Below are 55,296 nucleotides of genomic sequence, written 5' to 3' on the forward strand. Positions count from 1 at the left end.
GACCGTTTCCCGGATGCCGAGGCCTGCCGACGTGTCGCCGACGACCCAGGCACCCAACGCGGGGCGGTAGCCGTCGAACTCCGGAAGCGGATCGAACAGCTGGTAGACGAAGCCTTCTTTGCCGTACACGCCGCCGGTCTGCGTTTCGTAGCCGGGAGCGACGATCTGGATGTTCGACCCCTCACGGCCGAGCAGCGGCTTGCGCACGTACTCGGTGAGCATGCCGGGGTCGTTCAGGAAGGCGGGGAGCAGGTTGGGGTGGCCCGGGTACATCTCCCACAGGATCGCGAGCAGCGCCTTGTTGGAGAGCAACATCTTCCACAGCGGCTCGACCCACAGCGTGCCGGGCAGCGACTCGACGGCGTGGCGGCCGAACTGCTCCTCGACCACCCACTCCCACGGGTAGAGCTTGAAGACCGTGCCCATCGGGGCCTCTTCGAGGTCGACGAACCGGTTGAGCAGCGTGTCCCAGCCGACCTCCTCGATCGCGAGGCCCACGGTGTTCAGACCGGCCTCCGCGGCCGTCTCCTGCAGGCAGGCGATCGTGAGGTGGTCCTCGCCGGACGGGTCGGCGCCCGACCAGGTGAAGTGCAGTTCGCTGGAGGGCAGCTTGGCGCCGATCTCCGTCCACCGCTCGACCAGGCGCTCGTGCAGCGAGTTCCACTGGTCGTCGTCCGGGAAGACGTCTTCCTTCCACTGCCACTGGATGTAGCCGGCTTCCAGCAGTGACGTGGGGGTGTCCGCGTTGTACTCGAGCATCTTCGCGGGGCCCGTGCCGTCGTAGCGCAGGTCGAAGCGGCCGTAGACGTGCGGGTCACGGCGGCGCCACGACTCGGCGATGTGCGGCCACACCCACTCGGGGATGCCGAAGTCGCGGTACCGCTCGGTGAGCACCACGTTGTCCACCGCGTCGAGGCACATGGAGTGGAGCAGCTCGACGTCGGCTTCGAGCGAGAGGATGTCGCTCATCTCGAACACGTAGTGCACCGACTCGTCCCAGTACGGACGGTCGGCGCCGTTCGCGTACTTCGCGGGCAGGCCGAACACCAACCCCTGGTCAGAGACCGTCCGCTGCCAGTTCGGCCGCGGCTGCGAGGTTTCACGACGCAACTGTGCTCAGCCTCCGCTGCTCTTCGAGCCGCTGCTGACGCCGAAGCCGCCGCGCTGGACCGACGTGCCCGACTTGGTGCTGACGTTCGCACCCTTCGGGATCGTGTAGCTGCCGCCGGTCACCTTCTGACCGACCGCGCCCGTGCCGCCGTAGTTGTAGCGGTACGAGCTGCCACCGATGTAGATGAAACCGCCGCTGCTGTAGCCACCATGGCTGCTGTAGTACGACTGGTCGCAGTAGTCGTCGTCGACGATCACGTTGTTCGAGTCGGTGCACTGCGCCGTGACGTTCTTGGGGCTGGCAGCCGCGTACCAGATCGCGACCAGCGCGATCACGCCCACGGTCACGCCACCGCCGATGAGCAGGCGTTTGCGCGTCTTCCGCTTCTTCTCGAAGGCGGCGGACTCGGCGGCGAACCGCTCCTGCTGCGCCTTCAGCGCGGCGGCACGAGCGCGTTGCTCGGCGACCGTCGCCTGGCGCGGCTTCGTCATGCCGGCCTGTTGCTGGCGCACCTTGCCCTTGGCGGGCGGCTGTCCCGGCTGGTTCTGGCCAGGCCGAGGTGCCGCCGGCTGGTACGGCGGCGGCTGCTGGCCTGCCTGCTGAGGCTGACCGGGCTGTTGCGGCTGGCCGGGCTGTCCCGACGGCGACCCAGGCTGGGGCGTCGGCTGGCCAGGTCCTGGCAGGTTGTTGTCAGTCATCACCACTCCCGCGGGCAAGGTACCTAGCGAGTCAGCTGAAACATGGCCAATTCAGTGACGAGTGTCCTAATAGCAACACTCGACCCAACCCGGCGCACAGCCGTCTCACACGGCACGGGCATCATGGTTGAGATGTCTCCGAGCGCCGGTTGGTTGAGTCGATCTGGTCACATCCGCGACACGCGGCTTGTGATGGTCGGCGCTTTCGTGGGCGCGTTCGGCTTGTTGATGTTGTCCGCGTTCACGTCTGTGCTGGCAGGAGGCCCGCTCGGCACCAAACGCGAGCTCGTCAACGCCGCGTACCAGGCCGTCGCGGGCGAATGCCTCAACTGGGAGAAACCCGACCTGTCGGACGCGCAGAAGGTCGACTGCACGGCCGCGCACAAGTTCGAGGTCACGGGAACGGCGGACATCACCGCCGCGTACCCGAAGGAAGCGCCGTTCCCGAACGGCGAGGCCTGGGAGAAGATCGCGCAGGACAACTGCGCGCAGGCGTCGACCACCTACATGGCCGGCAAGCTCGACCCGAAGGGCAAGTACGGCGTCAGCACCCTGAACCCGGACGAGAGCCGCTGGTCGAGCGGCTACCGCCAGCTCAGGTGCGGTCTGCAGGTCACGGCCCCCTCCGGCGCGGCCCTGCCGTCGTTCGGCAGCGCGAAGACCCAGGACCAGTCGAACGTCTACGACCCCGGCGTCTGCGTCGCGCTCGCCGACAACAACACGGTCGGTGACCCGATCGAGTGCGCCAAGCCGCACGCGTTCGAGATCGTCGGCGTCGTGCAGCACCCGGAAGGCGCGTTCGTGGCGCCCGAGCAGCAGGACACCGTGATGTCCGAGAAGTGCGCCGCGATAGCCGCCGAGTACACCGGCGGCGCCGACCTGAAGGCCAAGAACCTGCTGATCACCTGGGACACGCGCGCCGAGGAGAGCTGGGCCGTCGGCTCGCGCAAGGCCAACTGCAAGATCGGCGCCGTCCCCCAGGGCGAGAAGCTCGTGGCGTGGGAGGGCTCCGTCCGCAACCCCAACGGCGCGCCGCTGACCACCGCGAACCCGCCGCAGACCACCTCGGTCAAGGCCCAGGCCGAACCCACCGGCGCCCCGCTGCACTCCGAGTCCGGCCAGCCGCCCTCCGGCGAGTCCGGCAAGCCCCAGGACTCCGGCAAGCCCGACAAACCGTCCTCCAGCGCGCCCCCTTCGAGCACTGAGAACCGATGACCGTCGAGATGACCCGGGCTCGCTTCGACGAGCTGGTAGAAGAGGCCCTGGACCTGGTCCCGCCCGACTTCATGCACGCGATGAACAACGTCGTGGTGCTGGTCGAGGACCGCAACCCCGACGAGCCGTCCCTGCTCGGGCTCTACCAGGGCATCGCGCTGACCGAGCGCAACTCCGACTACGGCGGCGCGTTGCCGGACCACATCTTCATCTACCGCGAGGCGATCCTCGACATCTGCGACAGCGAGGACGACGTCATCGAAGAAGTGATCATCACCGTCGTGCACGAGATCGCGCACCACTTCGGGGTGGACGACGCCAAGCTGCACGAGCTGGGCTGGGGCTGACCTGCGCCTCACCCGTGGCCGCGTAGCTTCGCGCGCATGGGGAGAGTGCTGGGGGCGTTCTTGCTGGTGCTGGTGGCGGGCTGTTCGGCGCCGCCACCTGAGCAGCCCTCGCCGAATGCGATCACCACCATTCCCGAGGAACCGACCTATCCACCGGAGTTCCGGTCCGCTGAGGAGGTGGGACCGTTGACGCCGACGGACTGGCTCTACATCGGCGGCGGGGCCGCGCGGTTCGGGCCGCCGCTCTACCCGCAGTACCGCCACCGCATCAGGTACGGCGGACGTCCGACGAAGCTGATGGTCCACTTCCACAACGCGGGCGATGTGACCGTGACCGCACCGACCATCGCCTTCCGGCTGCTCCCCATCGAGTGGGACACCGAGACCATCGTCATCGGCGCTGACGGCGACGGGTGGACCTGCGAGACCACCGAGGAATCGGCGACCTGCCGCACCGCTGCCGAGGTCGCCCCCGGCGAGGTGCTGCCTCGAATCGCCGTCGAGGTGACGAAGCACCCCGACTCGGTCAGCGGCGGGCCCGGCAACGGCCACGACTTCACCGCCACGTTCGACGACATCGTCTACGAGGGCCACCTCGACTGGGACACGAGCGTCTGAGTCACTGGTCGAGCGCTCGCTCGATCGCCCGCCGCGCCCGGCCGACCGCAGCCTGGTCGTGCTGGAGCTGCATCGCCGCGTTCAGGGCGAGCCCCGCGGCCAGGATCTCGAACAACGCCTGGTCGACGTCGAACCCGTCGGCCAGCTCGCCGCCCCGCACCGCCGCGACCAGGTCCGCCCGCAGCTGTCCCTGCCAGCGCGACCACACCTCGGCCACCGCGTCCCGCACGGCGCCGGGCCTGCCGTCGTACTCGCTCAGCGCCGCGGTCATCAGGCAGCCGCCGGGCAGCAGCGGTTCGGCCAGGTAGTCGACGGAGTTCGCGCACACCGCGCGCAGCCGCCGCAGGCCGGGCGGTTCGGTCAGGGCCGGTTCGACCACGCGGTGCCAGAAGTCGACGAACGCCTTGTCGAGTGTGGAGATCTGCAGGGTCTCCTTGGTGCCGAAGTGCTTGTGCACCCCGGACTTGCTCATCTCCAGCTCCTCGGCGAGGCGGCCGATGGTGATGCCGTCGAGCCCTTCCTCCGAGGCGATCTCGGCGGCGCGGCTCAGGATCCGGCCTCGAGTGAGGAGCGCGTCGGCTGCGGAACGTCGCGGGGACATGTGACGAGAATAGCGTACGCACGTTCGCTATTGATTTGGCGAACGCTCGTACTCTAAGTTCGGCTCACCGACGGGAGGAGTGCGAGATGCGAGTACGACGACTGGGCTGGGCCGGCATCGAGGCCGAGGCGGGCGGGGCGCGGCTGGTGATCGACTACGTGCAGGACCTGTCACCGCTGTTCACCGGCTGGCGGCCGGGGATCGGGCTGGCGAGGCCGGGCGGGAAGGTCACCGCCGCGCTGGTCACGCACCTGCACCGCGACCACACCGACGCGACGGCGCTCGCCGACGTGCTGACGCCGGGAGCACCGGTTCTTCGCCCCGCGCCCGGCCACGGCGACGACGTGGACAACGTGACCACGTTGCTGAGCGAGCACGAACTGGCCGGGCATCGGCTGGCCGCCGAGGTGGTGGACACCTGGTCCGAACGCGAGATCGGACCGTTCCGCGTCACCGCCGTCCCGTCCGTCGACGGACTGGGCGATCCCCAGCTGAACTGGGTGGTGGAGGCGGACGGGCAGCGTGTCTTCCACGGCGGCGACACGATGTTCCACGGCTGGTGGTGGCTGGTCGCGCGCCGGTTCAGCCCGTTCGACGCGGCGTTTCTACCGGCCAACGGCGCGGTGGTGAACGCGCCGCACCTCCAGCCGCCGAGCCCGGTGCTCGCCGCGATGGACCCGTTCCAGGCCGCCGCCGCGGCGACGATCCTCGGAGCCCGGCACGCCGTACCGATGCACTACGAGCAGGACCAGCCGGTGAAGCTGCCCGGCTACGTCGAGGTCGCCGACCCGGAGGGTGAGTTCCGCGAGCACGCGGGAAAACGCGCGCACGTGCTCGCCGTCGGGGAGTGGCTCGACCTGGACTACTGAACCTCGACGCCCGCCCACGACCGGCACACCCAGCCGTCGCCGTCGGACTCCAGCACCACGACACCGGTGTTCGGCAGCAGGTTCTCGGCCAGTTCCACCGGCACGTTCGACGCCAGCGCCAGCGCGCCCATCCGTCCGGCGCCACCGTGCGTCACGACCATGACGGTGCCGTCCTGCCTGATCGACTCGACCGCGCCCAGGAACCGGTCCAGCACCTGCTGCCCGGTCTCGCCGCCGTCGGGAAACGCCACGTCAAGGGCGCCTTCGGCCCACTTGATGACGGTTTCCAGGTACGCCTTGTAGGCGTCGGTGTCGTTGCGGCCCTCCAGCGAGCCGACCTGGATCTCCTCCACGCCCTGCAGGATCTGGACGGGCAGGCCGAAGCGTTCCGCGGTGGGCGCGGCGGTCTGCTGGGCTCGCAGGCCGATGCTCGCGTAGACCGCGACGATCTCCTCGGCGGCGAGGCCGTCGGCCAGTTCGCGGGCCTGCTTGCGGCCCAGTTCGGTGAGCGGGGGGCCTGGCATGGCCGTGTCCAGCCTGCGTTCGATGTTCGACGCCGTCTCACCGTGCCTGACCAGCAGCAACCTCACCCGCGCTCGCCCTTTCTGACAGCATCGACCCAGGAGGCGGCTGCGGCGAACTCGGCGTTGTGAGCCTCGACGGGCCCCTGGTCGGCCTTCGGGAAGGACCCGAGGAACCGGATCTCGCGCGAGTGTCGGTGCAGCGCGGCCAGCGCGTCACCGATCCTCGGCTCTGCGATGTGCCCCTCGACGTCGATGTAGAAGCGGTACGTCCCCAGTTTGCCCTTTTGAGGGCGCGATTCGAGGCCGGTGAGATTGATGCCACGCAACGCCAGCTCGGTGAGCAGCTCGGACAGCACGCCCACGCGGTTCGGCGTGGTCACGACCACGCTCGTGCGGTCTGCGCCGGTCGGCTCAGGCAGCTGACCCGGACGCTGCAGCAGCAGGAACCTCGTGCGCGCGTCGGGCACGTCCAGGACGTCCGTCGCGTACTCGTCCAGCTTGTAGTGGTTGACGGCGACAGGGGCGGAAACGGCCGCGTCGAACTCGCCGCGCTCCACGGCGGCAGCGGCGGCCGCGGTCGACGAGGTGGCGATCGAGGTGACGCCGGGCAGCGAGGCGGCGATCCACTCGCGGACCTGGGCCAGCGCGTGCGGGTGCGACGCGATGGTGCGGATCTCGCCGGTGCCCGGACGCACCAGGACGCTGAACCGGACGTCCAGCACCGTCTCGGCCACCGCGACGACCGGTTCGTCGCGCACGAGCGCGTCCAGCGTCGCCGGCACGGCGCCCTCGACGGAGTTCTCGATCGGCACGCACGCGAAGTCGGTCGTGCCCTCACGCACGGCGGCGACGGCGAGCGGGATCGTCTCGAACGGAACGAGTTCACCCTCGAACCGCATGGCGGCCTGCTCGGTGAAGGTCCCCTGTGGTCCGAAGTACGCAATGCGAGGCACCCGCACACAGTAGAGGCGCGAATCACGCCTGTGTCGGGGGCCAATCCTGGGTTCCGCCGGGACCGTTCGAACTGGAATGCTTGGGGCGTGCCCGCTCTAGCGCCAGAACTCGTGTTGTGCGCGGTCGACGAACCGATGGCGAACGCCTGGCTCGCCGTCGCGGACGGCCGCGCCGGGGTGAGGGTGCACCGCGGGTCCGTTCTGGACATCCACGCGCAGGCCATCGTCAGCCCGGCGAACTCGCAGGGCTGGATGCGCGGTGGCATCGACGCCGTCTACGCCACGGCGTTCCCCCAGGTCGAGAACAACGTCCGCAGCGCCGTTCTCGCGCTGCACGGCGGTGAGCTCCCGGTGGGCGAGGCGCAGATCGTGGCGACCGGCGAGACCGAACCGGCGTGGCTCATCAGCGCTCCGACGATGCGCCTGCCCGGCGAGCGGCTGCCGGTCGACACCGTCCACCCGTACCTGGCCGCGCGTGCCGTGCTGATGCTCTGGCTCGGCGGTCGCCTGGAGGACGGCACGCCGGTGCGCGACGCCGTCCACACCATCGCGATGCCGGGGCTCGGCACCGGGGTGGGAGGCGTCGCACCGTCCACTTGCGCCCATCAGGTCGCCGCCGCGTGGGACGAGGCGTTCAACCCGCTGCACGTCTGAGCACCCGGCTTGTGCACAACCCTGTGGACAAAGCTGTGGACACCTGTGGACTACTGCCGTGGCGCGACCCATCGTTCGAGGTCTATCTCGTCTGTGATGGGGATGCCGAATTCCCCGACAGCCGGGATCTCCGGCTTGAGCTTGCGCGCCTCGCGGACCGCGTCCGGTCTCAACGCCGCCAGTTTGAACCCGCGGCGCTGGTAGAACCGGACCGCGTCGAGGTTGTCGTTGGTGGTCGTCAGGCGCACCCGGTTGCAGCCGATCGTGCGTGCCTGGCGGACCGCGGCGTCGACCAGCGCGGTGCCGACGCCTCGGCCCCGCCGAAGCGCGTCGATCGTGACGATCTCCAGCTGGTGGTTCGCCACCGCATAGGTCAGCAGACCCAGCACCTGACCCTGCTTCTCCACGAGGAAGCCCGGCAGACTCGCCGGGAAGAACACCTCGCCGTGCGCGACGGCGGTGTGCGCTCCCCATAGCTCGAGGACCAATCGGGCGACAACTATGCGATCTGCTTCCTCGACCGGTCGTACCGAGCCTTCTGCCATGACAAGAACTGTGCCAATTTGAGTCACACTCAGGAACAGCCATTCGACGTACGGTGGATTCGTGCCAGTGCGCGTTTTGTTGGTTGACGATCACGAAGTAGTCCGCAGAGGTCTGCGCGAGATGCTGGACGACGAGCCGGACATCTCGGTCGTGGCCGAGGCCGGATCCGTCGACGAGGCGGTGACCAGAGCAGCGGCGACGCCACCGGACGTGGCCGTCGTCGACGTCCAGCTCCCGGACGGCAGCGGCGTCGACCTGTGCCGGTCCTTGCGCGACCTTGGCATTCGTTGCCTCGTGCTGACCGCATTCGACGACGAGGAGGCACTCGTCGGCGCGATCATGGCCGGGGCGTCGGGCTATCTGCTCAAGCAGGTGCGCGGTCAGGACGTTGTCACGGCCGTGCGCGAGGTCGCGGCTGGACGGTCCCTTCTGGACCCCGCGACCACAAGCCGGGTACTCGAACGGATGCGCAATCCGGCCCCGGTTGGCCTCACCGACCAGGAACAGCGCGTGCTCGAACTCATCGGTGAGGGCCTCACGAACCGCCAAATCGGTGAACGGCTCTTCCTCGCGGAGAAGACAGTCAAGAACTACGTGACGTCCGTTCTGTCCAAACTCGGCATGGAACGCCGCACGCAGGCCGCCGCGTGGGTGGCTAAACGGGGACGGACCAGGTGAGCGTCGTCCCGTTCGGCGAACTCACCACGCGGAAATCACCACTCGCGGCCTTCGCCCGTTCGGCGAGGTGCCGCAGCCCGCGCTGAGTCACGCCGGACGGGATGCCGCACCCGTTGTCGGCGACGCGCAGCAGCAGATGCTTCTCATCGCGCCGTACGTCGATCTGGACGTGCGTCGCGCCTGAGTGCCGCACGACGTTCGACAACGCCTCACGCAACGCCGCCCGTGTGTCGTCGGCGTGCTTGCGCGGCACGTTCGCCAGGTCACCGGCCACGTGCAGGCGCGGCGCGAAGCCGAGCAGCTCACCGGCCGTGCGGACCTCGGCCTTGATCGAGTCGTGCAGGTCGGCGGAGTCGGCGGGATCGGTGTTGCGCAGCTTGCGAACGGTCGCGCGGACCTCCGCGATCGTCTCGTCGACCAGGTCGACGGCCTCCTCGATGCGGGCGCGCTGACCCGCGTCGAGCTTCTTGCCCAGGCGCCGTTGCAGCAGGCTGATCTGCACGCCGGCGCCGTAGAGCCGCTGGATGATCACGTCGTGCAGGTCGCGGGCGATCCGTTCGCGTTCCTCGTAGACCGCGACGCGCTGCCGTGCGGTGAAGCCCTCGGACAGCACGACGGCGAGGCCTGCCTGCGCCGCGAACGCCGTCAGCACGTCCACCGTCTCCTGCGTGAACGGCGGCTTGTCCCTGCGGCGGTACACGGCCAGAGCGCCGATCTTGCGGTCCGAGGTGCCGAACGGCGCCACGGCGAACGGCCCGTAGTTCCGCAGCGGCTGCGGGACGTACGGAGCCGTCCGCGGATCGTTCGCGACGTCGTCGGCCATCAACGGGACACCGGTGCGCGCGGCCTTGGCGGCGGCACTGCGCGGGCTCAAGGTCGCGACGATCGACTCACCGCTGGACGCCTCGACGGTCAGCGTGCCGTCGTCGTCCTCCGTGGCGAGCATGGCCAGGCCGAGGTCGGCGTCCGCGATCTCCGCGGCCGCCTTCACCACGAGCCGCAGCACGTTCTCCGGGTCTTCCAGCGCCGCCGACGTGATCTCGGTGGACGCGACGAGCACGCGCCGCGCCAGAGAGGGGTCCATGGTCCTCAACGGTATGCGGGTGTGCCGAGGTCCAGCACCAGGTCCGCCCTCGCCGCCTCGTCCGGGCGGTGCGTGATGTGCAGAACCGTCCTGCCGTCCTGCCTGAGCTGCCGCAACAGCCTGCGCGCGGTCGGTTCGTCGAGGTGCGCGGTGGGCTCGTCGAGCAGCACCACGTCGGCGTCGTGCAGCAACGCCCGCGCCAAAGCCAGCCGTTGCGCCTCGCCGCCCGACACCTGATCGGGCCTGATCACCGTGTCGAGCCGGTCCACCCACTCCGGCAGGCACGCCTTGCGCAGGGCCTCCTTCAAGGCCTCGTCGTCGTGCTGTCCCGACATGCGCAGGTTCTCCCTCACGGTCGTGCTGACCAGCATCGGCTCCTGCGGGCACCAGGTCGCCCTGGGCAGCTCGACGATGCCGCGTTCGGGCGGCAGGAAGCCCAGGAGCAGCGCGAACAGCGTCGACTTGCCGCTGCCCGACGGTCCGACGATCGCCACGTGCGTGCCCGGCTCGATGGTGAGGTGGAGGTCCCGCAGCGTCGGCTCGGTCGCGCCGGGCCAGCGGACGTCGACGTTCTCCAGCCGGATCCGCTTGCCGCGCGGCAGTTCGGGGCGTACCGGCGCGTCGAACTGCAGCCGTGCGCTCGCTTCCCGCAACGCCCTGCGCTGCTGAGCCGCCAGCGGCAGCGCGGCCAGCGGTTCGGCGAGGGCGAGCGGGACGAGACCGAGCACCGGGTTGCCGGTCGTGGCGCAGACCAGGGCCGCCGCACCGGTCGCGAGCAGGACGATCGCCGTGGCCGCGCCCGTGCCGAACGCCTGCCGGCGGGTCTGTCCCGCGAGCTCGACGTCCTCGGCGTGCAGCTGGGCCAGCAGGCGGTGGTGGGCGTCGTGCGCGATGAGGTCCGGTGCGGCGACGAGGGCGTTGATCGTCTCGCGGGCGACCCTGCGGCGCCCCCTGGCGAGCTTCGTGCTGGCCCGCCGCTCGGTCCAGACGGCGACGGCGGGCGCTGCGATCCCGGCCGCGAGCAGCAGACCGCCCAGTGTCAGCGCGGCCACCGGGTCGATGAACGCGAACAGGACCGTGGTCGCGATGCCCGCGCCGATCGCCACGACCGGCGGCACCAGCACGCGCGGCACAAGGTCGCGGACGGTGTCGACGTCCTCGACGAGCCGTTGCAACCCGTCCCGCCGTTGCGTCCGCACGAGCCGCAACCACAGCTCCGCGCGCAGATCGTTCGCGAGACGGAACGTCTCGTCGTGCGTCACCAACCGCTCGATGTAGCGGAGCACGCCCTTGCTCAGAGCAAACGTCCGCACGCCCACGACCAGCACCGACAGCGTCAGGATCGGCGGCATCTCGGCGGCACGGGCGATCAGGTGGGCCGCCAGGGCGGTCAGCGCGATGCCCGCGACGGCCGCGAGGATGCCCAGGCCTGCGCCCTTCCACGGGATCGGCAGGCGCTTCGGACGTTCCTGCTGCGTCTCCTCGGTCACGACCCTGGCGAACGTCTCGTCGTCGGTCGCCTCCTTCTCGCGGTGCGAGGCGAGGACGACTGCCGCCGTGTCGCTAGCTCTCTTGATCGCTTTGTCGACTTTTCGACTTGTCACCGGGTCGAGATGCGCGGTCGGTTCGTCGAGGAGCAGCACCGTCGCGCCGTGACGAACCCTCAGCAGGGCGCGCGCGACTGCGACACGTTGGCGTTCGCCCGTCGACAGGTCGGTGATCTGACGATCGAGCAGATGCACCGCCACGACCTCGTCGGCGACCTGCTCGATGTCCTCGGCACCGGGAACCGTGAGCTCCAGCTCGGCGCGCGGGGTCGCGGCGGCGAACGCGGGCTTCTGCGGCACGTAGGCGATGTCGCCGGCGACGAACGCGGTGCCGTCCGTCGGCTCCAGGAAACCGAGCAGCACCTGGAACGTTGTCGACTTTCCGGCACCGCTCGCACCTTCGAGCCGATGAATCTCCCCAGGCCGGACGTCGAAGCTGATGCCGTCCGGAGCGAAGCCGTCCCGGCGCAGGACGCGCAGGTTGTCGACGTGGACCGAACCACCGGGCAGCCGCGGCCTGGCCTTGTCCTCGTGATCGACGACCTCGGCGACGCGCCGGACCGCTTCCAGCCCGTCCTCGCTGGCGTGGTGGGCGGCACCGGCAGCGCGCAACGGCAGGTAGCACTCGGGCGCGAGGATCAGCACGACCAGCGCGGTCATCAGCGTCATGTCGCCGTGCACGAGCCGGATGCCGACACCGACCGCGATCAGCGCCACCGACAACGACGCGGCGATCTCCAGCACCAGCGCGGACAGGAACGCGATCCGGAGCGTGCCCATCGTGGCCTTGCGGTGCTGCTCACCGATCTGCCGGACCGCGCTCGCCTGCTGCTTGGCGCGGCCGAAGACGGTCAGCACCGGGAGAGCGCGGAGCAGTTCGAGGAGCTGGGCTGAAAGCAGCTCGGTGACGTCGGCGGCCTTGCGGACGCGCTTCTCGGTGTACCAGCCGATCAACGCGGCGAAGACCGGGATCAGCGGCACGGTGACCGCGATCAGCACGGCCGACGGCCAGTCGGTGAAGAGGATCCACGCACCGGCCAGCGGCGGCACGATCACGGCCGTGACCAGCGCGGGAAGGTAGCGGGTGAAGTAGGCGTCGAGCGCGTCGAGGCCCTTGGTCGCGAGCACTGACAGCTCGGCCGTGCCGCGGTCGGCGATCCAGCCGGGGCCGCGTTCGAACGACTTGGCCAGCAGCTGGGTCCGCAGCTCTTCCTTCGCACCGGCGGCGGCACGGGCGGCGGCGGACTCCGTCGCCCACGACAGACCCGCGCGCGCCAGGATCGCCACGGCCAGCAGCGGGAGGCCTTCACGGGTCGTGATCACCGACGCCAGCGCGACGGCCTGGGCGACGAGCGCCAGGGCGTTGAGGAACGCCAGCGCGCCCACCCCGACGAGGGCGCGCCTGGCGTTCCTGGAGAGCTGGGGCAGAGCTCCCAGCGGGCCTCGCTTCATCAGTGCGCCGCCGGGATGTGCTGGACGCCGATGCGCTTGCGGAACACCCAGTAGGTCCAGCCCTGGTAGACGAGTACCGCGGGTGTGCCGAAGGCGGCGACCCACGTCATGACCTTCAGCGTGTAGGGGCTCGACGCCGTGTTGGCGACCGTGAGCGACCACGCGTCGTTCAGCGTCGACGGCAGGACGTTCGGGTACAGCGTGCCGAACAGCACCACGACGCTCGCCGCGATCGCCAGTCCCATCAACGCGAACGACTGTCCGTCGCGGTCCACGGCCAGCCTCCACATCGCGAGGCCGAGGATCGCCACGACCACGGCGGCCCAGAGGCCGGCGGCGATCACGAGCAGTGCCACGAGCGGCAGAAGTGCGACGGGCGCAAGGACCAACGCGACCCGGCGAGCTCGTTCGCGGATCTCACCCTCGGTCTTCAGCGCCGTGAACACCGCGCCGTGCACCAACGCGTATCCCGCGAAAGCGAGCGCCCCCACCACTGTGTCGAGCCTGATCGCCGCGAACGGACCGCCGACGCGGTCACCGTTCGCGTCGATCGGCAGGCCCAGCACCGTCGTCGAGATCAGCAGGCCGACGCTGAGCGTGGCGACCCACGAGCCCACCACGATCGTTGCGTCCCAGGCCTTTCGCCAGCGCGGGTTGTCGACCTTGCCGCGGTAGTCGAACGCGACCCCGCGCCCGATCAACGCGATGAGGAACAGGGTCAGTGGCAGGTATGCGGCGCTCAGCAGCGCCGCATACCAGCCGGGGAAGGCCGCGAACGTGGCACCGATCGCGGTGATGAGCCACACCTCGTTGCCGTCCCAGACCGGCCCGATGGTGTTGATCATGACTCGACGTTCGCGGTTGTCGCGTCCCAGCACGGGAAGCAGCATGCCGACGCCGAAGTCGAATCCTTCGAGGAACAGGTAGCCGAGCCACAGCACGGCGATCAGCACGAACCAGAGCGTTTCCACGTCGCCTCTCCCTAGTACGCGAACGCCAGGGCGCCGTCGTCGGTCTTCTTCGGCAGCACACCGGGAATCCCGCCTCGGACGTACTTGCGGATCAGGTAGAACTCCACGACCGCCAGCACGGTGTAGACCGCGGTCAGCGCGATGAGCGAGGTCAGGATCTCGCCGGGCGTGGACTGGCTGACCGCCTGCGCGGTGAACATCCACACCCCGTCGACCCCGCTCGGGTTCGGCACCACGACGAACGGCTGCCGCCCCATCTCGGTGAAGATCCAGCCCGCGCTGTTGGCCAGGAAGGGAGTCGCGATGCCGGCGAGACCGAGTGCCGGGAACCACCAGCCGGTGGGCGTCCGGTTCTTCCGGGTCAACCAGAGCATGAGGACACCCAGCCCGGCCGAGATGCCGCCGAACCCGATCATCAACCGGAAACCCCAGTACGTCACGGGAAGCGCGGGCACGTAGTCGATCGGCTTGCCGCTGAGCTCGCCGAGCCGTTCGTCGACGGGGTAGAACTCGCCGTACTTCTCCTGGTACATCGGGACGAGGTCCTGGATTCCCTTGACCTCGCTGCTGAAGTCGTTGTGCGCCAAGAAGCTCAGCAGTGCGGGCACCGTGATGCTCTTGACGTTCTCGCAGTCGGGCCTGGTGACGTCGCCGATCGCGAAGATGCTGAAGCTCGCGGGCTGTTCGGTGTGGCACAACGCTTCCGCGGCGGCCATCTTCATCGGCTGCTGTTCGAACATCAGCTTGCCCTGCAGGTCACCGGTGATCGCCAGGACGCTGAACGCGACCACACCGACCCACGTGCCGAGCTTGAGCGAGCTGCGCCAGACCCGTTCCTCCTCCGACCTGCGGTGCAGGTGCCAGGCGGCGATGCCCACGAGGAAGGCTGCCGACACCGCGAACGCGCCCGCGATGGTGTGCGGGAAGGCGGCGAGCGTCGTGTTGTTCGTCAGCACGGCCCAGATCGAGGTGAGGCGCGGACGGCCCTCGTGCATCTCGATGCCGACCGGGTGCTGCATCCACGAGTTGGCGGCGAGGATGAAGTACGCGCTGGCCATGGTCGCGAGGCTGAACGCCCAGGCGCACGCCAGGTGGACCTTCTTCGGCAACTTGTCCCAGCCGAAGATCCACAGCCCGAGGAACGTCGACTCGACGAAGAAGGCGACGAGCGCCTCCATCGCGAGCGGAGCGCCGAACACGTCACCGACGAACCGCGAGTAGGCGCTCCAGGCCATGCCGAACTGGAACTCCTGCACGATGCCCGTGACGACGCCGGCGGCGAAGTTGATCAGGAGGAGCTTCCCCCAGAACTTCGTCATCTTGTAGTAGCGCTCGTTGCCGGTGCGCACCCACGCGGTCTGCATCGCTGCCACCAGCAGCGACAGGCCGATCGTCAGCGGCACCATCAGGAAGTGATAGACGGTGGTGATGCCGAACTGCCACCGCGCGAGTTCGAGTACGTCCACGTTGACGAGCGTAGGTGTGGATCACGGCCGCTATCAGGTACGACGGTCCCGTTCGGACTCGGGACCTAAGTCCCGTGCGCGAAGTCACGCCTTTCGGGTGACATGCGTCGGTTACGATGATTTCGCCAGAGGGGAGTAGTTCCCGCCGGAGTACGTTGCCGGTGGCGTGGTGATCGACATACTGATCCGCCTTCGAGTGGATCCGGTCCCACACCCGATGATCTTGTCGGGCGAACGAGACCTCCGGCCGGGTTGCAGCATGCCCGGTCGGGGTCTGTTGCGCCTCCGTCCGGGTTTCGTATTCGGACGTGGAGGACCTCGTGGCCACATCACTGCTCGCGTTCATCACCGCCTTCGCGGTGGTGTTCCTCGTCGAGCTCCCGGACAAGACCATGGTCGCCACCCTGGTCCTGACCACGCGTTATCGCGCGTGGCCGGTGTTCATCGGCGTGATCGCCGCCTTCGCCGTGCAGAGCGTGGTCGCCGCCGCGTTCGGTTCGGCCATCACCCTGCTCCCCGACCGGCTGGTCGCCGGCGTGGTGGCGCTGTTGTTCGGCATCGGCGCGTTCATGCTGTTGAAGGAGGGGTTCTCGCGGGACGAGGACTCCGCCGACGAATCCGGGACGAGTGCCGCCGTGCCGTTCTGGCGGGCGGCTCTGACGTCGTTCGGCGTGCTGTTCGCGGCCGAGTGGGGCGACGCCTCGCAGCTCGCGACCGCCGGCATCACCGCCCGGTACGGCGCGCCGCTGGCCGTCGGCCTGGGCGCCTGGCTGGCGCTGGTCGCCGTGGCCGGGCTGGCCGTGCTGGTGGGACGCAAGCTCGCCGGGCGGCTGCCGACGCACTGGATCCAGCGGGTGGCCGGGACGATCTTCGCGGTGTTCGCCGTGATCGCGTTGACGCAGGTGTTCTAGCCGATCACCAGACCGGTCGAAGCCCTGGCTGGTCCTCGCCGTGGACGTTCCGCAGGTACGCGGCGAGGCCCTGCTTGATGGTGGCGAGGGTGTCTTCGCCGATCGCCTCGGCCATCTCGCCCTCCAGGTCCGACCACAGGTTGTCCGCGAACTTCAGGTAGTCGCGGCCCTTCGTGGTCAGCGTGACGTACTGGGCGCGCTTGTCCGTCGGGTGCGGCTCCCGCAGGACGTAACCCCACTCGTCGAGTTCGGCGACGATCTTCGCCGCCGCCTGCTTCGTGACGCCGAGGTGCTGTCCGATGTCGACGGTCGTCGCGCGCCTCTCCTTGAGGAACCGGAAGACGTAACCGTGCGCGGGCCTGAGCGGTTCGAGGCCGATCTGCCGGAGGCGGTCGTGGAACTGGTCGCCCATGGCGCGGTACGTCATCGCCAGCAGCATCGGCACCGGTTCCATCTTGCTTCCCCGTTTTAGGTAGACAACCTGGTTGACCTTATTCTAAGGTTAGACAACTTGGTTGACTACTTTGGAGGTTGTCTTGCTGGTCACGGGGGATTCTGCGGAACTGCACGAGTTCGGCGGGTTCGAGTTCAGGTCGCTGGCCGTGCCGTCGCGCGGCAGTTCGGAGATCGCGCTGTGGACCGTCGACGTGCCGGAAGGCGGCGACGGGACGCCACACCGGGCGTCGAAGGAGGAGGTGTTCTACGTGCTGTCGGGGTCGGTGACGATCCAGGGTCAGACCGCCGGCGTCGGCGACGCCGTCGTGGTGCCGCCGAACACCGAGCTGGCGCTGACCGGTGGGCCTGCGCGGGTGCTGGTGGCCACGTCGGTGGGCATCCAGGGCACGCTGGCGGACGGGCAGACGATCACGCCGCCCTGGTCGGTCTAGCGGCGCGGCCGGGCACCCGTCCGGGTCACGCCACTAGTTGGCCGGGGAGCCTTCCTCACGAGGAGGCTCCGGCGTGGTGTCCGGGACCTCTTCGCGCAGCTCACGGGCGAACTTCTTGGCGTCGTCGATGAGTTCCTGGGACTCGTCGAGACGGCTCTCGTCAGGCGGGGTGAGGCCGTCTTCGTCGGGCTTCGTGAGGCGGTCTTCGTCCGGTGTGGTCACGGCTCTGGGATCGGCGAATCCGGCGATCGTGAAACTCCGGCCATCAGGCCGCGGACGTGCGCGGCCAGGCGTTCGGCGATCTCCAGGTCCCACTCGTCGTCGGCGGCCGGCTGAGGGGTCTCGCCCGCGACCACGCGTTCGCCGAGCAGGCGGCGCTCGGCGGGCGTGAAGTCGGTGATGGCTCGGCGGAGCAGGGGCAGGGCGTCGTCGAACGCCTCGCCGCGCAGGCCGCTGAGCCAGTCGTCGATGAGGCCGAACAGGCGTGGGTCGGCGGCCAGCAGGGTGGCCGAGCCGCGGAGGAACCCGGCCACGAACGCACTGGCGACGTTGCGGTGCAGGCGGGCCGCCACGTCGTCGCTCGTCAGCTCGCCCGCCTCCCAGAGCAGGCGGGTGGCCCTGCCCGTCGGGAGGCCGTGGGCCTCTGCCTTGACCAGCGCGTGCAGGGCCCGCCACCAGGTCTTCTGGTGGTCGTCGTCGGCGGCCAGGCGGGTGGCCTCGTGGGCGCCGTCCACGACCTGGAGAGCGTGTTCCGCCGTTTCGTCGTCGACGTTGCGGCAGGCCAGCGGGAGGCCGACGGCTCCTCGGGTGAGCAGGCCGTGCAGGGCCACGCGCAGCAGTTCCGGGTCGGTGCCCCGGACCGATCCGTAGCGGACCGTCCTGGCCAGGTCCGGGAGGGCGGCGAGCAGTTCGAGGGCGTCGGTGGCCATGGCGGCGCAGCGGTCCAGGGCCTGGCGCGCCTCCGTCACGGCAGCCGGGAGTTCGCAGCCCACGGACTTGGTGAGGGTCGCGGCGGCGTCGGCGACCCGTTTGGCGTCCTTGGCCGCCTGGATGAGGACGTTCTCCGCTGCCGTGTGGACCGTCGTGCCGTGGCGGGCGGCCACGGCGACGGACACCGCGAAGACAGGGTCCCAGCGCAGTTGCCAGACCTCGGCGAACGTGCCGAGCGAGTTGGAGCGGTCCGGCTTGCCCCACGGGACGCCGAGGACTTCCAGGCGCTGCAGGAGTTTCGAGCGTTCGCGGTCGGTGTCCTTGCGGAGGTCCAGCTTGAGCTGCTTGGCCTGAACGTCCGCGGGGAGGCGGAGTCTGCGTTGCAGGCGTTGGAGATCCGCCGCGAGGGGCGAGCGCGGAACGGCCTCGCCCACCTCGCCGAGGCGTTCGCCGACGACGAGTTTGCGGTGGACCAGCTGGAGCGGGATCTCGTCGCCGCCGCAGAGGACCGCCAGCGCCGCCTCGTTCACCTCGCTCAGGCCCGCCGAAGGACGTTCACGAAGCGCGGCAAGGGTTTCCGCGAGGCGGACGGCTTCCACAGCACTCGCCGTCGAGGCCGGCAGATCCTCCGCGCGGAGCACGGCGGCGGCCTTGGCGAACCAGCGCGGGACGACGTCGGACTGGTGCTGCCAGAGGTGCGCGTACCAGCCGGGCGAGTCGACGCCGGCGCCGTAGCCCGACTCGGCGGCCAGCTGGCCGTGGCTCCACGGGACCCAGGTGCCGGAGATCTTGCGGCGGCGCAGGCCTTTCAGCAGTGCGGTGTCGGCGGCGACGGTCGGTTTGGTGAGCAGCGCCGGGACGTGCCACGCGCCGCAGACGACGACTATCGGACCGTCGGTGTCCTTGCGCGCCTTGCGAATCGTCTGGCGCATGAACGCTTCTCGGCGCAGAGTGCGTTCGCCTACTTCGCCTTCGAACTCCTTGCGCACGGCGACCATGGCCTCGGCGATGGCGTCCGCGAGGTCGAGCGGGTCCGACGCGCTGTGCTCGACCACGTCCTCCCACCAGCGTTCCGGGTCGTCGAAGCCCGCGGCCTCGGCGAGCAGGCCGATGGGGTCGACGTTGCCGCTCGGGCCGTCGTCGCCGATCGACGCCGCCGCCGGCAGGTCGAAGAAGCGGGCCTGAACTCCGTGCTCGGCCGCGTGGCGAAGGGCCTGCCACTCCGGGGAGAACTCCGCGAACGGCCAGAACGCGGCGTTCTCGGGTTCCGTCTCGTCGTGCAGCAGGATCGCGACCGGCGGGGTGAGGGCGTGGACGTGTTCGAGGAGCGCGTCCGCCTCGGGTGGCCCTTCGATCAGGATGAGCGCCGGACGCGTCTGCTCCAGCGCTCGCTTGACCATCCTGGCCGAGCCGGGACCGTGGTGCCGGATGCCCAGGAGGACCGGCGCGGAGTCAGGCTCAGTCACCGCTGGCGTCCAGGCAGGCCCGGTAGAGGTCACGCCATTCGGCGCGCTCCTTCAGCACCGTCTCCAGGTACTCCTGCCACACCGTCGCGTCCGACACCCTGTCCTTGATCACGGACCCGATCAGGCCGCTGGCCAGCTCGTCCGCGCCCAGCGTGCCGTCGCCGAAGTGGCCGGCCAGCGCCATGCCGTTCGCGATGACCGAGATCGCCTCCGCCGTGGACAGGCTGCCGCTCGGCTTCTTCAGCTGCGTGCGACCGTCCACGGTGGAGCCGTTGCGCAGCTCGCGGAAGATCCGCACGACGCGGCGCACCTCGTCGAGCGCGGGCGGTTCGGCGGGCAGCTGGAGCGCCTTGCCGAGCTGCTGGGACCTGGTGAGGACGATCTCGACCTCGGCGTCCTCGGTCGCGGGCGGCGGCAGCACGACGGTGTTGAAGCGCCGCGCGAGCGCCGACGACATCTGGTTGACGCCCCGGTCGCGGTCGTTGGCCGTGGCGATGACCGTGAAGCCCGGCACGGCCTGGATCTGCGTGTTGAGCTCCGGCACCGGCAGCGACTTCTCGCTCAGCACCGTGATGAACGAGTCCTGCACCTCGGACGGCATGCGGGTCAGTTCCTCGACCCGGACGACCGTGCCCAGCTGCATGCCGCGCATGACCGGGCTCGGCACGATGGCGTTCTCGCTCGGGCCCTCGGCGATCAGGCGGGCGTAGTTCCAGCCGTAGCGGACCTGGTCCTCGCTGGTGCCGGCCGTGCCCTGGACCACCAGCGTCGAGTCGCCGCTGATCGCCGCCGCGAGGTGCTCGGACAGCCACGACTTCGCCGTGCCCGGCACGCCGACGAGCAGCAGCGCCCTGTCCGTCACCAGCGTGCCCACCGCGACCTCGACGAGCCTGCGCGCGCCCACGTACTTCGGCGAGATCACCGTGCCGTCGGGCAGCGTGCCGCCCAGGACGTAGGTGACCACGGCCTGCGGGGACAGCCGCCAGTTGGGCGGCCGCTGCCGGTCGTCCTGGGCCGCGACGGCTTCCAGCTCGGCGGCGTACTGCTGTTCGGCCGTCGGCCTGAGCACGGCGGTCACTGGGCCTCCTGAGGCGGTGCTGGTGCGAACGATTCACGCAGTCGGATGCGGAGGCGGAGAACCTCCAGTTCCAGGGAGTTCTCCGGCCAGCGACGGGTCAGAGCCTCCCAGCTCGCGCCGAGCAGGTCCGCGTCGCCCCGCGCCAGCAGCACGGCCGGCGGACGGCCCGCCCGCCAGCGCGGATCGGGCAGGGCGGCGTACCGGTGCAGGAGCGCGCGGGTGGTCTCGGGCGACCACGGCGCCGGGAGCTGGGCGCAGGCGTGGTCGAGGAGGTCGTAGTGCCAGTTCTTCGACACGGCGACGACCGCCTGCTCGGCGACCTCGGCCGGCAGCGCCGCGAGCATTTCGAGCTGCTCCATGCCGGTCAGCGTCTCGGCGGCGGCGACCGCCCAGGGACGCGGGTCGTTGGCCGCGGCGAGCTGGTCCGCGACGCCCCTGAGCAGTGGCGCGGCCCACGGACCCCTTCTGAGCATGCCGGCGGCTTTGGCGTCGTCGGCCTTGAGAGTCGACGTCCAGTACGACGGCGGAACACTCGCGGCCGCGGCCCGGATACGACCGGCAACGCCCTTCTCCGACCCGTCGCGCATGAGGTCGCGCAGCTCCGCCGCGTCGGGCTGCCCGGTCCAGAGCTCATCCGGCCGCACGTCGAGTCCGTCCGCGGTCAGGCGGAGACCGTGCCGCAGCCGGTGCGCCGCGCGGGCGGCGAGACGCGTGCGGCCCAGCTTGCGGAGGAGGCGGAGAGCCTCGTCGTGGACGGCGGCCGCCTTGTCGTCGAGCGCCGTTTCCAGGAGTTGCTCGTCCTGCGGGCCCAGGCCGGTTTCGAGGGCGCTGATGAGGACCTGGCGGTCGGCGGAGCGGCGGGAGGCCTCGAACTCCTCCGCGATGAACGCGCCGACCCCGGCCGGATCGGCCTTGCGCCTGCGGCGGAGGGCGCGGACCCGTTGGGCGCTGGGGAGATCGAGGACCTCCTGGAGCGGGACCTCGTCCACGAGCGGCGCGGCGCCACTCGCCCAGGACCAGCCGGGACGGGTGCCGGCGAGCCAGCGGCCGCGCGTGCCCAGGACCTCGACCACCGCGGCACGAAGTCCGGGCCGTGCGGTGCCGAGGGAGAGCAGGGCGGGAAGCATGCGGTGCTCCGCCACGACGTGGTTGGCCTTGGCCAGGGCGCACCACTCGGTGAGCAGCACCTCGTCGTCGACGCTCATGATCGCGTCCAGGACCGCTCTGGCGGCCGGCCTGGGAAGGTCCGCGGTCTCGGGCGGGGCCAGCGGCACCGGATCGGCGGTGGCCTCCTGCGGGAGGGTGGCGCCGAACGCGGCCACGCCCAGGGCGGCGCAGTCGGCCAGCAGCGCCGTCGGGTCGCCACCGCCTCTCGTGGTGCCGATGAGGAGGTCCTGGACGGTCTTGGACCAGTCCGCCTTCACGCCACCACCTCAAGGGCGCCGTCCAGCGCGATCGCTCCCAGGCGGAGGGCGTGGCCGTCCCAGAGGCCCCAGGCGTCGAACGGGATGCCGCCGGTCAGCGCCAGGGCCATGTCGAGGCCCGTGTCGTCACGGACCGGCAGCGCGTGGCCGGAGGTGTCGACCAGGGAGGCTCCGTGCAGGCGGACGGTCGCGCAGCCGAGCGGGAACAGGCGTTGCCACGGATCGGCCACGAGCATCGGTTCCAGCGACGCCAGCGACACGCGCCAGGACTCGGGCGCCGGGACCGGGTCGGGCGCCCGGGAACCTTCCAGTTCGCCCAGTGCCACCCGGTCCGACGCCGGGTAGGGGTGGACGAGGGCCGAGGACTCCAGGCCGTGAGGAAGCAACGGCACCGGGGCTCCGACCGCGGAGTGGCGGATTGCCACCGCCCAGCGGCCCGTCTGACGGCCCCAGCACCACTGGCGGACGGTGCGGACCCTGCCGTCGTCGGTTTCCAGGCGCAGCAGGGCGACCCAGCAGTCGGAGATTCCCGGCGAGGCCTTCACCGTCTCCTCGGGCACGGTGACGCCGAGACGGGTGCGCGGCTGCACGAAGCACAACAGGTGCAGGCCGCCCAGGCGGTCGGCCACGTCGGCCGTCCAGCGAGGGCCCGAGCGCGCGACGATCTCCTGGATCTCGGTGACCGCGGCGGCCACACCGGGGACCTGGGCGTCGATCATGCGGGCGATGAACGCCTGCCACCACGAGGCCGGGCGGCCGGGCAGGGACGCGATGCCGGCCGAGGCCACGTCGAGGAGCCAGTCGCGCAGGCCGTCGATGCCCGAGGACATCGCGGACGCGCGGTTCGCCGCCGTCTTCTCCCGAGAACGCGCACGACGGGCGACGGCTTCAGGTGAGGAGTCCAGCTCACGAGTCGCGCGCCGCTGGGTCCACTCCTCCACCCAGTCGGGCGGCAGCGCGTCCGGGATGTCGAGCTCCTGCAGGCTCACGGCGTGCTTGCAGGGGAACTTGCGGGACGGGCAGGTGCACTTGGCCGAGCCCGCGGCCAGGTCGACGCACACGCGGTACGGCATCGAGCCGGAGCCCGTGTAGAGGCCCCACAACACCGGCAGGGCCTTGCCCAGGCCCTGCCAGCGCATCGGAACGGCTCGTGTCCTCACAGAACCAAACTAGCGAGGACCCCCGACAGAAAATCAGGCCGGACCGCGACGGGCCCACGTCCACGCGTAAGCAGGGTCTTCACAGGCCTCCGCGGCCTCGCCCAACTCCAAGGGGCGGAACGTGTCCACCATGACCGCGGTCTCGTCGAAGTAGTCCAGGCCCAGCGAGGCCTCGACGGCGCCGGGCTGCGGGCCGTGCGTGCAGCCGGACGGGTGCAGCGACATCGAGCCGATGCCGATGCCCGAGCCCTTGCGCGCCTCGTAGTCGCCACCGACGTAGAACATCAGCTCGTCCGAGTCGACGTTCGCGTGGTTGTACGGCACCGGCACGGCCAGCGGGTGGTAGTCGACCTTGCGCGGGCAGAACGAGCACACGACGAAGTTCGGGCCCTCGAACGTCTGGTGCACGGGCGGCGGCTGGTGCACGCGGCCGGTGATCGGCTCGAAGTCGCGGATGTTGAACGCCCACGGGTACAGGTGGCCGTCCCAGCCGACGACGTCGAACGGGTGGTTCGCGTAGGTGAACTTCGTGAGGCCCGCACGGTGCCGCACGAGCACGTCGACGTCGGTCCCCTCGACGAGCAACGGCTCGGAGGGCCCGCGGATGTCCCGTTCGCAGTACGGCGAGTGCTCCAGGAACTGGCCGGCCTTCGACAGGTACCGCTTGGGCGGCCCGATGTGCCCGGTCGCCTCCAGCACCAGCAACGACATCGGCGCCGACGGCACGACCCGGTAGGTGCACGAGGTCGGGATCACGACGTAGTCGCCGTCACCGACCTCGATCGCCCCGTAGATCGTCTCGATGACGCCCGAACCGCCCTGCACGTACAGCAGCTCGTCACCGAAAGCGTTGCGGTACAACGGAGAAGGCGCGGACGCGACGACGAAACCAATGGTCACGTCCGGGTTCCCGAACAACTTCCGGCGCCCGGTGACGGCGTCCACGTCGTCAGAAGCCCAGGTCAGGTCCGTGGTCTTGAAGTGGCGCGGCTTCAGCGGCAGGTTCGGCGCCGCACCCCCGCGCTCGTCCTTCACCGTCTCCGCGTTGACGATCGCCGTCGGCAGGTACCGGTGGTAGAGCAGCGCCGAGTCGGCCGAGAAGCCCTCGACCCCCATGAGCTCTTCCGCGTAGAGGCCACCGTCCGGTTTGCGGAACTGGGTGTGGCGCTTTCGGGGGATCTCTCCCACCTGGCGGTAGTAGGCCATGAGTGCTCTCCGGGTCCTTCCAAGGCGTTCGACTATCGGACATCTTTGTTCAGTTGGCGGTACACGGCTAGCGTGTCAGCCGTGTCAAGCGCTGTCGAACTCCGTGCGCCCGGTCCGCGCGGTACTCCGCCCCTGCTCGCGAGGCTTGTGGACGATGCCGCGCTGTTCCCTCCGGGGAACGCGTCGATGCCCGACGCGGTGCGCGGTCACCTCGACGGACGCGTCGGCGAGTGGGCTGGCGTCATGGGCCTCTTCCTCTGTCCTGCCTCCCGTCTCGCCGAGCTGATCACCGAACTGATCAAGGTCAAGCCGGCCAAACCGATCGCTCTGAGCCTCGTGATCGACACCGGCCTCGGCGGCGTGCCGAAGGCCGTCTCGATCGTCGAGAGCCGAAGCGAGCTCCTGGCACTGCGCATGGTCGAGATGCCCGCACCGTCCGATGTGGACGAGGTGTGGCTCGAGCGCGTGTCCGAGTTCGTGCCCGAGGACGTCATCCGCGTCGTCGAACCCCGCCGCGGCGGTGCCGAATGGCTCGACGGCGTCCGCCGGGTCATCGAGCACGGCAGCTGGCCCAAGCTGCGTTGCGGTGGGCTCTCCCAGGAGAACTTCCCCAGCGTCGAAGAGGTCGGCGACTTCCTGTCCGTCGTCAGCGGTGGCGGCGTCGCGTTCAAGGCGACCGCCGGCCTGCACAAGGCCGTCCGCCACACCGACGAGCAGGGCTTCACCCACCACGGCTTCCTGAACCTCCTCGTGGCCACCGCGCGCTCCCTGAGCGGCCGCGACGTCCGCGAGGCACTGGCGAGCACCGACGCCGAGGCGCTCACCGCCGAGGCCAAGGCGCTCAGCGATCAGGCTGCCCATGCCGTGCGCGGCGTGTTCGCGAGCTACGGCTCGTGCTCGCTGGCCGAACCCGTCGCCGACCTTGAGGGGCTTGGACTTCTGTGAGCTGGATCAGCGACCCGAACTTCTCCGAGGACCAGCCGTTCGGACCGCAGACCCTGCCCTACGGCGTCGTCGACGGGGGCGTGGCCGTCCGCGTCGGCGACCGCGCGTTGCTCCTGAAGAGCCTCGCGCTGGGCAAGTGCAGCGAGTACGTCCAGGGCGACTCGCTGGACCCGCTGCTGAAGGCCGGCAGGCCGGTCTGGAGCGTGCTGCGCGCCAAGCTGCGGGAGATCGTGACGGCCAGTTCCGCACCCAAGGGCGCGGAACTCGTCGGGATCGAGACCGCGAAGCTGCCGTTCACCGTCGGCGACTACGTGGACTTCTACTCGAGCAGGCACCACGCCGAGAACGTCGGCAAGATGTTCCGCCCGGACGGCGACGCGCTCACGCCGAACTGGACGCACCTCCCGATCGGCTACCACGGTCGCGCGGGCACGGTGTACGTCTCCGGCACGGAGATCGTCCGCCCGAACGGCCAGAAGCGCGGCAGCGAGGGCCCGAAGTTCGGTCCCTCCGAGCGTCTCGACATCGAGGCCGAGGTCGGCTTCGTCTGCGGCGGACCGCAGGCGGCCAGGGTGTCCACCAGCAGGGCGGCCGAGCACGTCTTCGGCGTCGCGCTGGTCAACGACTGGTCGGCACGCGACATCCAGGCCTGGGAGTACCAGCCGCTCGGCCCGTTCCTGGCCAAGTCGTTCGCCACGTCGATCGGCGCGTGGATCACGCCGCTGGAGGCGTTCTCAGTTGCACGCGTCCCGACGCCGCCGCTGCCGAACAAGCTGCACGACTACCTGACGTGCGATCAGCCGTGGGGCCTGGACATCACCATCACGGTGGAGCTGAACGACACCATCGTCGCGCGGCCTCCGTTCCGGGAGATGTCGTGGTCATTTGTGCAACAGCTGGCGCACATGACGGTCAACGGGGCTACGGTGCGCCCAGGTGATCTGTTCGCCTCTGGCACGGTCTCCGGACCGGAGAAGAACGAGCGCGGTTCGTTCCTCGAACTGAGCTGGGGCGGCAAGGAACCGTTCAAGCTCGACGACGGCTCCACGAGGTCCTTCCTGGAGGACGGCGACACGGTCAAGCTGACCGCCACCGCTCCCGGTGAGGGCGGCTCCGTGGTCGGTCTCGCCGAGGTGGTGGGAACAGTTCGGAGTGCGTGATGGTCGGAGCGACGAAGGAGAGCTCGCTGACCCTGGAAAGGGGTCTGGCGCTGCTCCAGGCGGTCGCTGAGGCGGAGTCCGAGGCACCGTCGATCTCGGAGCTCGCCACGGCCATCGGCGCGTCCAGGGCCGCCGTGTACCGGCTTCTGGTGCCGCTGCAGGCGCGCGGTCTCGTGCGCCGGGAGGGCTCGAAGGTCCGCCTCGGCCTCGGCGTGCTGCGCCTCGCCTCCAACGTCCTCCCCCAGCTGCGGATGGCGGCCAACCCGGCGCTGCGCGAGCTCGCCGAGAAGGTCGGCGCCACCGCGCACCTCACCGTCGCGGACGGCACCGAGGCCCAGGCCGTCGCCGTCGTCGAACCGTCGTGGACCGCTTTCCACGTGGCGTACCGGGTGGGTTCCCGCCACCCGGTGCACCGCGGGGCGGCCGGCAGGGCGATCTCCACGCCCAGCGAGATCTGGGTCGTCTCCGCGGGTGAGCTGCAGCCGAACGCTTTCGGCGTCGCGGCGCCCGTGCGCGGTGTGCCCGGCCTCAGGGCGTCCGTTGGCGTCGTGGCGCTGGAAAAGCTCGACGCGGACGTGGTCGGTCCTCACGTCGTGCGTGCGGCCGAAGAAGTGGCGGCAGCGCTCAAATGACCGAAGAGCGGCTACGGCGCTGGCGGTTGCTCCTGGGCCCGAGCGCGGAAGACGTGTCCGAACTGGGCGAGGACGACCAACGGCGTGATGGCGCGCTCACGGGTCTCTACGGCGGTGGCGGCGACAGGGGCGCGGGCCTAGGCGCCAGTTCTCCGCAGTTGCACCGCTGGCTCGGCGACGTCCGCAAGTACTTCCCCACCTCCGTCGTGCAGGTGATGCAACGGGACGCGGTCGAGAAGCTGGGTCTCAAGCAGCTGCTGCTCGAACCCGAACTGCTCCAGTCGGTCGAGCCGGACGTGAACCTCGTCAGCACCCTGCTGCAACTCTCCAGGGCCATCCCCGCCCGCACCCGCGACACCGCGAAAGCCGTGGTGCGCAAGGTGGTCGAGGACATCGAGAAGCGGCTGCAGGACCGGCTCGTCGAGGCCGTCAGAGGAGCCGTCGACCGGTCGCGGCGCACCAGGAGGCCGCAGCTGCAGGACGTCGACTGGGCGACGACGATCAAGGCGAACCTCAAGAACTACCAGCCGCAGCACAAGACCGTGATCGTCGAGGACCTGATCGGTCACCGCCGGCGCAGCCGGACCGCGGCGATGCGGGACGTGATCCTGCTCGTCGACCAGTCCGGCTCGATGGCGGAATCGCTGGTGCACGCGGCGGTTCTGGGTTCGGCGCTCGCGAGCATCCGGTCGATCACGACGAAGCTCGTCGTCTTCGACACCGAGGTCGCCGACCTGACCGACCAGCTCAGCGACCCGGTCGACCTGCTGTTCAGCGCCCAGCTCGGCGGTGGCACGGACATCAACCGCGCGGTCGCCTACGCGCAGACCCAGGTCCGCAGGCCCACCGACACGGTCGTCGTGATCATCAGCGACCTCTACGAGGGCGGGTCGGAGACCGAGTTGCAGCGACGGGTCCGCGAACTGGTCGCGAGCGGCGTCACGGTCGTGAACCTGCTGGCGCTCAGCGACTCCGGCACGCCCGCCTACGACCACGAACTGGCCGCGAAGCTGCACGCTCTGGGCGCGCCCGCGTTCGCCTGCACGCCGGACAAGTTCCCCGAACTGCTGGCGGCCGCGCTGCGCAAGGACGACCTCACCCAGTGGGCCGAGGCCGAGGGCATCGCGACGGGTCGTTAGCGGTCGATCACGCGGCCACGCGTGAGGAACGCGAGGCCGCGCGTCATCACGACGACGCGTCCTCGTTCGTCAGGGCCGGCGATCCACACCCGTCCGGTGTGCCGCACCAGCACCCGCGCCCGTTCGGGAAGCTCCGGCAGCCGCAGGTTCTTCTCGGAGTCCTCGACCCGCAGGTACGCCTGCCGGCCGATGCGCCGTCCCGCCACGAAGTTCACCGACACCGGACGCCACGGGAACTTCTCGATCAGTTCGACGGTGCCGCGCCGCGTGAGGAAGTGCCGCAGCCCCGGCGCGGCCAGTTCGAGCACCACCGGCACGGACAACACGGTGAGCCAGATCCAGCCGATCACGAGCACGACGCCGAGCACGGCGAGGGCGAAGAAGATGTGGCCGATCGCGCGCCGGTCTGCCCGCGCGAGGCAGGTGTCGCTCCACGCCGTGGTCACGTGCACGTCCATTGACATAGCCATCTAGATGATCATCGAAACACGCGGGCGGTGATGAGCCGCGGAACTCCCCTGAATGTCACAACGGTGTTCCCCGCGGCGTCCGGCGGCACGAACCACACGCGGCGATGCCGGGCGATCCGTCCGCGCAGCAGCGGACTCACTCTCAGGGTCAGCAACAGCGGTGGTGACCCCAGCACCACCAACCGGCCGCCCTCCCACTGGGCCTGCGCGAAGATCCACGGCTCCCCTTCCGGCAAGCGCACCGGACGTCGTCGCGTGACCGTCCAGAGAACGGCCGCCGCGAAGAACAACAACACCAATGCCACCGGTGAGGACCAGGACCACACGAGCACCAGAACGAACTGGAGCGCGAAGGCCGCACCGGCAACCACAGTCCACATCAGTGCACGACGGCTCGCCCGGTCGACACAGTGCCGGGTCCACCGATCGTCGAGCGCCGTCACCTCGGTGGACGGCTTGTTGGGCACGACCACGCGTCCACCGTACAGGTGACGCTTCCCATGACGCGCCAAGCTAAGTTAGGCTTGCCTAACCTTCGAGGAGGTGCAGCGGTGACCGACACCCAGACCAAGCGCCCGCCGGCGCCGCACGCCGCAGAGCGCGCCCGCACGATCGCGGCCCGGCACGGCTCCGCCGCACTGCTTCCTCAGTCCGGTTCCCGCACCAGCCCGTTGTTCCACCACGTGCACCCGTGCGGTTCCACGATCCTGTTGCTGCCCGACGAGCACCCGCTGGTCGGGCAGTTGTGGCAGACCCCGCGGGCCGAGGTGACGGCGATGCTGGAGATCGCCGACCAGGCGCCGGTGCCGTTGCGCGAACCCGTCCGCGGCCTGCTGTGGCTCACCGGCTGGGTCACCGCGCTCGACGGCGAGGAGGCTCGCCAGGAGATCCTCGCGGTCGCCGACGTGCGCCCCGACCACCGGCTGCTCGACGCGGGCCACGGCGCCTCGGTGCTGCGGCTCACACCCGCGTCGATGGTGATCGCGGACGCCGAGGGCACGTCGTCGATCAGGCCGGAGCAGTTCGCGAGCGCGGCGCCGGACCCGTTCTGCGGCAACGAGGATCACTGGCTGCGGCACCTGGAGGCCGCGCACAGCGACGTCGTCGACCAGCTCGCCCGCCATCTGCCGGAGGAGCTGCGGACCGGTCACGTCCGGCCGCTCGGGCTCGACCGGTTCGGGCTGCGGCTGCGGGTCGAGGCGGAGTGCGACGACCACGACGTGCGGATCGCGTTCTCCAAGCCGGTCAGCACTCCCCAGGAACTCGCCGCGGAACTGCGGCGGTTGATGGGCTGCCCGTTCTTGTCCCAGAGGTAGCGTCACGCGGGTGACCTTGATTCCCGCCGAAGAGAAGCGCGGTTACCAGCTCGAACTGCTGATCGTCTTCAGCATGACGCTCGGGCTGTCCGGCCTGCGCAGTCTCGTGCGGCTGATCGACAGCCTGCTGCAACCGACGCCGCTCAACCAGCAGTCCGTCGCGATCAACGTCCCGCAGGCGCGCGCCGACCTGCTGGACCTCGTGGCGCAGCTGCTCGGCGTGCTGCAGCTCGCCGCGTGGGGCGGCATCGGGCTGTACCTGTTGTGGCGCACGGGAATCAAGCTGCGCCTCATCGGTCTCGACGGCACCCGCAAGCTCGCGGACTCACTGGGCGCGCTGGGGCTCGCCGCGATCATCGGCATCCCCGGACTGGGGCTCTACTTCGCCGCCTGGGCGCTCGGGCTGAACCTCGCCGTGCAGCCGTCCACTCTGGACAACCAGTGGTGGATGAGCGTGGCGCTGATCCTCGCCGCCGCCGGCAACGCGTGGGCGGAGGAGGTCCTCGTCGTCGGATACCTGCTGACGCGGCTGGAGCAGCTGGGCTGGCGGCAGTACACGGCACTGGTCGCGGCGGCCGTGCTGCGCGGCTCGTACCACCTCTACCAGGGCTTCGGCGGGTTCGTCGGCAACGTGGTCATGGGCCTGGTGTTCGGCTTCTACTGGCAGCGCACGAAGCGGTTGTGGCCGTTGGTCATCGCCCACACGATCCTCGACGTGGTCGCGTTCGTCGGCTACACAATGTTGCGCGGCAAAGTGAGCTGGTTGCCGTAACGATTCCACGGTAGATTCCATAATTTACCGCCATTCGTTGCGATTTCCGGCTCGCAGACGGCGATTTGTGCTGTTCAGGGTTACGCTCGTCCGGTGACTGCGCACACGATCGCTGAGACCGAAGCACTTCCGGACGCCGCGCCCCGCGTGGACAGCGAGGTCGGCCCCTTGCGCACGGTGCTGCTGCACCGGCCGGGCAACGAGCTCAAGAGGCTCACCCCGCGCAACAACGACCAGCTGCTGTTCGACGGCGTGCCGTGGGTCGGCAGGGCCCAGGAGGAGCACGACGCGTTCGCCTCGACGCTGACCTCGAAGGGCGTCGAGGTCCTGCTGCTGGCCGACGTGCTGGTGCAGGCCCTGGAGGACAACCGCGCGCGCATCGCGGGCATCCACAGCGCCGTCAACGAGCGTCGCCTCGGCATCGACCTGGCCGACGCGCTGCGCAGCCACCTCACCTCGCTCGACGCGCCGCAGCTCGCCCAGGTGCTGATGACCGGCATGACGTTCGAGGAGATGCCGGCCGCCGAGGGCGCGTCGCTGGTGCGCAAGATGCACCTGCCGATCGACTTCGCCGTCGACCCGCTGCCGAACCTGCTCTTCACCCGCGACTCGTCCGTCTGGGTCGGCGACCGCGTGGCCATCACGTCGCTCGCGCTGCCCGCCCGCGACCGCGAGACGACGCTGACCGACCTGATCTACGCCTACCACCCGCGATTCCGCCGCACGGGCCGCGCGTACGGCGCGCACTCGGCGCCGCTGGAAGGTGGCGACGTGCTGCTGCTCGCGCCGGGCGTGATCGCCATCGGCGTCGGCGAGCGCACCACCCCGGCGGGCGCGGAGTCGTTCGCCCGCTCCGCTCTCGCGGACGGCCTCGCGCACACGGTGCTGGCGGTGCCGATCGAGCAGGAACGCGCCACCATGCACCTCGACACCGTCTGCACGATGGTCGACCGCGACGCCGTGGTGATGTACCCGGCGATCCGCCACACGCTGACGGCCTACCCGTTGCGCGCCGACGGCAACGGTGGCGTGCGCGTGGACGGCCCCGTGCCGTTCCTGGAGGCGGCGGCCGAGGCGATGGGCATCGAACGGCTGCGGGTGATCGACACGGGCCTCGACATCGTCACCGCCGAACGCGAGCAGTGGGACGACGGCAACAACACACTCGCCGTGGCTCCCGGTCTCGTCGTGGCGTACGAGCGCAACGTCGAGACGAACGAGCGCCTTGAGGAAGCGGGCGTCGAGGTGCTGCGGATCGCCGGTTCCGAACTGGGCTCCGGCCGCGGCGGCCCCCGCTGCATGTCGTGCCCGATCGACCGCGCGCCATTGGTGTGATCGTTAGGAACGCCTAACCTTTGTTTGGATTACCTCTCCAAACAAAGGTTAGCTTTTCCTGGAATGCAGGTGGGGCTGTTTTGAGTTAACGTACTCCTCATGGCCTCGAACGTGAAGAAGATCCTGTCCAAGAAGTCGAAGTTCCACGAACTCCTGCAGGCTCAGGTCGGCAACGAGTTCTCCGCTTCGCAGCAGTACATCGCACTCGCCGTGTGGTTCGACAACGAGGACCTGCCGCGCCTCGGGGCGCACTTCTACAAGCAGGCTCTCGAAGAGCGCAACCACGCGATGATGATCGTGCAGTTCCTCATGGACAACGACATCCCGGTCGCCATTCCCGGCGTCGAGACGCCGTTCAGCGAGTTCAAGTCGCCGCGTGACCTCGTCGACCTGGCCCTGCGCCAGGAGCAGCAGGTCACCGACCAGATCGTGGGCCTCGCCAAGGCCGCCCGCGAGGAGGGCGACTACATCGGCGAGCAGTTCATGCAGTGGTTCCTGAAGGAGCAGGTCGAGGAGGTCTCCTCGATGAAGACGCTGCTCACGATCATGGACCGCGCGGACGGCAACATGTTCTACGTCGAGACGTTCCTGACCCGCGAGAGCGTGGGCGACGAGGGTGCGGACTCCGGCGCTCCGACCGCCGCGGGCGGCAAGCTCTGATTTTTTCTTCGCACGCTTGAGTGCCTGATCACAAAGGGCCGCCTCACCTAATCGGGTGAGGCGGCCCTTTCAGTTGTTGAGGCGCGCAGCCTGCCGGGTGAGGTATTCCCGTTCGGCGAGGTTCGACGCTTTCTCCGCCGCCTCCACGTAGAGTTTCGCGGCCGTGTGCGGACTGCCGTCGCGCTCGTGGAGATAGGCGGCCACGGCCGAGTAGCGAGGCAGTGAGTCGTCCAGTTCCGCCAGCGCTTTCAACCCGGCACGCGGTCCGTCGGCCTCGCCCACGGCCACCGCGCGGTTGAGCCGGACGACGGGGCTGTCGGTCAGCTGGAGGAGTTCGTCGTACCACTCGACGATCTGCACCCAGTCGGTCTCCTCGGCCACGGGCGCGTCCGCGTGCAGCGCCGCGATCGCCGCCTGCGCCTGGAACTCCCCCAGCCGGTCCTGCGCGAGCGCCGCCTGCAGGATCTCGACGCCCTCGGCGATCAGCTTCGTGTCCCACTTGCTCCGGTCCTGCGCGGCGAGCGGCACCAGGCCGCCGTTGCTCGCCGTCCGGGACTCGCGGCGGGCGTGGTGCAGGAGCATGAGCGCGAGCAGCCCCGCGACCTCGGGATGGTCGATCACGGCCGCGAGCTGACGGGTGAGCCGGATCGCCTCGGCGGCCAGGTCGACGTCGCCGGAGTAGCCCTCGTTGAAGACCAGGTAGAGCACGCGCAGCACGGTGGCGACGTCGCCGCGCTGGTCGAACCGCACGTCACCGACCGTCTTCTTGGCCCGGCTGATGCGCTGGGCCATCGTGGCCTCCGGAACCAGGTAGGCCTGGGCGATCTGACGGGTGGTCAGTCCACCGACGGCCCTGAGCGTGAGCGCGACGGCCGACGACGGCGTGAGCGACGGGTGCGCGCACAGGAAGTAGAGCTGCAACGTGTCGTCGGTGTCCGATGCCGGGCCCTGCTCCGGTTCCGCGTCGATCGCGTCCTCACGCCTGCGCCGCGCCGTCGCCGCCCTCGTCGCGTCGAGGAACTTGCGCCAGGCCGCCGTGACGAGCCAGCCCTTCGGATCCCGCGGCGGATCCTCCGGCCACACCCGGACGGCCTCGACCAGCGCGTCCTGCACCGCGTCCTCGGCCGCCGCGAAGTCGGCTCCGCGGCGGACGAGGACACCGAGCACCGCCGGCAGGAGGCTCCTGAGCAGTGCCTCGTCCACCTGTCACTCCGTGATCGTCGGCGCGTGGCCGTAGAACGGGCGGATCTCCAGCCACTCGTGGATCGGCTTGCCGTCCTTGCCCGGCGCCGCCGACAGCTCCGCCGCGAGTTCGAGCGCGCGCTCGTAGCTGTCGGTGTCGATGATCATCCAGCCGGCGATGAGGTCCTTCGTCTCCGCGAACGGCCCGTCGGTGACCGGCGGCCGGCCCTCGCCGTCGTACCGGACCCAGGTGCCCTCCTGCGCGAGCGCCCGCTCGTCGACGAACTCACCGGTGGTCCTGAGCCGGTCCGCGAAGTCGTTCATGTACTTCACGTGCGCGGTGATCTCGTCCTGCGTCCACTGGTCCATCGGCACGTCGTTCACCGCGGCAGGCGCGCCGCGGTAGTGCTTGAGCAGCAGGTACTTCGCCATCTCGGGTGTCTCCCTCGGTCCTGATGCGACCCATCATGGTCACTTCCACCGCGGGGACGGAACCGAAACGCGGATCTCGACATCGCCGGCTGAAGATCTTTCCGACAGCTCTTCTTCCGTCGCGCCGGAGCCGACGCCGTCGGACGACATGCGTCACGACCGTGGTGACCACCGCGGGCGGCGGCGTCGTCGTGCTGGACGACGTACACGCGGACAAGCCGCGAGCGGCAGCAATGGCGACAAGAACAATGGAAAGCTTCATCTTGATTTCCCTCAGGAAATCGATGTGCACGAAGAAGGGTCGTGCCCGCCTCACCCCCAGCGAGGCGGGCACGATGATTTGTGAGGTTCAGAGAAGGTGCGTCACGCAGTCGGCGTCGACCGAGCCCATCTTGATGAGGGTGACCTTGTCGGTGTCGGCGAAGTGCTTGAGCTCCGAGCTGCCGATGAACAGGTAGAAGGCTTTGTCGCCGACAGGCGCCGACCAGCCCGAGTTGTACTCCGAGGCGGCCTGGTAGGCGTCCTTGACCTTCGCGTAGGTCGAGCCGACACCGATTCCCGTGGACGTCCTGGCGTCGACAGGAAGCGTGATCCGGACGACGCCGTGCTTCTTGGAGATCGCGACCTCGTCGTCGGCCACACAGGCGCCGTCGCCGGGGCTGTTCCAGGTCAGGTCGGTCAGACCGGCCGCCCTCGCCTCTTCGAGCGTCATACCCAGCTTGAGGGCGCCGTAGCCGAGGCGGTGGTCCACCTTCACCAGGGCTTCCGGCGCCGGCGGGTTGGTCACCGTCGCGGTCACGACCTCCGTGACCACCGCGGGCGGCGTAGCGGAGGGTTGCGCGGTCACGGGCGCGGAATTCTGCTTCGGCGCGGGCGCGGGAGCGGACGTGCACGCGGCAATTCCGGAAACAGCGACTGCGGCAACGAGAGCAAGCTTGAGACAGTTGTTCATTTCGATTTCCCCCATGACGATGAATCCCCCATGCCCTTTCGGACAACCAATAAGACGTCATCCAGGAAGCGAGGTTGCACAGTTCTGAGTCACGAAGAGATCACAGCGAAGACGTCCGGAAAAGCGCACACCGAAGTCCCGCCACACCCCCAGGAGCAGCGGGACTTCGGCAAGATCAAACTATTAGACGCCCGTGCAGTCGTTCGCAGTCAGGCGCATGAACACGGTTGTCACGGTGGTGCCGTCAGTCTCGAAGATGTACGACCACGCCGGTGTCGCGTTCATTGACACGACCACGTTCGAACCGCTTTGCGTGGCATTCGCATAAGCGGCCTTGACGTCGGTGACCTTCGAACCGACGCCGACGTTCTTGGGTGTTTTGGCGAAGCTCGCCAGCGTGATCCGCACGATTCCCCGTGCCGGCGAGATGATCACGGCGTTGCTGTCGGGCACCGACTTCGTCGCGTACGCCCTGCACCTGTTCTCGGGATCGGCCGGGCTGCTCGGTTCGACCAGCGAGCCGGTCGCGAGCGCGTCGCCCTCGGACATCCCCAGCGCGAGCGATCCGTACCGGCCGGGCTGCGCCTCCGGTGTGGGCGGCGGCGGAGGAGGATCCGACTTCTGGTCGCTCCTGCCGGGGGTGCTGGGGGTGTCGGGATTGACGCCGTTGGAGTTCGGTGGCGGGTTGGTCGTCACCGTCACCGTCGAGGTGTACGTGCTGACCGAGGTCTGGGGCGTGGACGTCGAGGTGGTCGGGGTGGCCGTGGTCAGGTACGCGCTGACCGTGTCCTCCGACCTGTCCTTGCGCAGCTGGGCCAGCCCGGCCCCGGCACCGACCAGGGCCGCCACGACGAACGCCCCGGTGATGGCGGCACGGCGGCGGCGAAGGCGAGCGGCACCACGCACCACGGTCTCGGCGGCGACAGGTGGGGAGTGCACGTCGAGCCGATCATCGCTGAAGAGCTTGCGCAGCTGATCATCCAGGTCGTCCACCGGTCACTCCTTCCCCAAGCGCGTTCGCAGGCTCGCCATGGCCTTGCTGTTCTGGCTCTTCACCGTGCCGCACGAGATTCCGAGCGCCTTCGCGATCTCGGCCTCGGAGAGGTTCTCGTAGTAGCGCAGCACGACCACCGCGCGCTGCCGTGGCGGCAGGTCGCGCAGCGCCTGCCAGAGCGGTTCGTTCTCGAGCCGGCTCAGTTCGGGAGCCACGGCTCCGCTGTCGGGGAAGTCGGCCACGAGGCTTTCCCGGCGACGTCTGCGCCAGATGCTGATGTGCGTGTTCGCCATCGCCCTGCGGACGTACGCGAGCGGGTCGTCACCCTTGCGCTGCACGGCGGCCCAGCGCGAACCGACCTTCTCCAGCACGGCCTGCACCAGGTCGGCCGAGTCGTGGGGGTTTCCGGTCAGCGCGTGCCCGTAGCGCAGAAGTCCGGGCATGGACATGCGCACGAACTCAGCGAAGTCCCCCACGGCTTCCGCTCTTCCCCCGCCGCGCTCGGCGGCTGTCCCCAGCTGCAGCACCGCCGTCACGGCACACCCCCTCCCCCGAAGCAGCACACTGGCTTCGAGGGATCCACGCCTGGGCGCGCCAAACGGTTGCCCAACTAAATCACAGAACGGCAACGGCTTCCGGCAGAACGAACGAACCGTCCCGTTCGCACGGGAACTCGTGCACCTCGGTCACCGCGGCGACCGGGATCGGCCCGTAGACGTGCGGGAACCACAGCGGCGAGTCCGCCACCGCCTCCCACCGGACGGGCACGCCCAGCAGCCTCGGGTCGACGACGAGCAGCAGCAGCCCGCTCTGCCCGTGGAAGAACTTGCCCGCCGTCACGTGCACGACGCCCCGGTCGGAGCAGTGCACGAACTCCTCACCCTCGGCGGGCGGGATCGACCCGGCCGACCGGGCAGCAGCCCAGCCGGCCGTCGTGATGATGTGCAACAGCACTTATCCACAGCTCCCTGTGCACAACCATGTGGACAACCTGGTGGACTACCGCAGGGTGATCTGGCGGCCACGCAGGCCGTCACGGGCGCGGCGCTCGGCGTCGCTCAACGGCTCGTCGACCGCGAGGGCCTCCAGCAAGCGCTTGCCCAGCGCTTCGGCCGGGTCGGCCCACTCGCGGGCGTGCATCTCGCGGTCGAGGTCCCAGACCGGCACGAGCAGGCCGTGCGCGCGGAACGAACCGGCGTAGCGCGAGCCCTCGCCGAGGTCGAGCTCACCGCGGGCGGCCAGGCGGGCCATCGCGGGCAGCAACTTCTCCTCGGGCTCCGGGCGGACCCAGCGCAGGTGCGCCTTGTCGCCCGCGTCGACCCAGTAGGCGGCCTTCACACCGGGGGCGTCGAGGCGCTCGGTCGGCAGGATCGCCGCGTTCGCCCGCTCCAGGGACAACGCGACCTCGCCCGTCGGCTCGGTGCCTTCGGGCATCCACCAGATGAAGTCGGTGTGCAGCACCGGCGTGATGTCGGCGTCCGCGTCGAGCAGGTCCTGCAGGCGGGCGGGGTCGTCGCCGTTGTCCGGGCCGACGACCGGCAGCACGTCACCGGTCTTCGCCTGCTGCGCCCACTGCAGCGCCCGCGCCAGGTCACGGCTGATGTCGCCGGAGCGCGTCTGCACCTGCAGGCCCACGAACGGCACGTCGTCGCCGCGGATCAGGCCGGCGGCGGCCATCGGCAGCACGGTGGCGAGGGTGACCTCGCGGCCGTCCTTGACCGGCAGCTTCACGATCGCCGACGGCACGAACTCGCGCAGCGCGATCAGCTCGCACTCGGCGGCGAGGCCCTCGAACGGCCGGGACACGATGACGTCCGTCGCGCCGCCGGGTGCGCCGTGGCAGGCCTTGTAGCGCTTGCCGGACCCGCACGGGCAGGGCTGCTTCGGGTTGATGCCGTCCTTCGGTGCGTCCTTGACCGCGGTCCGCTTGGCCACCTTGGCCCTCCTCGTGCTCAGGCTTGTCTAGGTCGCCAAATTAGCCGTCAGCAGGCGGCGGGTGTTCGCCGGGGCATTGGTCGCGAGGTAGCGGACCCCCAGGTCACGGCACAGCGCGACGTCCTCGGCGTTGTCCACCGTCCACACGTAGGTCTCGTGACCGGCGCGCCTCGCCCGATCGACGTAACCGGGGTCGTTGCGCAGCAGGTGCAGGCCGGGCCCGGTGTAGTCGGCGAACGAGGGCAGCGCACCACTGCGGTACCGGCCGAGGCGGTCGAGCAGCAGCACCGTGCGGACGTCCGGCGCCTGCTCGCGGAACGCCCTCACGGCGGTCGGCGAGAAGGACATCATGACGATCTGGGCGCCGAGCCCGTGCTTCTTCAACGCCTCGGCGAGCTTGCGTTCGACCTCGTTGCGGTACCGGACCGGATGCTTGGTCTCGACGAAGAGCTGCACGTTCTTGCCCTTGACCAGCTCCAGCAACTCGTCCAGCACCAGCAGCCCTGCCGGCTGACCGTGGCGGTGCCAGCTGCCGTAGTCGAACTTCCGCAGCTCTTCGAGCGAGAGCGCGCTGACCGTGCCACGGCCGTTCGAGGTGCGGGTGAGCGTGCGGTCGTGCACACACACGAGTTCGCCGTCCTTCGACAGGCGGATGTCGCACTCAAGGCCGTCAGCGCCCTCTTTGAGCGCGAGCTCGTAGGCACCGATGGTGTGCTCGGGACGGTCGGTGGACGCGCCACGGTGCGCGACGATCGCTGGCTGCTGCACAAGACCAGACGATAGTGCTGTGGCCGCCGACCTTCACCGCGCCTTCCGGCGCTCAGCAGGGCGCCTCGCACCCGTCTGCCCGTCGGAACGCGGGGCAAAGGCCGACGGCCACAGCACTAGTTCCTGCGCAACAATTTGAGTCATCAATCAAATGGGCGTGGACGAAACGCCGATCGCGACTTACCGTCCCGCCTTGTGACGTTCGACCAGCGTGATCCCGCGTTCATCGCCGACCCGTACCCGGCCTTCGCCGCCCTGCGCCAGGCCGGTGAGGTGCATCACCACGAGCAGATGGACGTCGCCGTCGCGGTCTCGCACGCCGCCTGTTCCGCCGTGCTGCGGCACCGCTCGTTCGGGCGCATCTGGTCGGACGTGAAGCCGGTCGAGCAGTTCATGTCCTTCAACCTCCTGCACCGCAACTCGCTGCTGGAGAACGAGCCGCCCACGCACACCCGCCTGCGCCGCCTGGTCGCCGCCGCGTTCGGCCGCGGTCACGTCGAGCGGCTGCGCCCGTGGGTCGCGGACCTGGCCGACCGGCTCGTCGACGAACTGGCCGCGAAGATCAAGGACCAGGGCCAGGCCGACCTGCTCGCCCACGTCGCCGCGCCCCTGCCGGTCGAGGTGATCGCGGAGCTCCTCGGCGTTCCGCAGCAGGACCGCTACCTGCTGCAGCCGTGGTCGAACGCCATCGTGAAGATGTACGAGTACGGCCTGCCCGCCGACCAGCGGGCACTGGCCGAACGCGCCTCCACCGAGTTCGTCGCCTACCTGCGCGAGCTGATCGCGTTGCGCCGCAAGACGCCTGGCGCCGACCTCGTGTCCGACCTGGTCGCCGTCACCGACACCGACGGTGCCAGGCTCACCGAGGACGAACTCGTCGCCACCGCCGTGCTCCTGCTGATGGCGGGCCACGAGGCCACGGTCAACGTCATCGGCAACGGCGTCTACGCCCTGATGCAGCACCGTTCGCAGTGGGAGCGGCTCAGCCCCGAACTGATGCCCACGGCCGTGGAGGAACTCATCCGCTACGACTCGCCGTTGCAGCTCTTCGAACGCACGGCCACCGAACGCGTGGAGATCGCCGGCCACGTCATCGAACCCGGTGAGAAGATCGCCGCCCTGCTCGGCGCGGCCGCCCGCGACCCGCTGGTCTTCGAGAACCCGGACGTCCTCGACATCGGCCGCGAGAAGAACCAGCACCTCGGCTTCGGCATGGGCATCCACTACTGCCTGGGCGCGCCGCTGGCCCGCATCGAGGTGGAGGCGGCGCTGTCCTCGTTGCACCGCAAGCTTCCCGGCGCCGTGCTGGCCGAGGAACCCAACCGCCGCGCGGAGTTCGTGATCCGCGGCCTGCACTCGCTGCCGCTGGGCGCGGGGTGAGCGACGAGGAGGAGTTGATGCGCCGTGCCTATGCGGCACAGGCGATCCTCACCGGAACGCCGCTGGGCGACGAGTCGCTGGCGGCGGACCGGGCGTTGCGGGAACTGACCAGGGACCGCGACTGGGAGGTGAGCCAGGCGCGGCTGCTCGCGTGGCAGCAGTGGGAGAAGAACGGTCCCGGCCAGCCGCGGGTCTGGTTGGGACGGTGGCAGCGCTGGATGGCCTGGGACATGGCGCGGTCGGAGTTCTTCCGAATCGCCGACGACGCCGCGAAGCTGCGCTACCACGAGAACTACCTGCGGCAGCACGGAAAGGACTTCGAGGAACTGGTCCGCGTCGCGACGGAGAAGTCCGACCGGCTGAAGGAGGACCGGACCGCGGAGATCTCCTCGGCAGAGCAGGAGATCACCGCGGTCGTCCTGGCCCTGCACCACGAACTGCGTTGGGCCCCAGAGCGAATCGTCCGGCGGATGGGGCTGACCTCTACGGAGGTCAGGTCGTTGCTGGGTCTGCCCCAGCTTCCGCGCCGTCCGCACGGCTGACTAGCGGCGGTACTTGCGCGGCAGCTTGAAACCCCGCTCCTGCATGACGTTCCGCAGCCGGTCCGGGTAGTCGGTGATGATGCCGTCGACACCGTCGTCGATCAGCTTGTGCATGGTGGCCGGGTCGTTGGTCGTCCACGGGATCACCTTGAGACCCTGCCGATGCGCGTCCTGGACCAGCACCTTCGTCGTGAACGGCACGTAGTCCGGGTCGCCGACCTTGCCGCCCTGCGGGTTGCCGTGCACCGGCGAGAGCGCCGCCGCGCCGAAGCTCTTCGCCATCTTCGCGACGCTGCCGCCGAAGTCGGCGAGTTCGAGACCGCCGGTCCACGGCGAGCCCGGCCGCAGCATCTCCGGCTGGGTCAGCGCGACCAAGGGGATGCGCGGCTCGACCTCGCGCAGCCGCATCAAAGTGCCCCAGTCGAAGGACTGGACCGTCACGTTCGGCAGGAAGCCCGAGCGGCGGATCTCCCGGACGGCGCGCTGCACGAACTGCTCGCGCGGCGCGGTCTCGTGCGGGGCGGCGGCCTCGACCTTGGTCTCGATGTTGAAGCGGATGCCCCACGCGCGGTGCTTGCGCGCGAGGTCGAACAACTCGTCCAGGGTGGGCATGCGCGCGCCCGGCGAGAGTTCCTGGTCGGGGTACTGCGACCACCTCGTGCTGCCGCAGTCCAGCGTCCGCACCTGCGCGAACGTCAGGTCCTTCACGTACTTGCCGGCGTAGGGGAACTCGGGGTCGCCGGGGAACGCGGGCTTCGTGTCCAGGCACTTCGCCGGGTTCGTCTTGCGGTCGTGGGTGATGACCTCACGGCCGTCTTCGGTGATCTGGAGGTCGAGTTCCAGGGTCGTCACGCCGAGTTCGAGCGCCTTGCCGAACGCCTTGAGCGTGCTCTCCACGGTCAGGCCGATGCCGCCGCGGTGTGCCTGGAGATCGAAGTCCCGGTGGTGCGCCTGGGCGGCGCCGGGGGTGGCCATTGCGATCACCAGAGCCCCGATGAGTGTCCGCATTCACCCAACCTGGCACGCCCGCGAGTACGCCGTCAGGTCCAGCAGGGCGAACGTCGGTTGAACAGGGATCAGCGGGGAGAGCCGGACGCGCGGACCGACCGCAGCGGCGGTTCGGGCGCGTCCTTGACCTCGACGACCCGCATCAGCCGGACTGACGCGGCGTCCACCGGCAGCAGCAGCGTGGTGATCCGGCGGACGACCAGCGCCGTCGTCACCGCGACCCCGACCAGCAAGAGGTCCTGGAACGCGTGCAGCAGCACGCCGTTCGCCAGAGCCTGCGTGCTGTCCGCGAAGTTCCGCCACAGCAGGTTGATCCAGAACATCAGCCCCGCCGCGACCCAGAAACCCCACCACCAGAGCAGGAGTTTCGACGGCCGAGGGCGTTCGCCGACAGGACGGCGTGCCACCGCGTGTTCCAGCTCGGCCAGCACCGAACCCGGGACGACCAGGTTGACGAAGGGCGCGAGCAGGAGCAGGAGTGCGTTCACACCCGGCCGGGACGGCCCGTAGCTCACGAGGTCCGCGGCCACGTTCCGCGCGCGGCGGATCCACACCAGCACCAGCACCAGTGACAGCGCCCAGCCGACGAACATGACCGTCCACGAGGACACGATCATGGCGTCCGACGTGAGCACCACGTTCGCGTCCAGAGCGCCGAACTGGCTCATCACGAGCAGCACGTAACGCCAGATCTCGGACCCCGCCGCCCACAGGGCGACGACGGCGACGACCCAGAGCGAGTTCTGCGCGGTCTTGCCGAGCCGGCGGACGTTGTCGACCGAGTCGGCCTGCTCGACCGTGCCGGGCACGGCCGTGGGCCAGCGCCACGCCAGCAGCGGGAAACCCCAGCGCGGCGGGACCGGGTAGTTCGGCGGGCCGCCGTAGGACAGCCGCTGCGACCGGTTCTGCGGTTGCGGATAAGCGCCGGGTGGCGGAGTCGCCACCCAGTCCACGCGCATCGGCTGCAGCGGCTGCACGATCAGATGACCTCGGGCGCCATGCCGTCGGCGCCGCCCTCGAGCGGACGACCGGCGGCCTCCCAGTGCTGCATGCCGCCCTCGACGTTGACGGCCTCCCAGCCGTTCTCGTTGAGGTACTGGGTCACGCGGGCCGAACGACCACCGGCGCGACACACGACGTAGAGCTGCACGTCGTTCGGCACCTCTTCGAGACGGGCACCGATCTCGCTCATCGGGACGTGCAGCGCGCCGGGTGCGTGGCCGGCGTCCCACTCGTCCTGCTCGCGCACGTCCAGCAGTACGGCGCCCTCGGGCAGCTGCGCCGGAACTTCGGCGATCTCCACGCTTGGAACAGTCACGCCGTAGATGTTCCCATGCCGGAGGTTGCACTCACGTGAACCTCCGGCACGGGTCCACCCTCTAGGCCACCGCCGCGACGGCGGGCCCGAGCCTCGCGAACTGCTCCTCGGTCAACGGCAGCGTGGCGCGGCCGGCACCGGTGCGTTGCAGGCTGCCCGGCTGCTTCGGGTCGGGAGTCATGTCGGGACTGCCGAAGTTGCGCAGCTCGAGCTGTATCAGCGTGTTGTGCTTGTGGTACACCCTCAACACCTGCACCAGCGTCTGGAACGGCTCGTACGGTCGCACGCTGTGCAGCTGCAAGACCGAGTTGTCGAAGACGTGCCGCTGAGCGGGCTGGCAGTCACCGGTCTCCCACAGCGCGTCGTTCGCGTTCTCCAGCGGGGTACCGGTGAACCTGGCAAGGGTGATCCTCAGGCTGCCGGTGCCACGGGAGTCGGACACGTCGGCCTCGTAGCTGGTGTGCGTCGGGTCGGGCGTGGCGGCGCCGATGGTGACCTCCGGCAGCACCTTCCTCGCCTCGTCGAGCCATGCGGCAACGGTCTCGGGGTCGACCTCCCGCGCGCCGAGCTCCACCGACCGCAGTTGCTGCGGCGCCTTCATGTCGCAAAGAGGGATGTCGACCACAGCACGGCCCGCGGGTGGGGGCGCGCTCGACGCGGGCGACCACGTCCGGTACGGAATCTGCGGCGGGGTGTCGACTCTGGGCCAGCCCAGCGGGTGCTCCACGGTGGCGGCGCCCGTGTTCGGCTGGTCCGCGGGCGTGAGATCCGGGGCGGCGTGGTTCAGCGTCGTGGCGCCGATCCCGATGCCGGCGACCACCGCGAACATCCCCAGCGTCGCACCGGCGCGCTGGGCGAACACCCGGCGGCGGCCGCGCTTGAGCACGTGATCCAAGGTCGTCGTGGGAGGCGGCGCGGAGACGTCGAGAGCTCCGCGCAGCTCGTCTTCGATGTTCATCAGGCACACTCCGAGTTGACCGGTTCGCCGTACGCCTCGCGGAGCGTCGCCAAACCCCTGGCTGTCTGACTTTTGACGTTGCCCACCGAACAGCCCAGCTCAGCGGCCGTCTGCTCGATGGACAGGTCGTGCACGAAACGCAGCACGAGCGCGGCCCGCTGTTTCGGCGCCACCTGTTGCAGCGCCGCGTTCAGCCGGGCGTCCGGATCGGTGAAACCACCGCCGACGCCGAGTTCGGGCAGGTCGGCGACAGGGCGTTCGCGGTCGCGGCCACGACGCCTGCTGTCGAGGAACAGACGCGTCACGATGGTGCGGACGTACCCCTCCGCCGTTTCGCGCCTGATGCTCGGCCATTTCGCATACGCCTTCACGAAAGCGTTCTGCGCCAGCTCTTCCGCCTCCGACCAGTCGCCGCACAGCGCGTACGCCGTGCGCCGGGCCCAGTCGAATCTGCTCGTGAAGAACTCCGAGAACTCCTCATCTCGTCGCACTCCGGTCCCCCAAGGTTCTGCCGCGTTTCGCATCCAATACGCGGTCAGCCGGTCCAGGGTTGCACGCACGAAAAACGGGCCGCCCCCGTGAAGGACGGCCCGTTTCCCGGTGGTGCGTGCTTAGTGCGCGACGGCCTTCTCGGCGCCCGCACCGGTGAGGGAGCGGACCTCCATCTCGGCCTGCTTGACGGGGTCGGCCTTGTCCTTCGACAGGATCGTGCCGACGTAGCCGAGCAGGAACGCGACGGGGATCGAGACGATGCCGGGGTTCGACAGCGGGAACAGGTCGAAGTCGGCGTTCTTGAACATCGAGGTCGGCGTGCCGGAGACGGCGGGCGACAGGATGATCAGGGTGATCGTCACGATCAGACCGCCGTAGATGCTCCACAGCGCGCCCGAGGTGTTGAACCTCTTCCAGAACAGCGAGTAGAGGATCGTCGGCAGGTTCGCCGAGGCGGCGACCGCGAAGGCCAGCGCCACGAGGAACGCGATGTTCTGGCCGTTGGCGATGATGCCGCCACCGATGGAGACCAGGCCGATGACGACCGCGGTGAGGCGGGCGACCTTGACCTCGGAGTCCTTGTCCTCTTCCTTGCCCTTCTTGATGATGTTGGCGTAGATGTCGTGGGCGAACGACGCCGACGCCGTGATCGTCAAGCCCGCCACGACCGCGAGGATCGTCGCGAACGCGACCGCCGCGATCAGGCCGAGCAGGATCGGGCCACCCAGTTCCAGCGCGAGCAGCGGAGCGGCCGAGTTGGCCTTGCCGGGCGCCGCGTTGATCGTGTCCGGACCGACGAGCGCACCGGCGCCGTAGCCCAGGACCAGGGTGAACAGGTAGAAGATGCCGATCAGCCAGATCGCCCACACGACCGAGCGACGGGCTTCCTTCGCCGTCGGCACGGTGTAGAAGCGCATCAGGATGTGCGGCAGACCCGCGGTGCCGAGCACCAGGGCCAGCGCCAGCGAGAGGAAGTCCAGCTTGCTGGTGCCGGTCTTGCCGTACTGCAGACCGGGGCCGAGGAGCTTCTCCCCCGCCTTCGGCGCGTTGTCGACCGCGGCACCGAGCAGGGAGGAGAGGTTGAAGCCGTACTTGCCGAGCACCCAGACGGTCATGATGCCGGCGCCGGCGATCAGCAGGACCGCCTTGATGATCTGCACCCAGGTGGTGCCCTTCATGCCGCCGATGAGGACGTAGGCGATCATCAGGGCGCCGACCACGGCGATGACGAGGGCCTGGCCACCGGTGCCCGTGATGCCGAGCAGCAGGGCGACGAGACCACCGGCACCGGCCATCTGGGCCAGCAGGTAGAAGAACGAGACGGCCATCGTCGACGTGGCGGCCGCGGCGCGGACCGGACGCTGGCGCATCCGGAAGCTCAGCACGTCGCCCATCGTGTACTTGCCGGTGTTGCGCAGCAGCTCGGCGACCAGCAGCAGCGCGATGAGCCACGCCACCAGGAAGCCGATCGAGTACAGGAAGCCGTCGTAGCCGTTGAGGGCGATGGCGCCCGCGATGCCGAGGAACGACGCGGCGGACAGGTAGTCACCCGCGATCGCGATGCCGTTCTGCGGACCCGTGAAGGCGCGGCCGGCGGCGAGGTAGTCGGCAGCGGTCTTGGTGTTGCGGCTCGCCCGGATGACCACGAACAGCGTGATCAGGACGAAGACACCGAAGATGCTGATGTTGAGGATCGGGCTGGACTCGTTCACTTGCCGTCTCCCTCGATCTCACCGCGGAGCTTCTCCGCCAACGGGTCGAGGTTCTTGTTCGCGTGCCGCACGTACAGCGTCGTGATGACGAACGTCGACACGAACTGCAGCAGACCGAAGATGAGCCCGACGTTGATGTTGCCGAACACCTTGGTGGACATGAAGCCGTGCGCGTAGTCCGCCAGCAGCACGTACAGCAGGTACCAGGCGAGGAACAGGCCGGTGACGGGGAATACGAACTTGCGCAGTCGGTGCTTCAGCTCGGTGAAGTCATCGCTCGCTTGGACGTCGACCCACTTTTGCGCTTCGGGGGACGACTCAGACGGGGTGTGTTCAACGCTGCTCACAGTCCCCTCCTCGCGGTACTCGTCGTAGGTGTCAGCAACGTGACGTGCACGTAATGCCTCCAGGTGCGGTCTGTTCTTGGTCAGGAACCGTATGGAGACTTGAGTCACTCAGGTAAGACCCCGTTCGTGCCGTTGCGCCCAGCAGTCGGGTGATGCGACGAACGGTCAGTATGCGTAGACGAACAGCACTGTGCGTGACCTTGTTCACCGTTCACCGATTCGAGTGACCAAATTTCACCCATTCGAAACGGTGGCTACTCACCGTGTTCGACCAGCTCCCCTGCGCTTGTCCTCGGCCTGCCGGGCCTTCTCCTCGGCGGTCCCGAAGCGGGCGATGTCGCGGTCGCGGATGAAGCCCAGCGGGTCGGGGGCGTGCAGCCGCAGCAGGATCTGGCTGACGTCCGCCGGCACCCGTCTGCGGGTCGCCTTGCTGACCATGATCATGATGATGAACGCGACCGGCACCGTGATCAGCGCAGGTTGGGTGATGAACGCCGGCGCCCAGCGGCCGGTGTAGGAACTCACGACGCTCACGACCTGAGCGGTGAGGACCAAGCCGCCGCCGACCACGAGCCCGCACACGGCACCCACCCAGGTGAGTCCCCTCCACCAGATGCCGAGGACCAGAAGCGGGCAGAACGTCGACGCCGCGAGCGCGAACGACATCGCCACGGTCAGTGACGCGTCGGAGCGCGGCAACAGCAGAGCAAGACCGATTGCGACGAGTCCGGTGAACACAGTTGCCCACCGGAAGTCACGAACCTTGCCCGGCATGATGTCCGTCGAGACGACTCCGGCGACCGACACCACGAGCCCGGACGAGGTCGACAGGAACGCCGCGAACGCGCCCGCCGCGACGATCGCGCCGACGATCTGACCGCCCAGGTTCGGCAGCATCGTCTCCGGCAGCATCAGCACCGCCGCGTCCGTCTTGCCGTTCACCAGCAGCTGCGGCAGGTAGAGCCGCGACAGCACGCCCAGCACCGTCGGGAAGATGTAGAACAGGCCCAGCAGGTAGAGCACGTGCAACGCCGTGCGGCGGGCCGCCTTGCCGTCCGGGTTGGTGTAGAAGCGGACCAGGACGTGCGGCAGGCCCATCGTGCCGAGGAACGTCGCGAAGATCAGCGAGTACGTCCTGATCAGCTCGGAGATGCCGCCGGTCTGCGGCCGCGTCCAGTCGTAGTTGGTGGTCGGCGAGCCCTCGACCACCGGCACCGGGCTGCCCGCGGCGAACTCCATCTTCGTGCCGGGGCTCAGCTCGTAGACGCCGCGGCCCCAGAAGACCGCCCCGTCCGCGTTCCTGCCGTCGATCTGGCCGGTCACCTTCAACGTCAGCGGCTCGTCGACGCGGACCTTCACGACCTGCTCGGCCACGGTGATCGACTCGGCCGTCGGGAACCGGACCACGCCGTCGTCGCTGATCGGCTGCGTGCCGCGGTCGGGAGAGGCCAGGAACACCACGAAGAGCACGAACGTGGGCGCGGCGATCGCGAAGAGCTTGCCCCAGTACTGGAACGCCTGCACGAGCGTGATCGCGCGCATGCCACCGCCCAGCACGTTGATCACCACGATGGCCGTGACGATCAGACCGCCGAACCACGCGGGCAGCCCGGTGATCGTGGTCAACGTCAGGCCAGCGGACTGCAGCTGCGGCACCAGGTACAGCACGCCGATGCACACCACGAAGAACGTGCTGAAGTGCCGCACGTTCGCCGACCCCAGCCGCGCCTCGGCGAAGTCCGGCAGCGTGTAGGCACCGGAGCGGCGCAGGGGCGCGGCGACGAACAGCAGCAGCGCGAGGTAGCCGGCGGTGAAGCCGACCGGGTACCAGAGGGCGTCGACGCCGTCCTTGAGCACGAGTCCCGCGACGCCGAGGAACGACGCCGCGGACAGGTACTCGCCGGAGATCGCGGCGGCGTTGCGGGTGGCAGGGATCGCGCGGCGCGCCACCAGGAAGTCCGGGGTGGTGTTCGCCTTGCGCGACCCGACGTAGCCGAGGAGGAACGTGACGGCCGCAACGGCGACGATGGCGCTGAGGCTGTAGATGGTGGCGTTCACGTCAGCGGTCGACCATGTTCACGAAGTCCCGCTCGTGCCGTTCGGCCTGCCTGCGGAAGACCCATCCGACGCCGTAGAGGATCGGGAAGGGCGCGAGGCCGAGCACCAGCCAGGGAATGGGGATGCCGAGGATCTTGAGGTCCCCGATCGACGGAACCAGGTAGAACGTGACCGGCAGCAGGCACATGCCGATCAGGACCGCGAAGGCCAGTCCGAACGCGGACTTCAGCTGCTGCCGGATGAGGTCGCGGACCAGCTTCTCGCCGACGCTGGTCTGCTCCTCCAGTTCGATGATCGTGCGCAACGCCTTGCCGCGCGACTTCGTGGAGTCCGCGAGCACGACCCTGCGGCGGCGCGGCCTGCTGCCCTGCTCGCCGAGCCAGGCCTCACGGGCGGGCTGCTCCGGCTTTCCCGCGTCGTGCCTGCTCACCAGCCGCTCTTCGGCGGTCGCACGATCCGCTCCTTGAGCTCCTTGGTGTGCCGGCGGCTGACCGGGAGCTCCTTGGCACCCTCACCGGTGCCGATGACGACCGCGTAGCCGTTCGCCGTCATCCGCAGCTCGCTCACCAGCGGCAACGCCACCAGGTACGAGCGGTGGATGCGCACGAAGCCCGCGTTCGCCCAGCGTTCTTCCAGCTGGGCGAGCGGGATGCGGACGAGGTGGCTGCCGTCCTGGGTGTGCAGGCGGGCGTAGTCGCCCTGCGCCTCGACGTACCGCACGGACGCGCGCGGCACGAGCTTGATGGTGCCGCCGAGCTCGACGGGAATGACCTCGTCGTCGGTCGGTTCGGCGGGGTTCTGGGCCGTGGGGCCGGACGCGGACGTCGGTGCCGCGGTGCGACCCACCCGGTCCGCGACCCGGGAGATCGCCTTGAGGACGCGCTCCTCGTTGATCGGCTTGTTGATGAAGTCGAGCGCGCCGACGTCGAACGCCGTGACGAGCGCGTCCCGTTCCTCAACGCCCGTCACGAAAACGAGCGCGGGTGGGTACCGGAACGCGCTGAGCACCCGCGCGAGATCCATCCCGGACAGTCCAGGCATGTTGATGTCCGCGAAGACCGCGTCGACCGGCGGCAGGCCGGCCTTGGTCCTCGCCATGACCTCCTGCTCGTAGTCCCCCCTCAGGATGCGCAGGGCCTCCGCGGCGTCGAACGCCGTGAGGACGCGCCTGATGTGAGGGCTGCTCTCGAGCAGGAACTTGATCTCGCTCAGGCCAGGAGCCTCGTCATCGACTGCGAGGACGAGGAGACCGGCGTTGTCTTGGGTACTCACTGTGTCGGGCATCTTGCCCATCAATGTGCGGTCATGTCTACGCCGGGGTAGGTCTCGACACGCCCTGTGAAACCGAACTGATGCTCACAGCCCGAATCGGGACCAGCGCGCACGTTCCTCGACGCTCGCGAGCACCTGCGCCACGAGATCCCCCGATCGGGTGGACGCGCCGGTCAGTCCGAGCTTGGCCAGCAACGGCCTGCGCGGCTCCGCGATCGTCAGTTCGGCGTCGGGGAAGCGCTTCGCGATGACGCTCCTGATCGTGCCGATGCCGTCGACCAGCCCGAGTTCCACGGCCTTGCTACCGGTCCACACCTCACCGCTGAAGAGGTCGGCGTCGGTGCTGAGCTTGGCGCCGCGGCGTTCGGTGACCCACGTCCTGAACTGGTCGTGCAGATCGGAGTGCAGCGTCTTGAGCCACTCGACGTCTTCGGGCTTCTCGGCCTGGAACGGGTCGAGCCGGACCTTGTTCTCCCCGGCCGTGTAGACGCGGCGCTCGACACCGGCCTTCTCCAGCAGGCCGTTGAGACCGAATCCCGCGCTCACGACACCGATGGAGCCCACGAGAGAGGTGCCGTGCGCGTAGATCTCGTCACCCGCGCACGCCAGCCAGTAGCCACCGGACGCCGCCACGTCTTCGCAGAACGCGAGCACCGGCACGTGCTTCTTGGTCGCGAGCTCACGGATGCGCTCGGCGATCAGCGCCGACTGGGTCGGCGCGCCGCCGGGAGAGTTGATGAGCAGAGCCACGGCGATGAGCCGCTCGTTGTCGAACGCCCGGTTGATGGCGGACTCGACGTTCTGGAGGCTGATCGTGTTGCGGGCGACGGGCGAGGACTGCGGGGTGATGACCCCGTGCAACCGCACCGCGGCGACCACCGGAGGCCGCTCACCCCGGTCCATGACCCTCGGGAGACGGGCCGCGATCTTCTCCGTGACGCTCATGTACTCGACAGTACGTGCGTTTCGCGGACACGCGGGAGCCCAACTGCGCTGTCGGTTGCTCCCGCGTGACCTGGAACACAAGGTGCTAGGTTCGGCGTGTGACGTTCAACCCGATCCGCTGGCTCGAACGGTATGTCGAGTGGTGGGACGACCGGGGCAGACAGAACGCGGCCGGGCCGACGCCGATGCACATCTACTGGATGTGGGTGAGCTGGAGCGTGTGCGCCGTCGTGCTGATCACGACTTTGGCTGTGGCAGCACGCTGACCTGCGGGCCTGTCAGCACTTGCAGCTGCTGAACCCCTTGGCGGTGCACTTGATGCAGACGCGGACGCGTTCGGGTGCTTGGTGTTCGTGCACTGGATGATGGCCTTTGCTCGCGGGCGGCGTCTGTTCGGTCAAACGGCCGGCTGTTCATTGGTCAACACCACAATCGGCACGATTCACGCCGGGGTTGAGCATGATTGACCGTGCAAGTTCAGGCGCGGATCGCCGGTTGCTCGGCCGTCATCGGCTCGTCGGTCATCTGCGACCCGATGTTCAGGTTCGGCAGCACGTTGCGGGCGAACTTCGGCACCTTCAGGATGACCTTCGTGCCCGCGTTCGGGGCCGTTTCCACGACCAACGCGTACTCGGCGCCGAACACCGTGCGCATGCGGTCGTTGATGTTGCCGATGCCGACGTGCGCGCCGGTCTGGTGGGCGTCCTTGATGTCGTCGAGGCGGTCGGGGTCCATGCCGACGCCGTCGTCCTCGACGCTGATCAGGGCCTCGTTGCCGTTGTCCTCGGCGGTGATGGTGAGCATGCCGCCGCCGGGCTTCTTGGCCAGGCCGTGCCGCACCGCGTTCTCGACGAGGGGCTGCAGGACCAGGAACGGCAGGACCACCTGCAGGACCTCGGGCGCGATGCGCAGCCGCACGCTCAGCCGGGCGCCGTAGCGGGCCTGTTCGATGGTCAGGTAGCGATGGATGTTGGTCAACTCGTCGGCGAGGGTCGTGAACAAGCCGTCGGTGCGGAACGAGTAGCGCGTGAACTCCGCGAACTCCTGCAGCAACTCTCGGGCGTGCGCGGGGTCGGTGCGGATCAGCGACGAGATCGTGTTCAGCGCGTTGTAGACGAAGTGCGGTGAGATCTGGGCTCGCAGGGCCTTCACCTCGGCCTGGGCCAGCGCCTGGCGCTGCTTCTGGACGACTTCCAGTTCGAGCTGGGTCGAGACGAAGCGGGCGGTCTCCTCGGCCATGCGGATCTGGCGCTTCGACGCGACGCCGGAGACCACGATCAACGTGCCGGCGACGTCTCCCTCGACAACCAGCGGCACCACGACAACGCTGTGCAGGGAGCACGGGCCCTGCAGTTCGCAGCCGAGCTTGCGGTGGTCGACGTGTTCCTTGTGGCAGTTGTTGATGGCGCGGGCGACCGTGTCGCGGAGGTACTCGTAGTGGTCGTTCGCGCCGCCGTCCCAGGAGAGGACGGTGCCCTCTTCGTCGGTGATGGCGACCGCGACGCACCGCAGCATCTCGCGCAGGTGCGGTGTGGCCTTGTCGGCGGCCTCCTGGGTCAGGCCCGCGCGGAGGTCGCTCGACGCCTTGGACATCCGGTCGAGCATGTCCATCACAGCATCCTCGACGGAGGTGCTGACTCGTCGAGCGCGGCACAGCATCACGAAGAGGCCCAGAACGGCCAGGGTCGCGATGACGCCGAGCACAGCGCGCTCGGTCAACAGGTCGCCCACGGTGCACATGCTGTGCTGTGGGGCACCCCTATAGCAAGAGGCGCGCCCGGCGTACCCCCGGACGGTCCACCGATCCGGGTAGACATCCGATGAATTTGGGGAGAGGGTGTGCCCGTGAAAGTGGCTCTGTTCGCGACCTGCCTGACCGACACGTTCTTCCCGCAGACGGCCCGTGCCGTGGTGCGTTTGCTGGAGCGGCTCGACTGCACGGTCGAGTTCCCGCTCGATCAGACGTGCTGCGGCCAGATGCACTTCAACACCGGCTACCGGGAACTGTCGAAGCCGCTGGCGCGCAAGTACACCGACGTCTTCGGCAGCTACGACTACGTGGTTGCGCCATCCGGGTCATGCGCGGGCATGGTCCGTGAGGTCCATCCCACGCTCGGTGAGTCTCCGCCGCGCACCTTCGAGCTCGCGGAGTTCCTCGTCGACGTGCTCGGCGTGACCGACGTCGGCGCCTGGTTCCCCCACCGGGTCACCTACCACCCCACGTGTCACTCGTTGCGCATGCTGGGGGTCGGCGACAAGCCGTTGGCGCTGCTCAGGGCCGTGAAGGCACTCGATCTGGTGGAACTGCCGGACTCGACGCAGTGCTGCGGCTTCGGCGGCACGTTCGCGATCAAGAACGCCGAGACGTCCACGGCGATGCTCGCGGACAAGATGCGGTGCGTGCTCGACACCGGCGCCGAGGTGCTGTGCGCCGGCGACAACTCCTGCCTCATGCACATCGGAGGCGGGCTCTCGCGACTGCGCGCGGGCGTCCGGCCGGTGCACCTGGCGGAGATCCTGGCTTCGACGGAGGAGGACCCGTGGCGCGCAACCCCGTGACGTGGCTGGGCAGCCCGACGTTCCCCAAGGCCGCGAAAGAGGCGCTGAACGACACGCAGCTGCGGCAGAACCTGCGCAAGGCCACCGGGACGATCCGGGGACGCAGGGCGGCCGCGGTCGCCGAGATGACCGACTGGGAGATGCTCAGGGTCGCCGGCGAGCAGATCAAGGACGACGTCCTGGCGCGCCTCGACACGTTGCTGGTGCAGCTCGAGGAGTCGGTCACGGCACGCGGAGGCGTCGTCCACTGGGCCCGGGACGCCGAAGAGGCCAACCGGATCGTGCTCGACCTGTGCCGGGCCGAGCAGGCGACCGAGGTCGTCAAGGTCAAGTCCATGGCCACGGCCGAGATCGGGCTCAACGAGGCCCTCGAAGCCGGTGGCGTGCGCGCGATCGAGACCGACCTCGCCGAACTGATCGTGCAGCTGGGCGAGGACCGGCCGTCGCACATCCTGGTGCCCGCGATCCACCGCAACCGCTCGGAGATCCGCGAGATCTTCCAGCGCCGCATGGGGGTCGAGGTCTCCGACGAACCGGCGGACCTCGCCGAGGCGGCGCGCGTGTACCTGCGGCAGAAGTTCCTCACGACCAAGGTCGCCATCTCGGGCGCGAACTTCGCCGTCGCCGACACCGGGTCGATCGTGGTGCTGGAGTCCGAGGGCAACGGCCGGATGTGCCTGACGCTGCCGGACACGCTGATCACCGTGATGGGCATCGAGAAGCTCGTGCCGTCGTGGCAGGACCTCGAAGTCTTCCTGCAGCTGCTGCCCCGCTCGTCGACCGCGGAACGGATGAACCCGTACACGTCGGTCTGGACCGGCGTGACCCCCGGCGACGGCCCGCAGAACTTCCACCTCGTGCTGATCGACAACGGCCGCACGGCGACATTGACGGATTCCGTTGGGCGCCAGGCACTCCGGTGCATCCGCTGCTCGGCGTGCCTCAACGTCTGCCCGGTCTACGAACGCACCGGCGGCCAGTCGTACGGCTCGGTCTACCCCGGCCCGATCGGCGCGATCCTGACGCCGCAACTGATGGGCGACCTGCACGACCCGCTGGCGGCCTCGCTTCCCTACGCCTCTTCGCTGTGCGGCGCGTGCTTCGAGGTCTGCCCGGTGCGGATCGACATCCCGTCCGTGCTGACCCATCTGCGCGCCGAGGTCGTGGAAGCCAAGGGCCGCACGGCGGAGTCCGTCGCGATGTCGGCCGCCGCGTGGATGTTCCGGGAGGCCTCGCGCTACGAGAAGGCGCAGAAAGCCGGTTCTCTCGCCCGATTCCTGGCGCGCGACGGCAAGATCACGTCGCTGCCGTGGCCGGGCTCGAAGTGGACGTCCTCCCGCGACGTGCCCGCACCGCCGTCCGAGTCGTTCCGCGCCTGGTGGAGGAAGAACCGTTGCCAAGAATCATGAATACAGCCGCACGAGAAGAGATCCTTCAGCGCATCCGCAACGCACAAGTACCGGCGGCCGTGCCCGTCGTCCGCGGCTACAACCAGAAGGGCCCCGGCGGCGTCGAGCTGTTCGCCGAACGGGTCGCCGACTACCGCGCGATCGTGCACACCGTCACGAACGTCCCCGAAGCGCTGGAACCGTTGAAGGGCAAGCGAATCGTCGCACC

Annotated in this window: 61 protein-coding genes (2 of these 61 cut by a window edge); 22 read left to right on the forward strand and 39 right to left on the reverse strand. The window is 69.3% G+C overall.

The features are described 5' to 3' along the window. Both SK854_RS17850 and SK854_RS17855 read right to left on the reverse strand, forming a co-directional pair. On the reverse strand, positions 1 to 1,110 hold the 5' portion of the coding sequence (locus SK854_RS17850) for a glutathionylspermidine synthase family protein (protein WP_319976234.1). 54 nt of this gene lie to the left of the window's left edge; only the first 1,110 of its 1,164 coding nucleotides appear in the window; it begins with the start codon at positions 1,108 to 1,110; the stop codon falls past the left edge of the window. A 6-nt stretch (positions 1,111 to 1,116) separates the two neighbouring features. Beyond that, the gene (locus tag SK854_RS17855) at positions 1,117 to 1,809 is read right to left on the reverse strand and encodes a hypothetical protein (RefSeq protein WP_319976235.1); all 693 of its coding nucleotides are present in this window, start codon (positions 1,807 to 1,809) and stop codon (positions 1,117 to 1,119) included. 192 nt (positions 1,810 to 2,001) lie between these two features. Here SK854_RS17855 and SK854_RS17860 point away from each other — a divergent pair, with 192 nt between their 5' ends. From SK854_RS17860 to SK854_RS17870, 3 genes are read left to right on the forward strand one after another with little or no spacing between them, the layout of a single operon-like run. Further along, positions 2,002 to 3,024: a septum formation family protein gene (locus tag SK854_RS17860; protein WP_319976236.1), complete on the forward strand. Its 1,023-nt coding sequence runs from the start codon at positions 2,002 to 2,004 to the stop codon at positions 3,022 to 3,024. Next, a complete protein-coding gene (locus tag SK854_RS17865; RefSeq protein ID WP_319976237.1) occupies positions 3,021 to 3,371 on the forward strand; it encodes a metallopeptidase family protein in 351 nt (116 codons plus the stop codon). Before SK854_RS17860 ends, SK854_RS17865 begins: the two co-directional genes overlap by 4 nt. 36 nt (positions 3,372 to 3,407) lie before the next feature. After that, a complete protein-coding gene (locus SK854_RS17870) occupies positions 3,408 to 3,989 on the forward strand; it encodes a hypothetical protein (protein WP_319976238.1) in 582 nt (193 codons plus the stop codon). 1 nt (position 3,990) lies between these two features. Here the strand turns inward: SK854_RS17870 and SK854_RS17875 are convergent, their stop codons facing one another. Then, positions 3,991 to 4,590 carry a TetR/AcrR family transcriptional regulator gene (locus SK854_RS17875; protein ID WP_319976239.1) on the reverse strand — a complete coding sequence of 200 codons (600 nt, stop codon included), beginning with the start codon at positions 4,588 to 4,590 and terminating at the stop codon, positions 3,991 to 3,993. 86 nt (positions 4,591 to 4,676) lie between these two features. On the opposite strand from SK854_RS17875, the gene SK854_RS17880 reads away from it, so the two are divergent. Beyond that, positions 4,677 to 5,459 carry an MBL fold metallo-hydrolase gene (locus SK854_RS17880; protein WP_319976240.1) on the forward strand — a complete coding sequence of 261 codons (783 nt, stop codon included), beginning with the start codon at positions 4,677 to 4,679 and terminating at the stop codon, positions 5,457 to 5,459. Here the strand turns inward: SK854_RS17880 and SK854_RS17885 are convergent. After that, positions 5,453 to 6,049 carry a histidine phosphatase family protein gene (locus SK854_RS17885; RefSeq protein ID WP_319976241.1) on the reverse strand — a complete coding sequence of 199 codons (597 nt, stop codon included), beginning with the start codon at positions 6,047 to 6,049 and terminating at the stop codon, positions 5,453 to 5,455. The two genes, SK854_RS17880 and SK854_RS17885, sit on opposite strands and share 7 nt — an antisense overlap. Then, complete coding sequence (pheA, locus tag SK854_RS17890) at positions 6,046 to 6,936, reverse strand: prephenate dehydratase (protein WP_319976242.1); 891 nt, start codon at positions 6,934 to 6,936, stop codon at positions 6,046 to 6,048. Before pheA ends, SK854_RS17885 begins: the two co-directional genes overlap by 4 nt. Before the next feature lie 135 nt (positions 6,937 to 7,071). On the opposite strand from pheA, the gene SK854_RS17895 reads away from it, so the two are divergent. After that, the gene (locus SK854_RS17895; RefSeq protein ID WP_319976930.1) at positions 7,072 to 7,590 is read left to right on the forward strand and encodes a macro domain-containing protein; all 519 of its coding nucleotides are present in this window, start codon (positions 7,072 to 7,074) and stop codon (positions 7,588 to 7,590) included. 50 nt (positions 7,591 to 7,640) lie between these two features. Here the strand turns inward: SK854_RS17895 and SK854_RS17900 are convergent, their stop codons facing one another. Continuing rightward, positions 7,641 to 8,135 (reverse strand): GNAT family N-acetyltransferase, encoded by a 495-nt coding sequence (locus SK854_RS17900; protein WP_319976243.1) that lies wholly within the window; start codon positions 8,133 to 8,135, stop codon positions 7,641 to 7,643. A 61-nt stretch (positions 8,136 to 8,196) separates the two neighbouring features. Between SK854_RS17900 and SK854_RS17905 the strand changes: the two genes are divergently transcribed. Beyond that, entirely contained in the window at positions 8,197 to 8,814 is a 618-nt protein-coding gene (locus SK854_RS17905; RefSeq protein ID WP_319976244.1) for a response regulator transcription factor, read from the forward strand. Here SK854_RS17905 and SK854_RS17910 read toward each other — a convergent pair. From SK854_RS17910 to SK854_RS17925, 4 genes are read right to left on the reverse strand one after another with little or no spacing between them, the layout of a single operon-like run. Then, positions 8,792 to 9,898, reverse strand: a complete 1,107-nt coding sequence (locus tag SK854_RS17910) for a GAF domain-containing sensor histidine kinase (protein WP_319976245.1) — start codon at positions 9,896 to 9,898, stop codon at positions 8,792 to 8,794. The two genes, SK854_RS17905 and SK854_RS17910, sit on opposite strands and share 23 nt — an antisense overlap. Positions 9,899 to 9,903: 5 nt before the next feature. Further along, positions 9,904 to 12,897 carry a thiol reductant ABC exporter subunit CydD gene (cydD, locus tag SK854_RS17915; protein WP_319976246.1) on the reverse strand — a complete coding sequence of 998 codons (2,994 nt, stop codon included), beginning with the start codon at positions 12,895 to 12,897 and terminating at the stop codon, positions 9,904 to 9,906. Beyond that, entirely contained in the window at positions 12,897 to 13,868 is a 972-nt protein-coding gene (gene cydB / locus SK854_RS17920; RefSeq protein ID WP_319976247.1) for a cytochrome d ubiquinol oxidase subunit II, read from the reverse strand. Before cydB ends, cydD begins: the two co-directional genes overlap by 1 nt. Before the next feature lie 11 nt (positions 13,869 to 13,879). Next, complete coding sequence (locus tag SK854_RS17925) at positions 13,880 to 15,334, reverse strand: cytochrome ubiquinol oxidase subunit I (RefSeq protein ID WP_319976248.1); 1,455 nt, start codon at positions 15,332 to 15,334, stop codon at positions 13,880 to 13,882. Positions 15,335 to 15,654: 320 nt separating this feature from the next. Here SK854_RS17925 and SK854_RS17930 point away from each other — a divergent pair, with 320 nt between their 5' ends. Beyond that, positions 15,655 to 16,245, forward strand: coding sequence for a TMEM165/GDT1 family protein (locus SK854_RS17930; protein WP_319976249.1), 591 nt, complete (start codon positions 15,655 to 15,657; stop codon positions 16,243 to 16,245). Positions 16,246 to 16,249: 4 nt separating this feature from the next. Here the strand turns inward: SK854_RS17930 and SK854_RS17935 are convergent, their stop codons facing one another. Next, the gene (locus tag SK854_RS17935; protein ID WP_319976250.1) at positions 16,250 to 16,699 is read right to left on the reverse strand and encodes a MarR family winged helix-turn-helix transcriptional regulator; all 450 of its coding nucleotides are present in this window, start codon (positions 16,697 to 16,699) and stop codon (positions 16,250 to 16,252) included. Between the two features lie 82 nt (positions 16,700 to 16,781). Here SK854_RS17935 and SK854_RS17940 point away from each other — a divergent pair, with 82 nt between their 5' ends. After that, entirely contained in the window at positions 16,782 to 17,132 is a 351-nt protein-coding gene (locus SK854_RS17940) for a cupin domain-containing protein (protein WP_319976251.1), read from the forward strand. Positions 17,133 to 17,165: 33 nt separating this feature from the next. Here SK854_RS17940 and SK854_RS17945 read toward each other — a convergent pair whose 3' ends face one another. From SK854_RS17945 to SK854_RS17970, 6 genes are read right to left on the reverse strand one after another with little or no spacing between them, the layout of a single operon-like run. Continuing rightward, positions 17,166 to 17,354 carry a hypothetical protein gene (locus SK854_RS17945; RefSeq protein ID WP_319976252.1) on the reverse strand — a complete coding sequence of 63 codons (189 nt, stop codon included), beginning with the start codon at positions 17,352 to 17,354 and terminating at the stop codon, positions 17,166 to 17,168. Beyond that, a complete protein-coding gene (locus SK854_RS17950) occupies positions 17,351 to 19,528 on the reverse strand; it encodes a DUF5682 family protein (protein WP_319976253.1) in 2,178 nt (725 codons plus the stop codon). Before SK854_RS17950 ends, SK854_RS17945 begins: the two co-directional genes overlap by 4 nt. Then, positions 19,521 to 20,606, reverse strand: a complete 1,086-nt coding sequence (locus tag SK854_RS17955) for an ATP-binding protein (RefSeq protein WP_319976254.1) — start codon at positions 20,604 to 20,606, stop codon at positions 19,521 to 19,523. The genes SK854_RS17950 and SK854_RS17955 overlap by 8 nt, the downstream gene beginning before the upstream one ends. Continuing rightward, positions 20,603 to 22,030, reverse strand: a complete 1,428-nt coding sequence (locus SK854_RS17960) for a DUF5691 domain-containing protein (RefSeq protein WP_319976255.1) — start codon at positions 22,028 to 22,030, stop codon at positions 20,603 to 20,605. The genes SK854_RS17955 and SK854_RS17960 overlap by 4 nt, the downstream gene beginning before the upstream one ends. Further along, positions 22,027 to 23,190 carry an SWIM zinc finger family protein gene (locus SK854_RS17965; protein WP_319976256.1) on the reverse strand — a complete coding sequence of 388 codons (1,164 nt, stop codon included), beginning with the start codon at positions 23,188 to 23,190 and terminating at the stop codon, positions 22,027 to 22,029. The genes SK854_RS17960 and SK854_RS17965 overlap by 4 nt, the downstream gene beginning before the upstream one ends. A gap of 33 nt (positions 23,191 to 23,223) precedes the next feature. Next, a complete protein-coding gene (locus SK854_RS17970) occupies positions 23,224 to 24,396 on the reverse strand; it encodes a homogentisate 1,2-dioxygenase (RefSeq protein ID WP_319976257.1) in 1,173 nt (390 codons plus the stop codon). An 81-nt stretch (positions 24,397 to 24,477) separates the two neighbouring features. On the opposite strand from SK854_RS17970, the gene SK854_RS17975 reads away from it, so the two are divergent. Genes SK854_RS17975 through SK854_RS17990 form a run of 4 tightly spaced genes read left to right on the forward strand, consistent with a single transcriptional unit; the run spans position 24,478 to position 28,272 of the window. Beyond that, positions 24,478 to 25,341, forward strand: coding sequence for a hypothetical protein (locus tag SK854_RS17975; protein WP_319976258.1), 864 nt, complete (start codon positions 24,478 to 24,480; stop codon positions 25,339 to 25,341). Further along, on the forward strand, positions 25,338 to 26,501 hold the full coding sequence (locus SK854_RS17980) for a fumarylacetoacetate hydrolase family protein (protein ID WP_319976259.1): 1,164 nt from the start codon (positions 25,338 to 25,340) through the stop codon (positions 26,499 to 26,501). Before SK854_RS17975 ends, SK854_RS17980 begins: the two co-directional genes overlap by 4 nt. Continuing rightward, on the forward strand, positions 26,501 to 27,133 hold the full coding sequence (locus SK854_RS17985; protein ID WP_093596136.1) for an IclR family transcriptional regulator: 633 nt from the start codon (positions 26,501 to 26,503) through the stop codon (positions 27,131 to 27,133). The genes SK854_RS17980 and SK854_RS17985 overlap by 1 nt, the downstream gene beginning before the upstream one ends. Continuing rightward, entirely contained in the window at positions 27,130 to 28,272 is a 1,143-nt protein-coding gene (locus SK854_RS17990) for a VWA domain-containing protein (protein WP_319976260.1), read from the forward strand. The genes SK854_RS17985 and SK854_RS17990 overlap by 4 nt, the downstream gene beginning before the upstream one ends. Here the strand turns inward: SK854_RS17990 and SK854_RS17995 are convergent. Next, complete coding sequence (locus SK854_RS17995; protein WP_319976261.1) at positions 28,269 to 28,742, reverse strand: hypothetical protein; 474 nt, start codon at positions 28,740 to 28,742, stop codon at positions 28,269 to 28,271. The genes SK854_RS17990 and SK854_RS17995 overlap by 4 nt on opposite strands. An 8-nt stretch (positions 28,743 to 28,750) precedes the next feature. Next, the gene (locus tag SK854_RS18000; protein WP_319976262.1) at positions 28,751 to 29,215 is read right to left on the reverse strand and encodes a hypothetical protein; all 465 of its coding nucleotides are present in this window, start codon (positions 29,213 to 29,215) and stop codon (positions 28,751 to 28,753) included. A 78-nt stretch (positions 29,216 to 29,293) separates the two neighbouring features. Here SK854_RS18000 and SK854_RS18005 point away from each other — a divergent pair, with 78 nt between their 5' ends. From SK854_RS18005 to SK854_RS18020, 4 genes are all read left to right on the forward strand, one after another. Then, a complete protein-coding gene (locus SK854_RS18005; protein WP_319976263.1) occupies positions 29,294 to 30,058 on the forward strand; it encodes a DUF2470 domain-containing protein in 765 nt (254 codons plus the stop codon). A gap of 73 nt (positions 30,059 to 30,131) precedes the next feature. Beyond that, positions 30,132 to 30,830 (forward strand): CPBP family intramembrane glutamic endopeptidase, encoded by a 699-nt coding sequence (locus tag SK854_RS18010; protein WP_319976931.1) that lies wholly within the window; start codon positions 30,132 to 30,134, stop codon positions 30,828 to 30,830. 147 nt (positions 30,831 to 30,977) lie between these two features. After that, positions 30,978 to 32,165, forward strand: a complete 1,188-nt coding sequence (locus tag SK854_RS18015; protein ID WP_319976932.1) for an arginine deiminase — start codon at positions 30,978 to 30,980, stop codon at positions 32,163 to 32,165. Positions 32,166 to 32,264: 99 nt separating this feature from the next. Beyond that, positions 32,265 to 32,825, forward strand: coding sequence for a ferritin (locus SK854_RS18020; RefSeq protein WP_319976264.1), 561 nt, complete (start codon positions 32,265 to 32,267; stop codon positions 32,823 to 32,825). A 69-nt stretch (positions 32,826 to 32,894) separates the two neighbouring features. Here the strand turns inward: SK854_RS18020 and SK854_RS18025 are convergent, their stop codons facing one another. The 8 genes from SK854_RS18025 to SK854_RS18060 all read right to left on the reverse strand — a co-directional run bounded on the left by SK854_RS18025 (position 32,895) and on the right by SK854_RS18060 (position 39,088). Then, on the reverse strand, positions 32,895 to 34,028 hold the full coding sequence (locus SK854_RS18025; protein WP_319976265.1) for an RNA polymerase sigma factor: 1,134 nt from the start codon (positions 34,026 to 34,028) through the stop codon (positions 32,895 to 32,897). 3 nt (positions 34,029 to 34,031) lie between these two features. After that, positions 34,032 to 34,439, reverse strand: a complete 408-nt coding sequence (locus tag SK854_RS18030; RefSeq protein ID WP_093594853.1) for a YciI family protein — start codon at positions 34,437 to 34,439, stop codon at positions 34,032 to 34,034. A gap of 349 nt (positions 34,440 to 34,788) precedes the next feature. After that, a complete protein-coding gene (locus tag SK854_RS18035; RefSeq protein ID WP_319976266.1) occupies positions 34,789 to 35,286 on the reverse strand; it encodes a hypothetical protein in 498 nt (165 codons plus the stop codon). A gap of 288 nt (positions 35,287 to 35,574) precedes the next feature. Beyond that, positions 35,575 to 36,384 carry a hypothetical protein gene (locus SK854_RS18040; RefSeq protein ID WP_319976268.1) on the reverse strand — a complete coding sequence of 270 codons (810 nt, stop codon included), beginning with the start codon at positions 36,382 to 36,384 and terminating at the stop codon, positions 35,575 to 35,577. 3 nt (positions 36,385 to 36,387) lie between these two features. Further along, a complete protein-coding gene (locus tag SK854_RS18045; RefSeq protein ID WP_319976933.1) occupies positions 36,388 to 36,912 on the reverse strand; it encodes a SigE family RNA polymerase sigma factor in 525 nt (174 codons plus the stop codon). Between the two features lie 88 nt (positions 36,913 to 37,000). Next, positions 37,001 to 37,339 (reverse strand): DUF952 domain-containing protein, encoded by a 339-nt coding sequence (locus SK854_RS18050; RefSeq protein ID WP_319976269.1) that lies wholly within the window; start codon positions 37,337 to 37,339, stop codon positions 37,001 to 37,003. A 45-nt stretch (positions 37,340 to 37,384) separates the two neighbouring features. Next, complete coding sequence (locus SK854_RS18055; protein ID WP_319976270.1) at positions 37,385 to 38,320, reverse strand: DUF5926 family protein; 936 nt, start codon at positions 38,318 to 38,320, stop codon at positions 37,385 to 37,387. Between the two features lie 27 nt (positions 38,321 to 38,347). Further along, a complete protein-coding gene (locus tag SK854_RS18060) occupies positions 38,348 to 39,088 on the reverse strand; it encodes a glycerophosphodiester phosphodiesterase (RefSeq protein WP_319976271.1) in 741 nt (246 codons plus the stop codon). Between the two features lie 195 nt (positions 39,089 to 39,283). Between SK854_RS18060 and SK854_RS18065 the strand changes: the two genes are divergently transcribed. Together SK854_RS18065 and SK854_RS18070 are read left to right on the forward strand one after the other, a co-directional pair. Then, positions 39,284 to 40,468, forward strand: coding sequence for a cytochrome P450 (locus tag SK854_RS18065; protein WP_319976272.1), 1,185 nt, complete (start codon positions 39,284 to 39,286; stop codon positions 40,466 to 40,468). Between the two features lie 17 nt (positions 40,469 to 40,485). Further along, complete coding sequence (locus SK854_RS18070) at positions 40,486 to 41,010, forward strand: hypothetical protein (RefSeq protein WP_319976273.1); 525 nt, start codon at positions 40,486 to 40,488, stop codon at positions 41,008 to 41,010. Here the strand turns inward: SK854_RS18070 and SK854_RS18075 are convergent, their stop codons facing one another. The 11 genes from SK854_RS18075 to SK854_RS18125 form a co-directional block, all read right to left on the reverse strand. After that, on the reverse strand, positions 41,011 to 42,018 hold the full coding sequence (locus SK854_RS18075) for a glycerophosphodiester phosphodiesterase (protein WP_319976274.1): 1,008 nt from the start codon (positions 42,016 to 42,018) through the stop codon (positions 41,011 to 41,013). It lies immediately after the preceding gene. 68 nt (positions 42,019 to 42,086) lie between these two features. Continuing rightward, positions 42,087 to 42,995, reverse strand: coding sequence for a DUF4328 domain-containing protein (locus SK854_RS18080; protein WP_319976275.1), 909 nt, complete (start codon positions 42,993 to 42,995; stop codon positions 42,087 to 42,089). A gap of 2 nt (positions 42,996 to 42,997) precedes the next feature. Continuing rightward, entirely contained in the window at positions 42,998 to 43,336 is a 339-nt protein-coding gene (locus SK854_RS18085) for a rhodanese-like domain-containing protein (RefSeq protein ID WP_319976276.1), read from the reverse strand. A 61-nt stretch (positions 43,337 to 43,397) separates the two neighbouring features. Beyond that, entirely contained in the window at positions 43,398 to 44,294 is an 897-nt protein-coding gene (locus SK854_RS18090; RefSeq protein WP_319976277.1) for a hypothetical protein, read from the reverse strand. Then, complete coding sequence (locus SK854_RS18095; protein ID WP_319976278.1) at positions 44,294 to 44,785, reverse strand: SigE family RNA polymerase sigma factor; 492 nt, start codon at positions 44,783 to 44,785, stop codon at positions 44,294 to 44,296. Before SK854_RS18095 ends, SK854_RS18090 begins: the two co-directional genes overlap by 1 nt. A gap of 120 nt (positions 44,786 to 44,905) precedes the next feature. Beyond that, on the reverse strand, positions 44,906 to 46,498 hold the full coding sequence (locus SK854_RS18100) for a solute symporter family protein (RefSeq protein ID WP_319976279.1): 1,593 nt from the start codon (positions 46,496 to 46,498) through the stop codon (positions 44,906 to 44,908). Beyond that, positions 46,495 to 46,845 carry a DUF485 domain-containing protein gene (locus SK854_RS18105; protein ID WP_319976280.1) on the reverse strand — a complete coding sequence of 117 codons (351 nt, stop codon included), beginning with the start codon at positions 46,843 to 46,845 and terminating at the stop codon, positions 46,495 to 46,497. Before SK854_RS18105 ends, SK854_RS18100 begins: the two co-directional genes overlap by 4 nt. Before the next feature lie 258 nt (positions 46,846 to 47,103). Then, entirely contained in the window at positions 47,104 to 48,903 is a 1,800-nt protein-coding gene (locus tag SK854_RS18110; protein WP_319976281.1) for a sodium/solute symporter, read from the reverse strand. Position 48,904: 1 nt separating this feature from the next. Then, complete coding sequence (locus SK854_RS18115; protein ID WP_093594899.1) at positions 48,905 to 49,333, reverse strand: hypothetical protein; 429 nt, start codon at positions 49,331 to 49,333, stop codon at positions 48,905 to 48,907. Further along, a complete protein-coding gene (locus SK854_RS18120; RefSeq protein WP_319976282.1) occupies positions 49,330 to 50,196 on the reverse strand; it encodes a LytR/AlgR family response regulator transcription factor in 867 nt (288 codons plus the stop codon). Before SK854_RS18120 ends, SK854_RS18115 begins: the two co-directional genes overlap by 4 nt. Before the next feature lie 63 nt (positions 50,197 to 50,259). Then, positions 50,260 to 51,120, reverse strand: coding sequence for a S49 family peptidase (locus tag SK854_RS18125; protein WP_319976283.1), 861 nt, complete (start codon positions 51,118 to 51,120; stop codon positions 50,260 to 50,262). A gap of 98 nt (positions 51,121 to 51,218) precedes the next feature. Between SK854_RS18125 and SK854_RS18130 the strand changes: the two genes are divergently transcribed. After that, on the forward strand, positions 51,219 to 51,386 hold the full coding sequence (locus SK854_RS18130) for a hypothetical protein (RefSeq protein WP_166048541.1): 168 nt from the start codon (positions 51,219 to 51,221) through the stop codon (positions 51,384 to 51,386). 211 nt (positions 51,387 to 51,597) lie between these two features. On the opposite strand, the gene SK854_RS18135 is transcribed toward SK854_RS18130, so the two are convergent. After that, a complete protein-coding gene (locus SK854_RS18135) occupies positions 51,598 to 52,860 on the reverse strand; it encodes a sensor histidine kinase (protein WP_319976284.1) in 1,263 nt (420 codons plus the stop codon). Between the two features lie 111 nt (positions 52,861 to 52,971). Here SK854_RS18135 and SK854_RS18140 point away from each other — a divergent pair, with 111 nt between their 5' ends. The 3 genes in view from SK854_RS18140 to SK854_RS18150 are tightly spaced (each overlapping or abutting the next) and all read left to right on the forward strand, a layout consistent with a single transcriptional unit that may run on beyond the window. Next, a complete protein-coding gene (locus SK854_RS18140; protein WP_319976935.1) occupies positions 52,972 to 53,679 on the forward strand; it encodes a (Fe-S)-binding protein in 708 nt (235 codons plus the stop codon). Beyond that, a complete protein-coding gene (locus SK854_RS18145) occupies positions 53,661 to 55,088 on the forward strand; it encodes a LutB/LldF family L-lactate oxidation iron-sulfur protein (RefSeq protein WP_319976285.1) in 1,428 nt (475 codons plus the stop codon). The genes SK854_RS18140 and SK854_RS18145 overlap by 19 nt, the downstream gene beginning before the upstream one ends. Then, positions 55,085 to 55,296 carry the start of a LutC/YkgG family protein gene (locus tag SK854_RS18150; protein ID WP_319976286.1) on the forward strand. It continues 370 nt past the right edge of the window, so 212 of the gene's 582 nt are visible here — the first part of the coding sequence; it begins with the start codon at positions 55,085 to 55,087; the stop codon falls past the right edge of the window. The genes SK854_RS18145 and SK854_RS18150 overlap by 4 nt, the downstream gene beginning before the upstream one ends.

Origin of the sequence: Lentzea sokolovensis (genome assembly GCF_033949975.1) — a bacterium.
GTDB lineage: Bacteria > Actinomycetota > Actinomycetes > Mycobacteriales > Pseudonocardiaceae > Lentzea > Lentzea sokolovensis.

Excerpts from the sequence above, each read along its gene's own strand:
- SK854_RS17855 (WP_319976235.1), bottom strand. The coding sequence starts at position 1,809 with ATGACTGACAACAACCTGCCAGGACCTGGCCAGCCGACGCCCCAGCCT.
- SK854_RS17860 (WP_319976236.1), top strand. The coding sequence starts at position 2,002 with ATGGTCGGCGCTTTCGTGGGCGCGTTCGGCTTGTTGATGTTGTCCGCG.
- SK854_RS17865 (WP_319976237.1), top strand. The coding sequence starts at position 3,021 with ATGACCGTCGAGATGACCCGGGCTCGCTTCGACGAGCTGGTAGAAGAG.
- SK854_RS17870 (WP_319976238.1), top strand. The coding sequence starts at position 3,408 with ATGGGGAGAGTGCTGGGGGCGTTCTTGCTGGTGCTGGTGGCGGGCTGT.
- SK854_RS17875 (WP_319976239.1), bottom strand. The coding sequence starts at position 4,590 with ATGTCCCCGCGACGTTCCGCAGCCGACGCGCTCCTCACTCGAGGCCGG.
- SK854_RS17880 (WP_319976240.1), top strand. The coding sequence starts at position 4,677 with ATGCGAGTACGACGACTGGGCTGGGCCGGCATCGAGGCCGAGGCGGGC.
- SK854_RS17895 (WP_319976930.1), top strand. The coding sequence starts at position 7,072 with ATGGCGAACGCCTGGCTCGCCGTCGCGGACGGCCGCGCCGGGGTGAGG.
- SK854_RS17900 (WP_319976243.1), bottom strand. The coding sequence starts at position 8,135 with ATGGCAGAAGGCTCGGTACGACCGGTCGAGGAAGCAGATCGCATAGTT.
- SK854_RS17910 (WP_319976245.1), bottom strand. The coding sequence starts at position 9,898 with ATGGACCCCTCTCTGGCGCGGCGCGTGCTCGTCGCGTCCACCGAGATC.
- cydD (WP_319976246.1), bottom strand. The coding sequence starts at position 12,897 with ATGAAGCGAGGCCCGCTGGGAGCTCTGCCCCAGCTCTCCAGGAACGCC.
- SK854_RS17935 (WP_319976250.1), bottom strand. The coding sequence starts at position 16,699 with ATGGAACCGGTGCCGATGCTGCTGGCGATGACGTACCGCGCCATGGGC.
- SK854_RS17970 (WP_319976257.1), bottom strand. The coding sequence starts at position 24,396 with ATGGCCTACTACCGCCAGGTGGGAGAGATCCCCCGAAAGCGCCACACC.
- SK854_RS17985 (WP_093596136.1), top strand. The coding sequence starts at position 26,501 with ATGGTCGGAGCGACGAAGGAGAGCTCGCTGACCCTGGAAAGGGGTCTG.
- SK854_RS17990 (WP_319976260.1), top strand. The coding sequence starts at position 27,130 with ATGACCGAAGAGCGGCTACGGCGCTGGCGGTTGCTCCTGGGCCCGAGC.
- SK854_RS17995 (WP_319976261.1), bottom strand. The coding sequence starts at position 28,742 with ATGGCTATGTCAATGGACGTGCACGTGACCACGGCGTGGAGCGACACC.
- SK854_RS18010 (WP_319976931.1), top strand. The coding sequence starts at position 30,132 with ATGACGCTCGGGCTGTCCGGCCTGCGCAGTCTCGTGCGGCTGATCGAC.
- SK854_RS18020 (WP_319976264.1), top strand. The coding sequence starts at position 32,265 with ATGGCCTCGAACGTGAAGAAGATCCTGTCCAAGAAGTCGAAGTTCCAC.
- SK854_RS18030 (WP_093594853.1), bottom strand. The coding sequence starts at position 34,439 with ATGGCGAAGTACCTGCTGCTCAAGCACTACCGCGGCGCGCCTGCCGCG.
- SK854_RS18070 (WP_319976273.1), top strand. The coding sequence starts at position 40,486 with ATGCGCCGTGCCTATGCGGCACAGGCGATCCTCACCGGAACGCCGCTG.
- SK854_RS18075 (WP_319976274.1), bottom strand. The coding sequence starts at position 42,018 with ATGCGGACACTCATCGGGGCTCTGGTGATCGCAATGGCCACCCCCGGC.
- SK854_RS18090 (WP_319976277.1), bottom strand. The coding sequence starts at position 44,294 with ATGAACATCGAAGACGAGCTGCGCGGAGCTCTCGACGTCTCCGCGCCG.
- SK854_RS18120 (WP_319976282.1), bottom strand. The coding sequence starts at position 50,196 with ATGGGCAAGATGCCCGACACAGTGAGTACCCAAGACAACGCCGGTCTC.
- SK854_RS18125 (WP_319976283.1), bottom strand. The coding sequence starts at position 51,120 with ATGAGCGTCACGGAGAAGATCGCGGCCCGTCTCCCGAGGGTCATGGAC.
- SK854_RS18135 (WP_319976284.1), bottom strand. The coding sequence starts at position 52,860 with ATGTGCACCGTGGGCGACCTGTTGACCGAGCGCGCTGTGCTCGGCGTC.